The following is a 56,529-nucleotide window of genomic DNA, read 5'->3' as shown; positions in this document are numbered from 1 at the left end:
ACTGGCCCGCGCAGGGGCGTCAGGTACGGGTCAGGGGCCCCGTCACCGCCTGTTCCCCCGCCGAGAGCCGCGCCGATCTGCACGCGCGCTCGACCGGGGCGCTGGCCTCGGCGCTGGTGGGCCGCCAGAGCGAGGTGCTGGGCTCGACGGGGGAACTCGACCGGGCCTCGGACGCCGCCTGGCAGCGGGCGCGGGAGGAGCCGGACGCGGAGGTGGCGAGCTGGACGCGGTACGTGGTCGAGCCGCGCGAGGTCGAGTTCTTCCAGGGCGACGCCCGGCGGCGGCACGTACGGCTGCGCTACCGCCGGGAGGCCGGGGCGCCGAACGGGGGCGGGTCCCCGGCCGGCGTCTGGGAGCGGGAGCTGCTCTGGCCGTGAAACGGCCGTCCGGGCCGGCCCCGGGAGCTGCTCCGGCCGTGTACGGCCGGCCGGGCCGGCCCCGGCCGCCGGGTCAGGTGATCGTGATCGCCTGTACGGGGCAGGCGCGGGCGGCCTCGCCGACCATGGGCCCGGGCTCGGCCCCGGCCAGGAGTTCGCTGAGCCCGTCGTCGTCCTGGGTGAACACCTTCGGTGCGGCGAGCGCGCACTGCCCGGCCCCGATGCACGCGTCCCTGTCGATGTCGATCCGCATGTCCGTCCGTCCTTCCGCCGGCCTTCCGGTCACCACGTCACGGGCAGTTCGATGAGCCCCTGGACGGTGTCCCCCGGCTTGAAGGGGATCTCCTCGGCGGGCGCCGCCAGGCGCAGGCCCGGCAGACGGCCGAAGAGCGCGGGCAGCGCGATCTCCAGTTCCGCCCGTGCCAGGTTCTGCCCCAGGCACTGGTGGATGCCGAACCCGAAGGCGACGTGGTTGCGCGCGCCCCGGCCGAGGTCCAGCTCGTCCGGCGCCGGGTAGACGGCCGCGTCGCGGTTGATGACCGCCGTGGACAGGAGCACCCCGTCCCCCGCCCGGAAGGTGACCCCGCCCACCTCGATGTCCTCGACGGCCACCCGCGAGAGCCCGTCGGCGATGGACAGGAAGCGGAGCAACTCCTCGACGGCGGCCGGTACCCCGTCGCCGGCGCCCTCGCCCCCGTCGCGCAGCCGGGCCAGCTGGTCCGGGTGCTGGAGGAGGGCGAGGGTACCGAGCGAGATCATGTTCGCGGTCGTCTCGTGGCCGGCCACGAGCAGGATCTGGGCCAGCCGCACCAGCTCGTCGAGGTCCACCGCCCCGGTCTCCAGCTGCCGGGCGATGAGCTCGTCGAGCAGCCCTTCGCCGGGCTCGCGCCGCTTCCGCTCGATCAGGGCCCGGAAGTACGCGTCAAGGGCGTTCCGCGCCGCCTCGACGTCGGAGCCCTCGGGGCCCCGGAGCAGCTTGCGGGACTGCTCCTCGAAGAACTCGTGGTCGGTGTAGGGCACGCCGAGCAGCGCGCAGATGACCATGGACGGCACCGGCAGCGCGAAGGCGTCGACCAGCTCGGCCGGCGGCCCCTGCTCGACCATGGCGTCGAGGAGCCGGTCCACGGTCTCCTGGATACGCGGCCGCAGGGCCGCCGTCCTCCTGACCGTGAAGCTGGGGATCAGCATCCGGCGCTGGACGTTGTGCTCGGGGTCGTCGACGCCCAGCAGTTCCACGCGCCGCTGGGTGGTCGTGGCCAGCCGCGGGGCGAAGAAGGGGAACGCGGGGTTCTCCCGGTCGGACGACAGCCTCGGGTCCACGAGCAGCGCCCGCGCCTCGGCGTGGCCGGTCACCAGCCAGACCGTACGGCCGTCGAAGAGGCGGGCGCGGGACACCGACTGCTGACCGCGGCTCGCGCTCGGGTAGCCGGCCGGCGGGTGATAGGGGCAGGTGCGGTTCTGCGGGAAGGAGACGGTGCCGGTCTCTGTCATGGCGGACCTCGCGAGGAGAGGGGGGTGTCCTACCGATCACCCACCACTAGATGCCCCAGGCACCTAAGCGGCTAGGTGGTGTTCGGCCAAACCGGTCGAACGGAGCGACGGCATCCACTTTCAGCCGCCGAGGAGCACCATGGGAGTCAGGCGAGGACTGGAGGCCACCATGACCAGAACCCGCGGCAGGTACGCCCCCGACCGTGGTCTGACCACCCGCATGGTCACCACCATGTTCCTGATCGGCTTGCTGTACGTGGTCCTGGTCGGCGTACTGCTGGCCGTGCTGCACGGTGCCTGGCTCATCATCCTGATCGTCACCGGGGCCATGTTCATCGCCCAGTTCTGGTTCAGCGACCGCATCGCGGCCTTCAGCATGGGGGCCCGCGAGGTCACGCCCGCGCAGGCGCCGGGTCTGCACGGCGCGATCGACCGGATCTGTGCGCTCGCCGACATGCCCAAACCGCGGGTCGCCATCTCCGAGAGCGACGTACCGAACGCCTTCGCCACCGGCCGCGGCGAGAAGACGGCCCTGGTCTGCGCGACGACCGGCCTGCTGCGACGGCTGGAGCCGGAGGAGCTGGAGGGGGTCCTCGCCCATGAGATGTCGCACGTGGCCCACCGCGACGTCGCCGTCATGACGATCGCCTCGTTCCTCGGCGTGCTCGCGGGCATCATCACCCGGATGGCCCTGTGGGGCGGCTTCTCCCGCAGCAGCCGCGGCAACGACCCCGTGGGCATCGCGATCATGCTGATCCCGCTGATCAGCGGGGTGGTCTACGCCTTGAGCTTCCTGCTGACCCGGCTCCTGTCGCGCTACCGCGAGCTGTCCGCCGACCGGGCGGCCGCGCTCCTCACCGGCCGCCCCTCGGCCCTCGCCTCCGCCCTCACCAAGGTCAGCGGGCAGATGGCCCGCATCCCGACGGAGGACCTGCGGAAGGCGGAGCCGTACAACGCCTTCTACTTCGTCCCCGCCTTCTCGTCCAAGGAGAGCCTGAGCCGGCTGCTCTCCTCGCACCCGACGCTGGAGCAGCGCCTGGACCAGCTGGCCCGCATCTCCGCCGACCTGTCCCGCCCGTAAGGAGTTCCCGTGGGCCTGCTCGACGCCATCCTGGGCCGCAGCAAGCCGGTCCGTCCCGACCTCGACCAGCTCTTCGCCGTCCCGTCCGCCGCCCTCACCCTCCAGGCCGCCACGGGCTTCGTCCCGACCGGCCTCGGCTCGGTGTGCTTCGCGGGCGTCGAGGGCGGCGCCTTCGCCCGCCTCCAGCAGGACGTACGGGAGCTGCTGGACGCGGACACCGGGCGCGGCGGAATCCCGGTGGAGTTCAGCCGGGACACGTACGGCTACACCTGGCTGCTGGCCCGGCAGCCGCCGGAGGACAGCGCCGCCCTGGTCAACGACCTCCACGCGGTCAACACCCTGCTCCAGGACGGCGGCTTCGGCCCGCAGCTGCTCTGCTCCCTGATCGCCTTCCGGGACGCGCGGGACCGTCCGCTGGCGCTGGTCTACCTCTACAAGCGCGGCACGTTCTACCCGTTCGCCCCGGTGCCGGGCGGCGGCGAGAAGCGCGACAACCAGCTGGAGTTGCAGGTCCGGGCCGCCCTCGGGGACGACCTGCGGGTGGAGAAGGATTTGGGGCGGTGGTTCCCGGTGTGGGGGGCGCCTGGTCTGTGAGGCCGGTGAGCGCGGGCGTCACGCGCCGTCGCGAGCCGGTTCCGGCTCGTGGGGCGACGATGTCTGGTCGCGGCGGGGCAGCAGGAGCGGAGTGGCCAGCATCAGCAGACCCGCGACCGTGAGGGCGGTGCGGGGGCTGGCGGCGCCGGCGAGCAGCCCGGCGAGCGCGGTGAGGACGGCGATGGCCGCCTGCTGGCCGATCGACCAGGCGGACAGGGTGCGGGCGACGAGATGCCTGGGCGTGTGTTCGAGCCGGTAGGTGGCCAGCACCGGGGTGTACAGGCTCATGTTGATGATGATCGCCAGCTCGACGGCCATGACGGTGACGAGGCCGGCCGCCCCGGGGCGGACGAAGGCCAGGCCGATCAGCCAGACGGCGCGCAGCGTGCCGACGGTCCGGAAGATCCGGTGCCGGCCGTAGCGGGCCACGACACCGCGGGCCAGCCGCGAGCCGATGAGCCCGCTGAGGCAGGGAACGGCGAAGGCGAGGCCGTACTGCCAGGGCGTGAAGGCGAGTTCGCGGACCAGGAGCACGGCGAGCACCGGCTCGGTGGCCATGATCAGCCCGGAGACGAGCATGTTGTTGACGTAGAGCGCCCGCAGGCCGGGATGGGCCAGGATGTGCCGCCAGCCGTCGAGCAGGGCCCCGGCCCGGGTGGGGCTCGCGCCGCTCTTGCGCGGCACTTCCTCCCGGGCGCGGATCGCGGTGAGGCACAGTGCGGACAGCAGGTAGCTCAGCGCGTCGGCCACCACGGTGACCACCGGCCCGAACACGCCGATCGCCGCCCCTCCCAGCGGCGGCCCGACCGCGATGGAGCTCCAGTTCGTGGACTCGAACCGCGCGTTGGCCACGAGCAGGTCGTCCGGCCGGACGAGGGACTTCAGGTAGGCGCCGCCGGCCGCGTTGGAGGCGATCTTGGCCGCGGCGACCACGGCCGAGATCACCAGCAGCTGGCCGAACCCGAGCAGCCCGAAGGCATAGGCGGCCGGGATCGTCGCCATCACCGCGAACCGGGTCAGGTCCATCGCGATCATGACCGAGCGCTTGCGCCGGAACTCCACCCACGGCGCGAGGGGCAGCGCGATCAGCGCGCCCACCGCGGGCCCCACCGCCGACAGCGCGGACACCTCGGCGGGACCGGCGTCCAACGCCAGCACGGCGACCAGCGGCAACGCGCCGAACCCCAGCCCCGACCCGTAGGCGCTCACCGCGTACGCCGCCCACAGCCACCCGAACGGCCGGCCCAGCGGCCTCCTGCCCACCATGCGCAGCGCTCCCACCCGAACAAGCCGACGTTGACCCGGGAGAGCTAAGCGAGCGGCGGGACCGCAGGTCAAACAACCGCGGCACCCGTAGTTCACAACCATCCGTTGTTCACTAGGGTGGATCGACGTGGACCTCGAAGCCGTACGCACCTTCGTCGCCGTCGCGGAGGCGGGCCAGTTCGGGAAGGCCGCCACCGACCTGTCGATCACCCAGCAGGCCGTCTCCAAACGCATCGCCGCACTGGAGCGCGGCCTCGGCGTGCGGCTGTTCACCCGCGCTCCGCGCGGCGCCGAGCTCACCATCGACGGGCAGGCGTTCCTGCCCCACGCGCGCGACCTGCTGCGCGCCGCCGAGCGGTCGGTCGCGTCCGTGCGCCCCGGCCGTCGTCCGCTGCGCGTCGACGTGATCGCCTCACGCAGCGCGCAGTCGGCCCTGATGCGCGGCTTCCACCGCGCGCACCCCGAGATCGACCTCGACGTGGTGATGCTGTTCGAGATCGGGACGGCCGTCACCGCGATCCGGTCCGGCGCGATCGACGCGTCCTTCCGCGCCGTCGGCGCGCCCGGCGAGCCCCTTCCCGAGGACATCGCGCACGTACGGGTCGTCGACGAGCCGCTCCAGCTCCTCACCGGCCCCGCCCACGCGCTGGCGAACGCCCGGTCGGTGACGCTCGCCCAGCTCGTCGGGCACCGGATCTGGATGCCGGGCATCGTCCCCGGCACGGAGTGGGGGGCCTACTACGACGACCTGGTCGACGCGTTCGGCCTCACCATCGAGGCGACCGGCCCCAACTTCGGCTCGGACGCCCTCCTCGACACCCTCGCCGACACCCCGGCCCTGGCCACCTTCATGGGCGAGCACACCCGCCTCATCTGGCCCGCCGGCCACGGTCTGCGCCGCATCCCGGTGACCGACCCGACGCCGGTCTACCCGCACTCACTCGTCTGGCACCGCGACAACCCGCACCCGGCACTGGCCACCCTCCGCGCCCACCTCGCCGCCACGGCGGCCGGCCACGACGCGGCCGGGACCTGGACACCGGACTGGGTGAGCCCGCGCTGAAGTCCCCCGAGAGCGGTGCTCCCGGTCAGCCGTTCGCGGCGTGACCGAGGAACGCGGTCCAGGCGGCGGGGGCGACCGCGAAGGTGGGGCCGTCGGTGAGCTTGGAGTCGCGGACGTGGACGGTGTGGGGGCAGGCGGCGACCTCTACGCAGGCCCCGCCCTCGTTGCCGCTGTAGCTGGACTTGTGCCAGTCGTAGGCGACTTCGAGGCAGGCCTCGCCCTCGTTGTTGCTGTAGCTGGACTTGAACCAGGTCAGTCCGGGTCGGTGGCTCACAGCTGCCTCACCTTCGTCTCGATGATCTCCGCGGACTTCCACGGGTTGAGCGCCTGCGCCCGCAGGATGCCGAAGAGGTCGAACATGTCGCCCACCTGCTCCGGCTTCGAGATCAACCTATCGCCGCCCTGCGCCTCTACATACAGCAAGTTGCGGCCTTCCGCCGTGGACATCAACTGCATGGGACCCATCAACCCGGCGTGCGTGTGCTGTGCCGACGGCATCACCTGCACCGTCAGATGGTTGAACCGCTCCACGCAGTCGAGTACGTGCCGCAGCTGCTCCTTCAGCACCTCCGGTCCGCCGAGCGTCCGGTCGAGGACCGACTCCTCGATGACGTACCCGATGCGCGGCGGCGGCGTGCGCGACAGCACCGTCTGCCGCTCCAGCCTCGCTCCGACGTGCCGGGCGATCTCGTCCTCCGTGTACGCCGGTACGCGCGACCGGTACAGCGCGTGCACGTACGCCTCCGTCTGGAGCAGGCCCGGGACCAGCATCGTCTCGTACGCGCTGATCACCCGCGCGTTCCGCTCCAGCTTCGCCCAGTCCAGGAACTTCGGCGGGTACTTCTCCTCGTCCACCAGCTCACAGCACGCCTTCAGCGCCCCGCCCGCCCCGAACACCCGGTCGGCGTCGATCAGCAGGTCGCGCGAGGGAATGCGCTCCGCACGCTCGACCGCGCCCATCAAGGACTCCGAGATCAGCAGCTGCTCCGCCGCCTCCTTCTGCGTGAGTCGCGCACGCACCCGGTGGATGCGGATCAGCTCCCCCACCAGCCGCCGCCCGCGCGTCGTCTCGCCACTCGTCCCCACAGCCCTCACCACCCTCCCCACATCGCATGGATGTGGATCGTGTCCTGCTGGTCACGCTACGCAGTCGCGGCGATGCTCATAGCCATGACGAGCAAGAGACTCCCCGAATGGGTACCCGCGTCGGGGCACCAACTCCACCTCATCGGCATCCACTTCGACGCGATCCGGTTGCGCGGCGTACGGGGCGAGGCGGTGCTGCACCACCTCGTCACCCTCACGGACGGCGATCCGGGGCCCGTCGTACGGGAGATCGCGGGGGCGCGGTGGACGTACTTCCTGCTGGAGCCCGGTGCGAGCCAGGGCTTCGACTGGCCGCCGGGCGCGACGTGCTTCGGCCCGGCGGCCCGCGACCAGTACGTGGGGATTCCGGCCGCCCACGGCAACACGTACCCGCTGAGCTGGCGGTGCGGGCCGCCCGAGGCCGGGGACTTCGTGGACGCGGAGCTGCTGCACGGCGTGGTGACGGCGCAACTCGTGCCCGAGGACATTCGGTTCCTCTCCTGAGAGCCCCTGCCGACCCGCTGGTGCGGGACATGCGGTGACCTCGGTCTGCTCGACCGTTCCCCTGGCCGTGCTCATGCCGTGGGTCGCCGAGGAGACGGACCCGGCGGTGCTCGCGTCGTATTGAGCGGGCGATCGGACGGAGTCGTCGGACACCTGGCTGCTGGAGGCGGCGTCGCGCTACGAGCAGCGCCACGCCGGGACGTGACCGGGTCCGGGGCCGGGTCCGGTCACGTCCCTCCCCTCAGGTGCGCTTGAAGTACTCGATCTCCCCGAGGGCGATCGGCCGTCCGCCCTCCTGTCCGGCCGCTGCCCGCACGACGAACCGGATGGAGACGACATCGCTGATGCCGGTCCGTACCGTCTGCTCGCCGGGCTTGTCGGCGAGCGTCATGGTCTTCTCGTGCACCTTCCCGTCCTCGGTGGTGATGAGGAGGTCGGCCCGCGTCGGCCTGGCGCCCTGCCGGAACACCTCGGGCTTCTTCGACACTCCCGTGTGCACCGTGACGCCGACCAGGCGGAACGGCTTGTCGAAGGCGGCGGTCAGCGACGCTCCCACCTCCGGGGCGCCCCAGTAGCTGTTGGTCACCCCGTCCGTGGCCGCCTTCGCCGGGTGCCCGGGGGTGGCGGCGCTCGCGGAGACCTCGGTGGGGCTGATCTCCCCCGTACCGCCGAGCTTGTCCCGCACGTCTTCGACGACGTAGCGCCCGGCGGGCACGAGCAGGAAGCCCGCGACCAGGAGCCCGGCGATCACCAGGGCTATCAGGCTGCCTCGCAGCAGCCGCCCCGAGCCTGCCCGCACCTTGCGGGAGAACGGCCATCGGGTACGCCACCAGGGCAGCGCTTCGGCTTGCTCGCTCGGCTTCAGCGGCGCCGCGCAGCGGCGGCAGAACTTGCGTCCCGGCAGGTTGGGGGTCCCGCACGACGGGCAGGGCGGACCGTCCGACTCGCCGTCCGCCGCCACCGGTCTGACGACGGGGCGCTGGGCGATCGGCACGCCGGGCCGTACGGCCCCCACGGGCTCGTCCTCCACCGGCGGCGCCGGGCGCACGGGCGTCGGCGGGGCCGGTCGTACGGGGGCCGGCGGGGCGGGCCGCGCCGGGCGTACGGGAGTGGGTGCGGGTGCTGGTGCGGGTGTGGGCCGGGCCTCGGGCGTCGGGGGACGCGGCGGGTCCTCCGCGACCGGCGCGGGTGCGGCGGAACGGGCCGGCGCGGGCGCGGGTTCGGGCTCGGGCGCAGGCGCAGGATCCGGTTCGGGGCGCGGGGCCGGGGCGGGCCGCGAGGCCGCACTCGGCGCCGGGCCGGGGGCCGGTGCGGGGGCCGGCGGCGGGGCCGGGTCGGCCGCCGGGGCCGTGCGTCGCGCGTCGTCACCCTCCGGTTCCGCCCCCGCCCCCGGGGCGGTCGGCTCGCTCTCCGGCCGGTCGTCGGCTTCCGTCGCCGGAGCCGGAGGGGCCGGAGGAGCCGGAGGCGCAGGAGCCGGAGTGGCCGGGGCCGGAGCCGGCGTCCGGGCGCGGCGCGAGGACCAGCCGAGGTACGTACCGCAGCTTCCGCAGAAGTCCTCGTTCTCGTCGTTGGCGGCGCCGCACGCCGGGCACGAGCGCGTCACATCATTCTCCTGTCTCGTCCGGTGTGCCTGGCAGGATCTCCACCCGGCAGGTGAGGTGGGCGGGGCACGAGGCCTGGACGACGGCCAGGACGCGGGCCGCGTCCACCGGCCTCCCGCCGAGCGCCCGGACCCGTACCAGCAGTTCCCCGGTCGGGGCGGGAGGGAGTTCTCCCCCCGGCTGCGACGACCAGGTGGCGCCGCCGCCGTCGTGGATGTGGGCCTCCACGCCGAAGCAGAGCCGCAGGTGGTCCGTGAGGCCGCGGCGGGTGCCGCGCCGGCGGTGCAGCTCGACGGCGCGGGCGACGACGGCCCGGCGCAGGTCCACCGGCCACGCGGGGTCGACCTCGGCCCCGACCCACGACGCCAGCCAGGGCAGGAAGTCGTCCGGGGTCAGCGCGGGGTCGAGGTAGGCCGGGAGGTTGTCGAGGGTGGACAGGACGGGGGCCAGGACCGTGTCGAGGCCCGCCGTGAACCGCTGGGCGAGGTCGTCGTCCGCGTACAGGGCGGGCAGCAGCCCGCCGATCGGGTAGCGGCTGGGGAGCCCGGGGACCGCGGCCCTGGTCATGGGCGCTCACCGGGCCCGGCCGCGGTGACGACCACCTGGTGCTGGTGGGAGAAGACGAGGGCGTTGGCGGCGACGTCGATCCGGTCCGCCGCCGCGCCCCGGCGGCCCGTCAGCGGGTCGGCGGGGAACAGCCGCACCTCGTCCACCAGCCGGACTCCGGGCACGCTCTGCAGGACGGCGAAGATCTCGCCGTACTGCACGGGCCTGCCGAAGGGCCAGCCGGTGCGGTCCGCGCCGCCCCGCAGCGGGTCGATGTGGCGGAACAGCGCGTCGAGCGCCTCGGCGCGCACGCGGTCCACCTCGCCGTCGGCCGCCACCAGTTCGGCGACGACGGTGACGCCCTGGTAGGCGGGCGGTTCCACGATCAGCCGGGTGCCGACCAGCCGCCGTTCGTCGAGCCGCCCCGCGACCTCCGCCAGCACCGAGTCCGGGGGGATCAGCTGCTCGAACCGCAGCCGGCCTCCTTCGTCGGGCACCGCGTCGGGCACCGCCAGCACCCGCACCGCACCGCCCTCGCCCGCGACGGCGGGCAGGCAGCGGACCCGGCGCAGCGAGGGAGCGGCCTCGCGGGCGATGACCTCGTAGTCCTCGGCCGTGACCGCCCGCTCCTGGACGCGCAGGATGTGCGGTGCGCGCACCTTGGCGTTCTCGACGCTCTCGCCGTCGACCCCGCCGCGGGCCGCCTCACGGTTGTCGACGCCGGCGACGTACGGCACCGAGCTGCGCAGGACGCGGATGGCGCCGCGGGCCACGTTCCCGGCGGCCCCGCCGCCCGTCCGGTAGCGCGGGACCCGGAGTTGGGCGCCCTTCGGGGGCACCGCCCCGTAGGCGCGCATCGTGCCGTCCGCCTCGCGCACCTCCGGCGGGAAGGCGAACACGCCGTTGACCGCGTCGATCCGCACGTGCCGGTCGCCCGGGGACGAGGCGCCGAAGTGCTCCACCGGCGTCCAGACCTGCCAGCCCTCGGCGGAGGACACCTGGACGACCGGCGGCTCCCCGTCCAGCAGGAGCGGCACCCTGGGGACGGAGAACGTCTGCCCGGCGACCCCTTCGGAGACTCCGAGCGGCACGTCGAGGACGGTCTCCGCGTGTTCGACGCCCGCGGTGCCGCCGACGGTGAAGACCTCGGCCTCCCGGATCGTCGGCGACTCCGAGTAGAAGGGCTGCCCCGGTTCGGGCGCGGTGACCCGGCAGCGCAGCCAGCCGGCCCGGATCCCGGCCGTCACCGAGGCCGTGTGGCCGGCGGGGACGAACACGGTGACCTCACCGGGCTTGTTGAGCCCTCCGGTGCTGTCGGTCCCCGTCACGCAGGGCGCCCAGCGGGCGCCGTCCCACGCCTCCCACACCAGCGGCGGCTGCCGGGGGTCCACTCCGACGCCCTCGACCCGGCTGTCGAGGCGTACGGCGACGATGCACCGGGGTACGGCGGTGGGCAGGCCGAACAGCAGGGCGTCGCCCGGTTCCGGCCGGGCCTGGAAGCAGGGGATGTCCTTGCCCGCGCCGAGCGGCGCGGTGCGGTCGGTCTGGTCCCCGGACGCGGGGACGGTGACCAGCCTGATCAGTGAACTGGGCACGATGGCCAGGTCCTCGGCGGTGGAGAAGACCACCGCCTCCTCCGTCTCACCGCGGGCGGTGGCGACCTCCGTGCCGGCCGGGAGGCGCACGGTGTCCGACTGGGGTGCGGACAGCCAGAAGTCGACGTCGGCGCGGGCGACCGTCGGCGGGAACAGCTGGACGCCCAGCAGGTCGAGGAAGGCGTGGTAGTTCCGGTCGGGCACCCGGTTCAGCCGGTACAGCAGCTGGTCGACCATGTACGCGAACGTCTCGATGAGCGTGACCCCGGGGTCCGACACGTTGTGGTCGGTCCATTCGGGGGAGCGCTGCTGGACGTACCGCTTGGCCTCGTCGACGAGTTGCTGGAAGCGCCGGTCGTCCAGGTTGGGGGAGGGAAGGGACATCAGGCCGCCCCCGCTTCCGGGATCGTGTAGAAGGGGAAGACGAGGTTGCGCAGGTCGTTGGTGGACCGCACCGTGTAGTGCACGTCGATGTAGAGGGTCCCCTCCTCGACGGTGTCGAAGGCGACCACCACGTCCCTCACGTCGATGCGTGGTTCCCAGCGCTCCAGCGACGTACGCACCTCGTGCGCGATGCGGCCGGCGGTGGCGCCGTCGCCGGGCGCGAAGACGTAGTCGTGGATGCCGCAGCCGAACTCGGGGCGCATCGGCCGCTCCCCCGGCGCGGTGCCGAGCACCAGGCCGATGGCCTCCTCGATCTCCTGGTCCCGTTCGACCATGCCGATGCCACCCGTGGCGCCGACCCGCAGCGGGAAGCCCCAGCCGCGTCCGATGAATCCGTTCCCGCTCATACCGGGCCTCCGATCAGGACGTTCGGCGCGCCCATGATGATCTTGGCACCGCAGCTGGTGGTGTCCCCCATGCGGGCGGCCGGCAGTCCGCCGATCAAGACCATGCCGCCGGCCGCGGCGGCCGGGTTCGGCATGACGACGTTGCCCGGTCCGAGCAGGGCGTGCGGAGGGATGACGCACACGTGCAGGCTGCCGGTGACGGCGGCCGGCTTGCCGCCGATCAGCACGGTGGCGACGGCCACCGCACCCGGTGGCGGGGTGCCGATGACGCCTCCGTGGACGGTGGGATCGCCTGTGCGGGCTGCGGGGGGCATGGCTGCTGTTCTCCTTGCTGGGCCGGTGAGTCGGGTGCGGACGGGGCCGGGTGTGCACGGCTCGGTTCGGGTGCGCACGGGGCGGCGCGGGTGTCAGTTGATCCGGATGAGCCTGGCCTTGAGGACGGCGAGCAGTCCGCCGTCGACGGTGACCCCGGTCTTGCCGTTGATGGTCACCGAGGCCCCCTTCACCTCCACGTTCCCCGTACCGGCGTCGAGCGTGATGCCCCTCCGGCCGAGGGAGAGGGAGCTCAGCACCCGGGAGGTGCCGCGGGCGAACACCTTCAGCGCGATCTCGCCCTTCCGCTCGTCCAGGGTGACCTCCAGTTGCTTGTCACCGGTGGCCAGCCGCACCCCGGACGGGCCGCGCGGGGCGTCGAGCAGTTCGATCCGGTTGCCCGAACGGGACACGAGGGAGCGGCGGTTGACCTTGCCGCTGGTCGGGTCGACGAGCGGGACGTCGTGGGGCGAGGGCTTGTCGACGCCGTTGTAGAGGCCGCCCAGCACGTACGGGCTGTCCAGCAGGCCCTGTTCGAAGCCGACCAGCACCTCGTCGTTGACCTCGGGGCTGAAGACCCCGCCACCGCCCTGGCCGCCCCACTGCACCGTACGGACCCAGTCGGACACGTACGTGTCGTCGAGCCAGGGGAACTTCAGCCGGACCGAGCCGCGTTCGCCCTTGCCCCTGCCCTCGCGGATGTCGGTGACCACGCCGATCGCGAGGCCCGGGACGCGCGGGCCGTGCGGGGGCGTGCCGCCTCCGGTGAGCCCGGAGAGCGAACGGTCGGGGGAGGTGCTGACCAGCACGGTCGTGCGGTAACCGCCGACCGGGTCGAGGACGTGGTGGGCCGCCGTCGCCGTGTAGCGGCCGGCGAACGCCGGTCCGACGTTGCCGAGGGCGACCGGTTCGCCGGCCCGCAGCCGGGGATTGCCCTCGGCGACCGCCTCGATCTCCCCGAAGCCGGAGCTGACCTGCGCGGCCACCGCTCCGGCGACCGCGCCGGCCTCGGCCTGGGTGCGGTACGGGGTGTCGGCGACCGTCATCCGGGCTTTCGGGCCGAACGCCCCGGCCGCGGTGGACGGACTCATCCCGGGGACCACGGTGGTGCTGCGGACGGACTGTTCGCGCGCCACCAGCCGGGTCTTGGTCTCCACGTCCCAGCCGCGCACCTCGACGCTGTCCGCCCCGTCCGCGCCGGTCAGCACGGCCCGCAGGGCCAGCAGGTTGCGCCCGTACTCCAGCACCATCGGGTGCCGGGTGGCGGAGGTCGACGGGGAGGGCGCGGTGGCCGCGGGCTTCGGCTTCACGAACTGCAGCAGCCCCTTCTCGTCCACCCGTACGTGCGCGCCGCACTCGCCCGCGAGGTACTGGAGGAAGTCCCAGTCCGAGATGTTGGGCTGGGTGAGCTGCTTGTACATGACGGGGGCGGCCTCGACCTTCCCGCAGGTGAGCCCGGCCCCGGCGGCGACCTTGCGGACGATGTCGGCGGCCTTCATGTTGCGGAAGGCCACCACCTTGCGCCCGCGCTGGAGCCGGTGCGCCTTGGAGAAGGCGCGCACGACGGTGAAGGAACCGGTGGTGTCGCTGTCGAGTTCGAGGGCGGTGACCTCTCCGGTGAACAGCCGCTCCTTCGCCTGTTCCTGGACGGTGACCACGGAGATCTTCAGCGGGGTGCCGATGGTGATCCCGGTCGCGGTGAGCAGCGTGTGGTACGGGTCCCGGTAGGTCAGTACGGCGGTGTCGGGCAGGCCGACGTTCTCGTCGACCGCGCAGCTCACCAGCTGGGACGCCCAGGCCCGGGGAAGCTCGGCGGGGGCCTCGACGATCGGGTCGGCGGCGAAGGACCGGGCGGGTGCGCTCACCGGGCGCCCTCCGGGGTGTGCTCTTCCAGTCCGGGCACGAGGAGCTCCCTGCCCGGGGCCAACTGCATGGGGTCGTCGATGTCGTTGGCCTCCGCGATCGTGCGCCAGGCGGTGGCGTCGCCGTACTCGCGCCAGGCGAGCAGCGGCAGGCTGTCACCGGCGACGACCCGGTGGGTGCGGCGCGCCTCCCGCGATCCGGACGTGGGGTTCTGCCCGGCCGGGTCGACGCTCGCCTCCTCGATCGAGAGGGAGCAGGTGGCGCGCAGCGGCTTCCCGTCCACGTCGAACAGCGTGTACGAGACGGAGAGGCTGGACAGGACCCCGTCGAACGACGTCGTCTTCGACGTCCCCCAGTCGAAGCGCACCCAGGGGCTCGACGGCTTCTTGCGGCCCAGGCTGCTCGGGGTGGGCACGCAGGCCGTCATCAGCTGCTCCACGGCCTTCTCCACCGAGTTGTCGTGGGTGGCGGTGGCGTCCAGGAAGACGTCCAGGGACAGCGACCGGGGCCCGCTGCCGACGAATTCGGGCAGCGCGGACTCGCCGGCGGTCCGCGAGGGGGTGCGCCGCCACTCGGTGCTCTTGCTCAGGGAGAGCGTCGCCGGATTGAACTGCAACGTCAGCCGGGCGAGGGTGCCGGCCGGCTTGGCGCCGACGTCCGCCGGCGGTTCCATGATGGTCAACTGGGCACGGGCACGGCTCGTGCGGGCTGCTGCCGGCATGGTGTCCCTCCTTCCTGCTCGTCTCTGTCATCGGCTCGGGCGCGGGTGCGCGGGCGGCGCATCAGGAGGGCACCAGACCTTCGTGCGCGATCTCCAGCGTCTCGATCGCCGCCTCCGAGCTGGACGGGTCGAAGGAGGGCCCTTGCCAGCGGACCGGCACGATGCCCTGGATCTGCCAGCTGATGATCCGGCTGAGGTCCGGCCGGAGTGCGACGATCTCGCCGTCCTTGCGCTCCACCCGCTGGGTCGTCTCGTTCAGCCATCGCGCGATCTTCAGCGTGTCGGCGGTGACGGGGCGCGTCAGCGTGATGTTGGTCCAGGTGATCCGCCCCGGCAGCTGCCAGGTGAAGCCGTTGTTGCCGCCCTCGGCGTACTGCTCCAGCTCCACCTCGGCGCCCAGGCCCGAGCAGGTGTGGAAGGCACCCAGGTCGCTTCCCCCGATGGCGAGTTTGAAGAACACGCTCGTCGCGAAGATGTTGTCCGTCATGTGCTTCTCTTCTTCTCTGCTGTCCGTGGGGTGGCGGGGCGGCTTCTCGGCTGGTGGCGGGCGGGGCGCCGGCGTCAGCGGCGGCCGTCGTACGGCCGTCCGGAGCGTTCCCGTCCTCTGCGCAGGTCCGCCCTGATCAGCCTGCTGACCGGGTCGAGCAGGCGGCGGGCCAGTTCCTCGACGTCCACGCCGGCGGCGTCGTTCGTCCGCGGCGTGGCGGCGGCTTCCGGTGCGGTGGCCGCGGGAGCCTGGGCCGCCTTCGCCTGGACCACCCGCACGGGGACTCCGGAGAGCCCCGCTTCCGCCACCGCCCGCTGGACCGCCTGAGCCCGGGAGCCCGCGGCGGGGGCAGGGGCGGGGCTTCGGGGGGCGGGACCGCCCGGGCCGCCGCCGCTGCCCTGGGCCCCGCCCGGCCGGGCCGGCCCGGGGCGTGCCGCGCGCACGGCGAGGACCGGCGGTCCGCCGTACGGGGCGTCGCCGGCCGGTGCCGGTCCGGTGGTGGGGACACCGGTCTCGGGTGCCACCGGCATGGAGAGGCGCTGGACCGGCACGGCGGCGCCCCCGGGCCGGTCGGACCCGGGCGGGTGCGGGCGCACCACCGGGACGGGCGGGGCGGAGCGCGGTGCGGGCGACCCCGGTGCGGCTGACTGCCGTGGGGGCGCGGGCGGTGCGGAGGGACGGGCGGTGTGATGCCCGGACGTTTCCCCGCCGCGCGGCCGGTCGACTGCCGATGGCCGCACGGAGGAACGCTGCACGGGGGCGGACGGCTTGGGCAACGACTGCCCGGGGGTGGGCCGCACGGAGGTGGACGGCACAGAAGAGGGCCGCGCGGAAGGTGCGGCGTTTCGCGCCGAGCGCTGGACCAGCCGTACGAGGGCGCGGGCGGAGGGCCGGCCGGTCCGGGCGTCGGCAGGGCGGCCGGGGCCACCGGTTGTCGCGCCGTCCACGCCGGCGCGACCGGGGCGCGCGCTCCCCTCGGCACCGGCGCCGCCGGCTCCCGCGCCGTCGCCGGGTGCGTCTCCTCGCGGGGCCGTACGGGGTCCGGTGGGTAGGGGCGCCGAGGCGCCCGGGGACAGCGCGGCGGCCTGGGCGGATCCGGACACGGACCGCTGGACGGCGGCGCGGTGCGCCTGAGGGACTTGGGCGGCCGGGGTCGCGTGGGTGTGCGGCGTGGCGGGGGCGTCCCGTCGCCAGGTCGCCGGGACGACGGGCCGTGTGGCGGCCGCCGACGCCGGTGCCGAGAAGCCCTGGGCCGCACCGGTCCGCACGGTCAGCGTCCGTCCCGCGAGAAGGGCGCGCGACCGCTGGACCGACAGCGCGGGCCCGGCTGCCGTGGCTCCGGTTGCTCCGGTTGCTGCGGTTGCTGCGGTTGCTCCGGTTCCTCGCGTGGTGATCCGCCGGACGCGTACCGGGGCGACCGGGGCCGTGGACGAGGACAGAGCGGCCGTCCGTGCCGGCGTGCCGGGGGCGGACGCGGCCCGTTGGACGGCGGCCGGCTGCGCGGAGGCGGACGCGGGGCCGTCGCCGGGGCCGGCCGGCGCGCGCAGGGGCATGCCGGGAAGCGCGGTGGCCGGGGTGGGCGCTGACGTCGCCGGCTTCCCGTCCTGCGGACCGCCCGTCAGCGGGCCCGTGGCGCCGGGCCGCGCGCGACGGGCATCACCCAGCAACGGGGCGTCGTTCGCGGTGCCGGCGGTCGGCGGGAGCGCGGAGAGGGGCGCGCCGAGACCGCCCCGGATGCGGGCCTGCGAGCCGGGTCCGCCGGGGCCGGGGACCGCTGACCGCTGCACGGAGGCGGGGCCGCCGTCCGGTGCGGACGCGCCGGCGCGGTGCGCGGAGGACGAGGGGGCGGCTTGGACGGACGGCGCGGGGCCGGACGACGCAGGACCGGACGACGCGGGACCGGATGCGCCGGCCCGGGTGGCTGCGGACCCGGACGCCGAAGTCCCCGACGGGGCCGGTCCGGACCCCGGACGCTGACGCTCCGCCGGCTGCCGGCCCGGCCGCTCGCCCGTCGAACCCTGGCCCGGCTTCCCCTGCCCCTGCCCCTGCCGGACCCGGTCCGGCGAAGAGGCCGCACCCGGAGCGGAGGAAGCGGCCGTGGGCGCGGCCGTGTCCGGCGCCTGCCGCTGGACCACGGGCAGGGCCGGGTCCGACGGCCCCGCCGGGCCGGATGATCCGCCCCCGGGCATCTTGAAGGGGGCCGCGCCGGGCGGCAGTTCGCGCAACGGCTTGCCCAGGGCCGGACGTACGGGCGGCGAGGCCGGTGTGCCCGTCGAGCGCTCGGGCGGGGCGGACGGCGGGCGCTCCCCGGGGGCCGTCGCACGGCCGGTGTCCGTCAGGGCGGGCCCGGCCGGGGCGACGGCGGGGGAAGGGGCCGCGGCGGGAGTCCCGGCCGGCGCGATCGCGGCGAGGCTCCGCAGGGCCGTCACCGGGCGGCGGGCGACGATCAGGGAGGGCGCGGTGCGCCGGGGGCGGACGGCGGCGGGCCGCGCAGGCGACGACGCGGCGGCGCCGGTCCCGGTCCCGGCGGACGCGCGGGCGTCCCGTGCGGTGGACGGCTGCGGCCGGGCCTCGGACGGGGCGGACGGCTGCGGCTCGGCCGTGGGCGCGCGGTCAGGACCGGTCCGGGCGGTCGCGCCGGCGGAGCCGGGCCGCCGGTCCGTCGGCTCACGCCTGCTGGTGGTGGGCCGGGGCCGCGCGGTGGCCGCCCGCTGGACCGGGGCGGGGGTGCGCTGCCCGCCGGGTGCGCCGGACGGCGAGGGCGGTACGGGCCCCTCCTGTTCGCCGCCGGCCGCGCGCAGGAGCAGGGGCGGCGCTCCGGCGGCGGTGGGGCGGGCGGTGCCCGGCCGCGTCACCCCGTGGATGAGGCCCACCGGTGCGGAGGGCAGCACGGCGTGGCCGAGCTCGCCGCCGTACGCGACGTTCTGCCACGAGGCGAGCTGGGACCTGAAGCGCAGTCCGTCGCTCACCCCGATCGAGGACCGGGCGACGGTCACGGCGGGCGGCCCGGCCTTGCGCCAGCCACCGTCCCAGTCCGCGCCCGCGTCCGCCCGCGCGGGACGGGCGTCGTCCCGCCCGGACGCGGGGCCCGGACCGTTTCCGGCGCCGTCCGTCACCGCGCCCGGGGCCGGAGCCGGGGCGCCGCCCTCGGCCGCCCCCGGGACGGGGGTGCCGGCCTGCCGCCGGCTGCCGCTGCGGAACCAGTCCCTGAACTCCACGCCCTCACCCGCTCTCGTTGACGCGGGTGTTGATCCGCGCTATCTCCCTCACCCACTCCTGCCGCTCACCGTGGGTGAGGTCGAGGATGTCCTCACGCTGCCAGTGGAAGTGGTAGGCGATGTACGCGAGCTCCTCCCGCAGCCGGGAAGGCGCGTACGTCACTATTCCCCCAGGCGTTCACCCGAGAGGTCCACCTCGAACGACCCGTGGCACAGCGGGCACGTCACCGCGGCGTGGGTGTGGCCCTCGCTGTTGATGCGGCGGTAGAAGTCCTGGAGGAACGCCACGTCCGTGGCGTACATCCGCTCCACCACCCCGGCGTGCACGTCGGTGACGGTGCCGAGCCGGGTGATCACCTGGCTGAGCAGCACCACGCTCAGGTACGCGGGGTTCTCCTTGACCCGCAGGTCGATCTGCGGGCGCAGCTCGTCCCGGGCCGTGGCGAGCCGCATCGACCCGCTCCGGTGCACCTGTCCCTCGTCGTCGACGTACCCGCGCGGGAGCTCGAAGTCGAACTCCGTACGCAGGCCCTGACGGTCCGGCTCCCGGGCGGGAGGAGGCGTCGGGGCCTCCTCCCGGGGGGCCGGCGCGGCGGCGGCGAGGTTGTCGAGGACCTCTTCGAGGCCGCCGCCGGAAACGGTCCTGCGCCTCATTCGACGACGATCTCCTCGAAGGTGATGGTGACCGTCTCCGTCGCCGCGCTGGACTCGCCGGCCTTCAGCGAGGGGCCCTCCCACTTGCTGGCCCAGCCCTGCATCAGCTGGATGCGGCGGACGGTCTCACCCTTCGAGTCCTTGATCTCGATGGTGAGGTTCTGCCGTGCGGTGTCGACGGCTCCGTTGTTGAGCGTCTCCTTGATCCACTTGGTGAACTCGCTGCTCTTGTCGAGCCCGCGGGTGATCGTCACCTCGCCGGCCTGACGCGCGCCGGGCTGCTTGCGGATGATCTGCTTGCCCTCGGCGGTCACCTGACGGACCTCGACGACTTCTTCCTCGACGGTCAGGCCGCTGATCTCCTGGATGGACTCCACGAGATAGCCGCCGAGCTGTACGCCGAAGACGTGGGTGGAAAGAGCGTCGCCCTCTGCCATGACTCTGTGTCACCTGTTCCGTTCGTTGCCTGCTGGGTCAGTCCTCGGCGAGGACGGGTCACTCGTCGACGAGACTGGTGCTGTCGGAGAACTGCGAAAGGCGGAAGATGACGAACTCCGCGGGCTTCACGGGGGCGACGCCGATCTCGCACACGACCTGCCCGAGGTCGATGGATTCCTGCGGGTTGTTGTCGCGGTCGCACTTGACGTAGAACGCCTCTTCCGCCGTCCGGCCGAAGAGCGCGCCCCGGCGCCACTCCTCGGTGAGGAAGGCGGTGACGTTGCGCCGGATGCTCGACCAGAGGCGGTCGTCGTTCGGCTCGAAGACCACCCACTGGGTGCCCAGGAGGATGGACTCCTCCAGGTAGTTGAAGAGGCGGCGTACGTTGAGGTAGCGCCAGGCCGGGTCGGACGAGAGCGTCCGTGCGCCCCAGATCCGGATGCCCCGGCCGGGGAAGGCGCGGACGCAGTTGACGCCGATCGGGTTGAGCAGGTCCTGCTCGCCCCGGCTCAGGCGCAGTTCCAGGTCCAGCGCCCCGCGGATGACCTCGTTCGCGGGCGCCTTGTGCACCCCGCGCTCGCCGTCGCTGCGCGCCCAGACCCCGGCGACGTGGCCGCTCGGGGGCATCAGGGTCTGCTGGCCGGTCGCCGGGTCGAGGACCTTGAGCCACGGGTAGTACACGGTCGCGTAGCGCGAGTCGTATCCGGCGTCCTCGTTGCGCCAGGTGCGGACGCGCTGGGCGTTCATCCCCGGCGGGGTGTCCAGGACGGCGACCCGGTCGCCCATCTGCTCGCAGTGCGCGATGACGGCCAACTGCACCGCCCTGACGCCCTCGTCGTCGATGTCACCGCGCCGGTGAGCGCTCATCAGGTCCGGTACGGCGACCATGGTGATCTCGTCGATCGCCTCGAGGGCCGCGATGCCCGTACGGGCCGACGCGTCGCCCACGTACTCGCTCGGGCCGGACCGCACGGCCCCGCCCGCGTCCGGGGCGGCCGGCGCGAGGGACAGGCTCTGCTTCTCGGGGCGGGTCTGCGCCGCACCGGGCTGCTCGACGACCTCGATGAGCTTGGACTGGCGGGCCTGGGTGACCAGGTAGCCCTTGACGTTCTTGCGTACGGAGGTGTCGTACGTCTCCGCCACCTTGCCGCCCTGCCGCACCAGCAGCCGGAACCGGTCCTCGGGGACGTTCTCGCCCTCGGCGTCGGCGACTTCGATGGAGAGGCCTTCACCGGCGCCCGGCCGGGCGGAGACCAGGAAGCCGCCGATGGCGACGGACGGGGCCGTCGCGGGCGCGGCGCTCTGCGGCGCGTCCTCGGCAGGGCCGCCGATCCGCACGATGTACGCCGCGCCGCCGCCGTTGCTGAAGTACCCGTGGACGGCGAGCGTCAGGTAGGTGTCGGGGGTGAAGGTGCCGAAGGCCGATACGTACTGGTCCCAGCTCGTCACCAGCGTCGGCCGGTGGAAGGGACCGGTCTCCGCGAACCCGACGAAGGCTGCGACCGCGGTGCCGACTCCCTCGATGGGCCGCGCTCCGGACTGCACCTCCTCCACGTATACACCTGGGGTGAGGTACGACGGCATGCTCGCTCCTTCGGGTGGTCAGTCGTTCGCGTGTTCAGTCTTGCCCGGAGGTGTCTGCGGGCAGAAGGCCTCAAAGTCCTGGCCCCGGGGCAGGGTGACTGCCTTTCCGGGCCCTCCGGACGCCCGGGGGCCCACCGAGGCAGCCCGTGCCCGGCGGCACGCTCCCGCGCCGGCGTGGCCCCGGATCCCCCGGGACAGTCGAAATGTCGACATGGCGGCACACGAATACACCCGACGGCCGGAAAGGCGCCCGGGGAATCCATGCCGCCGCACGCCCGGCGCGAGGGGCTAATTTCAGCCAGAAACTACCGGCCCCCGGGGAGCGATTCGGCTTGATTTCCCCGGTCGCGCCGGAGCCGCGAGAGCGGCCCCCGCTCGGACGAGCGGGGGCATCCACGCTTCGAGCGGATCAATACACCTGAGAATGGCTGGAATCACCCGAGACAGACGGGGGACGGATTCGCCGGCCACCCCCCGCTCCGGAATTTCCACGCGGCGCGCCGGGTGTGTGAAGGGCCACACCCCGATCAACGACCAGGTGGACGTTTCCGCTGGTAGGAGCCCTGTTTGTTCACGCCCCCGGAACCGGCGGGCAAGAATTCGGCGCTATCGTTCTCACGGCGTGACATCGCTCAGCACGCCGCTGACATTAAGCACTTGGTGACACCCGGAGGCCTGCGTTCCGGTAGCCGGAGTCCCGGGCTTGGAACAGGTCACGGAAACGGTGACCGCCGCCTTCTCCTGAACCTGAATGGGGGTGACCCAGTGATAGTCCTGGTTCCTGAACGTCTCCAGGGCAATGGTGGTGATCTTCCGTTCCCCGAAGGAGATGGTCAGCACCCCTTCGTCTCCCTGGAAATTCGCCACCACGATGTCCGTGACACCGAAGATCTTGCCTTCCGGGACCTGATACGTCCCGTCCTTCTTGGCTCCGGCGCCCGTCTGCACGTCGATGGTCTCGGAGGTCTGCTGGGCGTTCGCCGTGCCGCCGCCCGTCGAGCCCGAGCCGCCGCCCGTACCGGCGCCGCCGGACCCGTTCGCGCCCGTTCCGGTGCCCTCGCCCTGCCCCTGCTCCTGTCCCTGCCCGCCGGACGGACCGCCGCCGGTCGCGGCGCCGCCCTGCTGCGGCTCCCGGGTCTCCTTCTGCGCGGCCTTGGCGCCCGCCTCCTCAGCGGTGCTGCGGACGGCGGGGCGCACCAGCGCGAACCACGCCACCAGCAGCGCGATCAGCGCCGCCAGGACGATCAGCAACCACTTGGGCAGCAGCGGAAGTTGCGCGAACTCCCCGGGCAGCGGTTCCGGACGGCCGGGCAGCGGTTCCGGCCGGGCGGGCTGCTCGCCCCCGGCACCAGGCTGCTCGTCCTCGGCGACCAGGACCTCGAACGGCCAGGCGGCCGGAGCTCCGAACCAGATCAGCTTCCGGGCCCGCACGCGCAGGCCCGCCTCGGCGGACTCGCCCGGTTCCAGCTTCCGGCGTTCCGGCGTGAAGGCGAGACGGAGTTCCTCTCCCGCCTGCTTCCCGGTGAGGACGACGTCGACGGGGGTGTTCCCCAGGTTCTGCACCGAGGTGCGGAACCTGGCTCCCAGCCAGCCCCTGCGCCGGCCCGGCTCCAGCGCGGCCCGGAGTTCCCGGAAGGGTTCGACCACCACCGTCATCTCGGGGACGGCCACCGCCTCGGGGTGCTCCGCCGGCAGGACCCGTACGCCCAGGGGCATTTCGCCGGCCCTGACCTCGTGGGAGCGCGGAGGTGCGAGCCGCACCGTCACGGTCTCCGAGGTGCCGGGGTAGAGGGAGACGCGCGCCGGCTCCACCGTGGTCCATGCCGCGCAGTCGCCGACCACTTCGAGGGTGTACGCCTCGACGATGTCGCCGTCGTTGCGCACGGTCAACGAGGTGGTCGCTTCGGCGCCGGGCGACACCGTCACCGTGGGCATGTCGAGTTCGGCAGATGTGGTCACGATGCGACGTTAGGCCGCGGCCCGGGCCCCGCAGCAGAGGCGGGAGGGCAACGTGCGGGCAGGGGTGGTGCCCTGGCGGCACACCCGCGTCGTGTCCCCGTACCCCGTCCCCGGGCCAGGTCTCCCTGTTCCGTCACACGACGAGCGAGCACCAGGTCTCACGTATGGGGTACCGGCGAAAGCGGCTGAGAAGGACGAGTAGATGACCATGACCACGACAGACATGACGACGACGGGTACGGCGGGCGTCCGCAGCCGCGGCCCCCACGTGCCCGAGCACGCCGGGGCGGGGGCCCCGGGGGGCCGGGTGTCCGTAGCGGTGTACGCGGAGGACCTGATCCTGCAGACCGGCGTGGTGCAGCAGTTGCGCCTGCGGCCCGAGATCGAGCTGATACCGGACGAGGAGGCCGACCGCGCACAGGTCTCCCTGGTGGTGGTGGACGTGGTGAACGAGCCGACCGTCCAGCTCCTGCACCGGCTTCAGCGCAACACCGCCACCCGCACCGGCCTCGTCGTCGGCTTCTTCGAAGCGGGGGCGCTCCAGACCCTGATCGAGTACGGTGTCGCCGCCGTGCTGAGGCGCGGGGAGGCCGACCAGGACCGCCTCGTCCATCTCGTCACGGCGATCGCGAAGGGCGAAGGGGTGCTGCCGGGCGACCTCCTCGGGAAGCTCATCGACCATGTCAGCAGCCTTCACCGCACGGTGCTGGACCCCCGGGGGCTCTCGCTCTCCACGCTCACGGCGCGGGAGGCGGAGATGATCAGGCTGGTGTCGGAGGGGTACGGCACCGCGGAGATAGCGCAGAAGACGTCGTATTCCGAACGGACCGTCAAGAACGTGCTCCACGAGGTCGCGACGCGGCTGGACCTGCGCAACCGGGCCCACGCGGTGGGCTACGCGATGCGGCACGGGCTCATCTGAGGTGCGTCCTCCTGCGCGCGGCGGTGGCGGTCTCCCCCGGGAGCCCATGGCGACGGCCCGCGGGGGCAACGGGTGTTGCCCTCGCGGTGCCGCGAGCCCCTGGGGGCGGCCGCACCGAAGTGACCGGCCCTCAGAAGGACTGCCCCGGATGCCTCCAGGTAATCCTTGGAGGCATCCGGGTAATCCCGGGAGGCATCCGGCGCCCTTGGGGAGGGGCGGGCACCGTCACCACGCGGGGTGGACGGCTGCCGCGGGTGCCGCGTGACGCGGCCACGGGACGCCGTCCGGCGGTGGACAGCCGCAAAGGGCACCGGATCTTCCCCCGCTCCGGGTACTCCGGGCCCTGTCCTTGTTCCCCCGCGCGCACGATGCTTGACGTGGAGAACCATCGACCAGACTGTGAGGTGGACCGTGGGCGGTCCTGCTGGCCCGGCGAGACGTGCCCGATTGCGCCGGCTGAGCGGCGCGGTGGTGCTGCTGGCACCACTGCTGGTGGCGGGTTCCGTATCCGCCCCGCAGGACGCGCGGCAAGCGGTCGCCGCCGTGGACGCGGCGCCGACGGACACCGGGCGGATCGCCTTCGCCGGTACCGGGCACCGCAGCCTCGGGCAGGTGCCCTCCGGGGCGACCGCCAGCCAGGACCTGTTCGGCACCGGTCCGGCGCACTACGACCAGGACGCCTTCGGGCGCGGCGCGGCGCTGGTCTTCACCAGCCTCCGCGACAAGGCACGGCCCCAGGTGTACGTGCGCGGCGCCGACGGCTCCGTACTCAGGCTCACCACCGGCCGTGACGCGGCCCACCCCGAACTCTCCGCCGACGGACAGACTGTGGTCTTCGACTCGGCCGAACCGGGAGCCGGGTCGTCGACCCAGCGTGACCTCTGGTCGATCGGCGTCGACGGCTCCGGTCTGCGGCGGCTGACGAACACAACCGCCGACGAGACCTCCCCGACGCTGTCCCCGGACGGCACCCGGATCGCGTACGCGAGCGACGGCGGCCCCGAGTCCGGCACACAGGTCTACGTACAAACCCTGTCCAATGGGGAGGTGACCTGCGTCAGCAACAGCGCGGAGGGGGACGCCACCGAGCCGGAGTGGAACCCGGTGGGCGACTCCGCCCACCGGGATCTCATCGCCTACACCCTGCACCAGGCGCCGAAGTCGGACACGGACACCGGGGACCGGCTGCGGGTCACCCGAGGTCCGGGCACCAGCCGCCCCCTGCTGACCGGCGACTTCGCCGGCTGGGGCACCCGCTCGTCCGCATGGCTCCCGGGCGGGGACGGTCTGGTCTTCCTCAGCCCCAACACGGACTGCGGATGCTCCGTCTACGACCATGTGTACCGGGCCGACACCCTGACCGATCCCGTACCGGTGATGGTGCTCTCCGAGGACCGTCAGGTGGAGTCGCCGGCCGTCCTCGTTCCGGGGAACTCCGTGACGGTCGTCGTCACCCGCAGGACCACCAAGGACGCGGCCCTCGTCACGCTCCAGGACATGCGGAAGGACGGCTCCGACCCCCGGGACCTCAGGCTCGACGTGCTGCGCGAGGACCCGAAGGCGCGGACCAACACCAGTGAGGACCCCGCCGACGACCCGCTGTTCCACCCGTCGGAGGGCTACGACCCCTGGACCGAGCGGCAGACGTACACGCCCGACGGCCGGAACATCGCCGTGACCCGCTTCGAGACCCTGGACGGACAACGGATCCAGCGGATCTGGCTGGCCGACACCAACGGGACGCACGCGGAGCCGATGAAGTTGGACGGCCGGGGCCCCCGGGACTGGGACACCGACCCCTCCTTCTCCCCGGACGGCACCAAGGTGGCCTTCACCCGGACCTCTCCCGGAGGGGTCGGTGAGGCGGCGGGTCCGAGCCAGGTGCTCGTCGCCGACGTCACCACGGGCGAGATCATCGGCAAGGTGGTCCCGCCCCAGGGGGAGGTGGTGGGCGCTGACGCCCAGCCCGCCTGGTCGTCGGACAGCACCACGCTCGCCTTCACCCGTGCCCAGGTGATCCGGGGCCTCGGCGGCATCAAGCACGTCTGGACGGCCCCGGTGGCCGCCCTCGAGCAGCAGCAGGACCTCAGCGTCACCGGCTGCCCCGGCGAGTGCAAGGTGATCGACGACAGCCCGGCCTTCTCCCCCGACGGCACGGCGATCGCCTTCAACCGCAAGGACCGCGCCGACCAGATCAACCACCGGGCGAGCATCGTCGTCACCTCGCCGAAGGGGAAGAACTGCCGGGTCGTGCTGCCGTCCGACCGGCGCGACGACCCCGCCGCGTGCGGCGAGCAGATCCCGGACGTCACGGCGACCGGGCCCTACCAGCCGCGCGACGTGGCGTGGTCACCGGACGCCGGGCAGCTGGTGCTGAGTTCTCGACGGGACATCGCGCCGAACTCCCCCGAGCAGCTCTCCGCACTGAACCTCGCCACGGGCACGCTGACCGCGCTGACCGCGAAGCTGCCGGGCCGTCAGAAGGAGCCCGCCTTCCAGCAGTCGGTCGACCTGGCGGTGACCGCACCGCCCGTCGGCCCCTCCGTGGAGACCGGCTCATCGGTGTCGGTGACGGTCACCGTCACCAACCGCGGCCCCGCTCCCTCTCCCGGCACCACCTTCGTCGCCGACACCCCGCCGGGCGTCCACCTGGAGGAACTCACCACCACCGCCGGTTCCTGCGCCGCAGGCTCGCCGAGCTGTGACCTGGGCGTGCTCCGGCCGGGCGCCTCGGTGAAGGTCACCGCACGGCTGACGGGCGTGACGACCGGACCCTGGCAGATGGGCTGGTCGGTCACCGGCACCGTCGTCGACCCGAACCCCACGGACAACGCCACCGGGACGGACGTCCGGGTCCGCCCCATCCCCCAGCCGCCCACGCCGACTCCCTCGGCGCCCCACCCCGCCCCGCCGCACCCCTCGCCCGCACCCCCGGCGCAGCCGCCCGCCCCGCTGCCTCCCGCGCCCGAGGCCGGCCCCGGCGTCGTCGTGCGGGCCCAGCCCAGCCCCGGCTACGTGGGCGGGCGGGTCGTGGTGACGTACACCGTGCGCAACGGGAAGAACGCGCTCGCCACCGGACTGCGGCTGCGGCTCGGGCTGCCCGCCGGCATGCCGGTGGCCACCCTTCCGGCGGGCTGCGCCGCCGGGGTGTGCGCGCTGCCCGATCTGACGCCGGGCGCCTCCACCGTCCTGCGGGTGGTGCTCGCCCCGGACCGGGCCCTGCGCACGAGCGTCACCGGGACGCTGACCACGAGCGGGACCGACGCCGACCGTGGTGACAACGTCTCCCGGATCCCGCTGCGCATCCTCCAGCCGCGTATCGTCGCGGTGCCCGCGGTCGGCAAACCGGGGTTCGTCACCTCGGTGCGCGGCAAGGACTTCCCGCCCGGCACCCCGGTGAAGCTCACCTGGAAGCCCGGGATCACGGCGACCGCGCCGCCGGCCCGCCCGGCCGGTGACGGCACCTTCATCGCCCAGCTGCTGATCCTGGTGAAGGACCAGACCGGACCGCGCGTCATCACCGCTTCGGGCCCGGGGTTCAGTCCGGTCACCACACCGTTCCTGGTGGTCAGCGGCACCATCGTCCCGCCGGACGAGGTGGGGCGCAGGTGATCCACGAAGTCGACGAAGGGCTGCGGCTGCTGCTGGTCGACGCCGGTCTCCAGGAGAGCGGCGTGGACCTGGTCTTCGACGCCCCGACGAGCGACTGGTCCGCGCGCCGCAACGCTCCCACGGTCAGCGTCTTCCTCTACGGCATCCGTGAGGACGCGACCCGGCGCCGTACCGGCACGACCGAGGAGTACGACGACGAGGGCGTGGTCACCGGGCGGCGGACACCGCCTCGCTGGTTCGAACTGACCTATCTGGTGACCGCGTGGACCAACCGTCCGCAGGACGAACACCGGTTGCTCTCCGAGGTGCTGCGCTGTCTGATCCGCACGGACGTGCTGCCCGGCCGGATGCTGACGGGCAGCCTGGCCTCGCTCGGGCTGACGGTGGAGATGGAGGCGGCGTCCGCCGGCACCGGTGACCGGCCGTCCACCGTGGACGTGTGGTCCGCGCTGGGTGGTGAGCTGAAGGCCGCGATCGACCTGCGGGTGTGGGCGCCGCTGGCCGGCGAGGTGACGGCGGCCGGGCCCCCGGTCACCGAAGGCCTGCTGGTGCGGACGGCGGCCGCCCGGGACGGCGAGGCGACGGAGCCGGGACGGCGGCTGCGCTACGACGGCGCTTCGGACGCCGGCGGGCAGGGCTTCGCCGCGGAACGTGAACGGCAGCTCCCGCCCGGCCGGCGCAGGCGCGGAGGTCCGGCCCGGTGACCACGGTTCATCAGGCCCCGCCCGGCCTCCAGGAGCCGGCCGGCCCCCCGCCGACGGCCCTGGAGGACCTCTGGGAACGGCTGGGCCACATCGAGCGGCGGGTACGGGTCGCGGTCGCGCTGCGCCAGGAGACCGACCCGGAACCGAACGACCCGTACCGGGGGCAGTACCTCACCCCCGCCGCGGCCGAGCGCGTCCTGGACTCCCGCGACGCGTTCCTGCCCGTCCCGGCCTACCGGCCCGACGCCCCGCCGACCTCCCCGGCGGGAGGCCGGATCGCCGCCCTCGCGGAGCGCTTCGGGCTGGTCGCTCCGGACGTCGATCTCCTGCTGATCGCGATGGCCCCGGACATCGACGCACGGTTCGAGCAGCTGTACGGCTATCTCAACGACGACCTCACCCGGCGCAGAGCGACGATCGGCCTGGCCCTCGAACTCTGCGGACTGCCCGCCGCGGGCCCCGGCCGCTTCCGCTTCTCGCCGTCCGCCCCGCTGGTCGCGGCCGGCCTCGTGGAGGTGCTGGACGCCGACCGCCCGCTGCTCACGCGGGTACTGCGCGTACCGGACCGGGTCACCGCCCATCTGCTCGGCGACGACGAGGCGGACGGCAGGCTGCACGGCCTCGTCCGGGTGGCCGGCCCGGAAGAGGAGCCCGACGCGTGCGCGACGACGCTGCGCGTCGCGGCGGCGCTGGGCACCGGCAGCGGACTGGTGCATCTGCTGGACCGAGGCGGCGACCCGGGCCGGCTGGCGGCGGACGCCCTCCTGGCGGCCGGGCTCCGCCCGCTGGTGGTGGACGTCACGGCCCTGGCCACCGCCCCGGATCCGGTGCGGACCGCGCGGATCCTGGCGACCGAGGCGCGGCTGACCGGTGGCGGTCTCGTCCTCGGCCCGCTGGAGACGCTCACCTCCGGGCAGCCCAAGGGCGCCGGATTGATCGGCGCGCTCTGCGAGGCGGTCGGCGGCGGCTCGCCCCTGGTCATGTACGGGAAGAAGAACTGGGACCCGTTGTGGGCCGGCGAGAGCCCGGTGACGGTCGCCGTCCCGCCTCCGGACCCGGCGGACGCGGCACGGCGGTGGCGCCGGGCGCTCGCCGGGGCCGGCGCCGCGGCAGGCCTCGCGGCCGGCACCCCGGCGGCCGACGCGCGTCTCGTCGACGCCACCCGGGCCTACCGGCTCGACTCCGGCCAGATACGCAGGGCCGCCGCGGTCGCCGCCCGGCTGGCCGACCTGGAGGGGCGCCCGGTGGAGCCCCAGGACCTGCGGACCGCCGTCCGGGCCCAGAACGGGGCGGGGCTGGCACGGCTCGCCCGCCGCATCGAGCCCACCGTCGGCTGGGACGACCTCGTGCTGCCTCCGGCGACCCGCCGCCAGCTGTCCGACCTGGCGTTGCGCGCCCGCCACCGTGAGCAGGTGCTCGGCCGGTGGCGGATGCGGCCGGGCGGTGGCCGGGGCCGGGGCATCGTCGCACTGTTCGCCGGGGAGTCCGGCACCGGGAAGACCATGTCGGCGGAGGTCGTCGCGGCCGACCTGGGCATGGAGCTCTACGTCGTGGACCTGTCCTCCGTGGTGGACAAGTACATCGGGGAGACCGAGAAGAACCTGGAGAGGATCTTCGTCGAGGCGTCCGACGTGAACGCGGTGCTGCTGTTCGACGAGGCGGACGCCGTCTTCGGCAAGCGCTCGCAGGTCAAGGACGCCCAGGACCGGCACGCCAACGTGGAGTCGGCGTACCTCCTCCAGCGCATCGAGTCCTTCGACGGCATCGCCGTGCTCACCACCAACCTGCGGGCCAACCTCGACGAGGCGTTCACCCGCCGCCTCGACGTGGTCGCCGACTTCCCCGTACCGGACAAGGAGCAGCGGCTGGCCCTGTGGGAACGCTGCCTGGGCACGGAGATCCCCCGCGCCCCCGGCCTCGACCTGCGGACCTGTGCGGAGCGTTTCGAGCTGACGGGCGGGTCCATCCGCGCCTGCGCGGTCACCGCCGCCTACCAGGCGGCGGAGTCGGGCCGCCCCCTGGACACCCAGCAGCTCGTGTCGGCGGTGCTGGCCGAGTACCGCAAACTCGGACGGCTGGTCCTGGACAGCGAGTTCGGCCCGTGGCTGGAGCGCAGCCGACGCGGGGACTGACGGCGGCCGACGGCAGTCGGGAGGCCGAGCGGGCCCTGTCCGTGCGCACCGGCGTCCGTATCATCGGGGCATGACTGCAGAGCCCTCGCGATCCGCCGGCCGTATGCGCGCCTCCGACGCCGACCGCGAGGCGGTCGTCGAACAGCTGCGGGAGGCGGCGGCCGAGGGGCGCATCGATCTCGACGAACTGGACGAGCGCCTGGGGCAGGCGCTCACGGCCAAGACCCACGCCGAACTCGCCCCGCTCACCGACGACCTGGGGCCGGTCGTGCTCGACCCGGGCGAGCCCCTGACCCTGAAGGGCGGCATCCACGGCGCTCAGCGGACCGGCCGCTGGAAAGTGCCGCCGCGCATCGTCGCGTACGGGGGCCTGGGCGGCGTGCGCATCGACTTCACGCAGGCCGAGTGCCGGCTGCGCGAGGTCGAGGTGGAGGTCGACGCGCAGATGGCCGGAGTGGTCTTCGTGGTCCCGGTGGGCTGGAAGGCGGAGACGGACGCGCTGGATCTCGGCTTCGGCGGCCTGAAGGACAAGACCTCGGGCGAACGGCTGCCCGGCACGCCGGTCCTGCGGATCACGGGTTCCTGCGGTGCGGGCGGTGTGATCGTCCGCCACCCGAACCTCCGGGAACGCCGCAGGCACCGCAAGGAGTTGTCGCGCTGAGCGACGCCGGGGGAACAGACTCCGCGCGCGACGTCGAAGGGGGCTGTCGATGAAGTGGTTCCAGCGCAACCGGGCGAAGCAGGGCGCCGATGTGGTGCCCCTGACCGGAGTCACCAAGACCGGGGGCGCGCCGGAACAGGCGCCCTCGCCGCTCACCGCGGGCGGACCGGTGCTGCAGTGCGTCGGCGGCGACGACGACCGGGTCGCTCCGCTGACGACCGGAGCGGGACCGGTCGTTCTCGACATCACCCATCGAGGGTCCGGACACTTCGTCGTGGACGCCCTGGACGCAAGCCTGCGATCCGGGAGTCAACTGGTGTACACCGACGGGCCCTTCGCCTGCCGGGCGCTGGTCAACGGCGACGACCGTACCGTGCGCGCGCTGCGGGTCCAGGCGGACGGACCGTGGACGGTCGAGGCACGAGCGGTGTCGAGCGCGCTGCCCCTGGAAGGAGACGCGCGGCGGCCCGCCTCGGACGTGCTGCGCTACGAGGGAGGCCCGGCGATCGCGACGCTCCGCCACGAGGGCGACCCGCGGTCCGACGACGGCGGCTACTTCCTCGTCGACACCTTCGAGGCGGACGGCGACGGGTTCCTCGACGAACTGGCCAACCACGTCGGCCGGTGGCGGGGCGAGGCGCCGCTGCCCGGGCCCTGCCTCATCTACGCCCGCTCCGACGGGCCGTGGTCCATCAGCGTGCGGACCCTGGGGTGAACGGAGACCCGCCCCTCGGGGCCGGGCCTCCGTCCCCGCCTCATCGAGGGCGGAGGGTGCGGATCTGCTGGGCCTGGCCGACGGCGCGAGCGCCTCGGGAGCGGTGAGCCGGTCGCCCTCACCCCCGGCCACGGCGGCGGTGTCGCAGGAGGCGAGGCGCCAGGCCCTGACGCGTACGACGGGCGGTCGCCGATCAGGGCGACGGCTTCGACCAGTTCGACGGTGCGGCCGGGCCGGACGGTCTCGACCCGGATCTCGCACGTCGAGGGCGAGCCTGCCGAGGATGTCGAAGCTGATCCGGGACAGTACGAGGCGGTCGCCCGGCCGGTCGGCCACGTGGCGGTCGACGGCGTGGGTGATGAGGCCGCCGAGCGGGCCGAAGTGCACCTCGTCCGTCCCCTTCAGAGCCGGTTCAGAGCCCAGTTCAGGGACGGAAGACCGGGACCGCCTCGCACCCCTCCTCCTGGCGGAACGCCACCCGCAACTCCATCCCGACGGCGAGCGCGCTCTCCTCGCACTCCACGACCTCCGTCATCAGCCTCGGCCCCTCGGCCAGGTCGACGACGGCGGCGACGTACGGGACGCGGGCGCCGAACGGCGGCAGGTCGTTGCGGTGGACGACGGACCAGGTGTAGAGCGCGGCCCGGCCGCTCGCCCGCTCCCAGTCGACGGCCTCGCTCCAGCAGTGTGGGCAGAACTCGCGCGGGTAGTGGTGCGCCCGGCCGCAGTCACGGCAGCGTCGCAGCAGCAGACGGCCCTCGGCGGCGGCGTCCCAGTAGGGGCGGGTGAACGCGTCGGGCTCCGGAAGGTCATGACGAGGGGTCGGCGGGGTCGACGCCGGGGCTGCCGGGGTCGGAGACGAGGGCGGGACGGCTGCCGGAGGCGGGGGCGGGGGCGTCACAGGAAGAGTCCGATCGCGTCGTCGAGGGACCAGGTCTGCCAGGACAGGGTGACCAGGGCGACGAGGGAGATCAGCGCCATCATCGCGTTCTGCCCCTGCTCGGCCCAGTCGTGGATCATCAGCACCAGGTAGAGCAGGTTGAGCAGGAGCCCGGCGACAAGGGCGACCGGAGTCAGGAATCCGGCCACCAGGCCGAGACCCAGGGCCAGTTCCGCGTACACGACGAGGTACGCCATGGGCTTCGGGCGGGGCGCGACGACCTTCTCGAAGCCGCTCCTGACCACGGGCCAGCGGTGCTTGCCGGCGACGTCCGCCGCCCACGCGATGCCGGTCCCGCGTTCGAACCAGCCCTTCTTGTCCTTGTGGCGCCAGCTCTCCAGCCACCACAGACCGAGACCTATTCGGAGCACGGCGAGCCACTCGGCTCCGTCGAGCCAGATCGTCCGCATGGGCCCTCCCGTTCGCCGTATCTGACGGTACGTCAGTTCACCCGATCGGGACGGGCTGCGCAAGAGGTGCGCACCCGTGATCAATTCGCAATCGATTCCGGTCTTGACCGAGACCCATCAACGGGCCGCGCGATTACGCTCCGAAGCATGTCCGACAGCGCACCCACCGCCGATCGCAGCAGCGTCGCGGCCCCCACCGACATCACCGAGGACCGTCCCGTCTACGTCATCGGCGGTGGCCCCGGCGGCCTGGCCGCCGCCGCGGCCCTGCGCGAGCAGGGGGTCCGGGCCGTCGTCCTGGAGAAGTCCGGGGACGTCGGCGCGTCCTGGCGGCGCCACTACGACCGGCTGCACCTGCACACCACCCGGCGCTGGTCCGCCCTCCCCGGGCTGCCCATGCCCCGCAGGTTCGGCCGCTGGGTCTCCCGGGACGACGTGGTGCGCTACCTGGAGAAGTACGTCGAGCACCACGGGCTCGAAGTGGTGACGGGCGTCGAGGTGTCCCGCGTCGACCGGGCGGCGGACGGCACCGGGTGGCGGCTGACCGCGACCGGCGGGCGCGAACTCACCGGCCGGGCCGTCGTCGTGGCCACGGGCTTCAACCACACTCCCCGGATCCCCGACTGGCCCGGGCGCGACACCTTCACCGGCGAGCTGCTGCACGCCTGCGAGTACCGCAACCCCGCTCCCTACGCGGGCAAGGACGTCCTCGTCGTCGGCGTCGGCAACACCGGGGCGGAGATCGCCGTCGACCTGGTGGAGGGCGGGGCCTCACGCGTACGGCTCGCGGTGCGTACCGTTCCGCACCTCGTGCGCCGCTCCACGGCGGGCTGGCCCGCACAGGCGACGGGCATCCTCGTGCGCCGGCTGCCGGTCGCGCTCGTCGACCGGGCCGGAGGCCTGATGGCCCGCGTCGCCGTGCCCGACCTCGCCGCGCAGGGACTGCCCCGCCCCGACACGGGCCTGTACTCCCGGGTCAAGGAGGGGGCCATCCCGGTCCAGGACGTGGGGCTGATCGACGCGGTGAAGGGCGGCCGGGTCGTGCCGGTGGCGGCCGTCGAGTCGTTCGACGAGGACGCGGTGGTGCTGGCGGACGGGACCCGGATCACCCCAGATGCGGTGATCGCCGCGACCGGCTATCTGCGCGCCCTGGAGCCGCTGGTCGGTCATCTCGGGGTGTTGGACGCCCGGGGCCGGCCGGTGGCGTACGGCGGCCGCACCCCGAAGCAGGCGCCCGGCCTGTACTTCACCGGGTTCACCAACCCCATCAGCGGCATGTTCCGCGAAATGGCCCTGGACGCCCGGAAGATCGCCAAGCGCCTGGCACGCACCGCCTGACCCGCAGCGCGGGGCCCGTGGCGGCCCGCGCCGTGCCGGGCCGTGCCGGGCCGGGCCGGGCCGTGCCGTGCCGGGCCGTGCCGGGCCGTGCCGGGCCGGGCAGGGCCGTGCCGTGCCGTGCCGGGCCGTGCCGTGCCGGGCTGCCGGGCGCGTACCGCCGACAGAGCAGCGCCCCGGACGCGCCCCCGGGCTGCCGGGCGCGTACCGCCGGGAGGGCAGCGCCCCGGACGCGCCGCCGGGCCCGCGTCGCCGGGCGGGCAGCACCCCTGCCCGCGTCGCCGGGCGGGCAGCACCCCTGCCCGCGTCGCCGGGCGGGCGGCACCCCGGCCCGCAATCAGCGGACCGAGCACCCACGCGGAGCGCCAGCCCGGAGCGGCAGCCCGGCAAGCGGCAACTCCGGAAGCGGCAGCCCGGCGAGCGGCGCGGCGCGGCAAGGCGCCCCGCCCCAGGCGTTCCGGCGCAATGACGCCCGCCGCCCCGGGCGTCGATGCGCAACGACGCCGCCCCGCCCCGCAAGCGTGCCGACGCCCGCGCGCCCCCGTGGGCATTCCGCGCCCACTCCTCTCAGCCTTTCCCTGCACACCCATTCCTGACGGGCCGTCAGTTCAGTAACCTGACAGTGCGTCAGCTTTGACGCGGGCCGGGCACCACACGTGCCGACGGACTTTCGAGCAGGAGTGGGCGGAACGATGCTTGGATCGACTCACGGCACCCTCACCACCGACTTCCGCGCCCGGGTGGTGGCCTGCGGCGAAGAACCGCATGCCGCCGTCCACAGCATGGCGGCCGCCGCCGCGGAGGGCGACCTCGATGTCAGCGGCCGCCCCCTGCACGCGCCCGTGCCGGATCTGGACCGGTTCTTCCGGCCGGAGTCCGTCGCCGTCATCGGCGCGTCCGACGCCGAGGGACGGCCCCACACCGGAATCACCCGTCAGCTGATCGCCTGGGCCGAGCGGGTCGGGGCGCGGTTGTATCCCGTGCACCCCACGCGCGCGACCGTCTTCGGACTGCCCTGCGCCCCGTCCGTCGCCGCTCTGCCGGAACAGGTGGATCTGGCGGTACTGCTGGTCGGCGACCCGCTGCCCGTGATCGAGGAGCTCGCGCAGGCCAAGGTGAAGTTCGCCGTCGCCTTCGCCTCCGGCTTCGCGGAGACCGGCGCGGCGGGCGCCGCCGCGCAGGCCCGGCTGGCCGCCGCCGTGGAGCGGTCGGGTCTGCGGCTGCTCGGTCCGAACACCAACCTCAACGCCTTCGAGGAGTTCCGCGACGACCTGGAGGGCCCGGCGATCGCACTCATCACCCAGTCCGGCCACCAGGGACGCCCCGTCTACACGCTCCAGGAGCTGGGGGTGCGGCTCTCGCACTGGGCTCCCACGGGCAACGAGGCGGATCTGGAGACCGCCGACTTCATCGCGTACTTCTCCCAGCGCCCCGAGGTCGGGGCCATCGCCTGCTACGTCGAAGGGCTCAAGGACGGGCGCTCCTTCCTGCTGGCGGCGGACCGGGCCGCCCGGGCCGGTGTGCCGGTGGTGGCGGTCAAGGTGGGGCGTACGGAGACGGGGGCCAGGATGGCCGCGTCACACACCGGCAAGCTGACCGGCGCCGACCAGGTCGTCGACGCGGCCATGCGCCAGTTCGGCGTGATCCGGGTGGACGGCCTCGACGAACTCCAGGACACGGCGGCCCTCCTGGCCCGCGCCCGCAAGCCGCTGGCCGACGGGGTCGTGGTGTATTCGATCTCGGGCGGCACCGGCGCGCACTTCTCGGACCTGGCCACCGGCGCGGGCCTCTCGCTCCCGGTGCTGTCCGAGGAGAAGCAGGCCGAACTGCACACCTGGATACCCGGCTATCTGAACGTGGCGAACCCGGTCGACAACGGCGGACACCCGGTCGGCGACTGGCGCGGCCGGAAGATCATCGACGCCCTCCTCGCCGACCCGGAGGTGGGGGTGCTGATCTGTCCGATCACCGGCCCCTTCCCGCCCATGAGCGACAGACTCGCGCAGGACCTGGTGGACGCGGCGGAGGCCACGGACAAGCTGGTGTGTGTGGTGTGGGGGTCGCCGGTCGGCACCGAGGCCGCCTACCGCACGACGCTGCTCGGCTCGTCCCGCGTCGCCACCTTCCGTACGTTCGGCAACTGCATCACCGCGGTGAAGGCCTACCTGGACCACCACCGCTTCGCCGCCTCCTACCGCTCCCCCTTCGACGAGGCGCCGCGCACGCCGTCGCCCTCCTTCCGCAAGGCGCAGGCACTGATGCGCCCGGGCCACCAGCTGAGCGAGCACGCGGCGAAGCAGCTGCTGCGGGCGTACGGGATCCGGGTGCCCCGCGAGCAGTTGGTGACCAGCGCCGCGGCGGCCGTCCGGGCGGCGGGGCTCGTCGGCTACCCCGTCGTCATGAAGGCGTCCGGCGCACGGCTCGCGCACAAGACGGAGCTGGGTCTGGTCAAGGTCAACCTCACCTCCGCCAGCCAGGTCCGGGACGCCTACCGCGAGTTGACCGACATCGCGCGCTACGAGGACGTCGAACTGGACGGCATCCTGGTCTGCCAGATGGTCGAGCGGGGCGTCGAGATGATGGTCGGCGTCACCCAGGACGCCCTGTTCGGGCCGACGGTGACGGTCGGGCTGGGTGGCGTCCTCGTCGAGGTGCTGCACGACGCGGCGGTGCGGGTGCCGCCGTTCGGCGAGGACCAGGCGCGGGCGATGCTCGGCGAACTGCGCGGGCGGGCCCTGCTGGAAGGGGTGCGGGGCGGCCCGCCGGTGGATGTGGACGCCCTCGTCGAAGTCGTCCTGCGGGTGCAGCGGATGGCCCTGGAACTCGGCGACGACCTCAGCGAACTCGACATCAACCCGCTGATGGTGCTGCGCCGCGGACAGGGCGCGGTGGCCCTGGACGCGCTCGCCGTCTGCCGCTGACCGACCCCGTCGCCGCGCTCGCCGCCGAGCCCGCCACCCGCCCAGGAGCTGCCTCATGCCGTCCTCCCCCGAAGACACCACCGACCACGCCGACCCGTCCGGATCGCCTGAGTCATTGATACTCCACACCACTGACAACGGCGTCTCCTGGATCACGCTCAACCGCCCCGAGGCGATGAACGCCGTCACCTGGGACCAGCGCGAACGCGTCATCACCCTGCTCGCCGGAGCCTCCGCCGACCCCGCCGTCCGGGCCGTCGTCCTCACCGCCACCGGCCGCGGCTTCTGCGCCGGCGCCGACCTGCGCGGCGCCCCGTCCGCCGGCGACCGGGTGCCGGGCGACGTGGCCCGTACGATCCGGCTCGGCGCGCAGCGTCTGATCGCCGCGGTCCTGGACTGCGAGAAGCCCGTCCTCGCGGCCGTCAACGGCACGGCGGCGGGCATCGGCGCCCATCTCGCCTTCGCCTGCGACCTGGTACTGGCCGCCGAGTCGGCGAAGTTCATCGAGGTCTTCGTGCGCCGCGGCCTCGTGCCGGACGGCGGCGGGGCCTACCTGCTGCCCCGCCTGATCGGCCCGCAGCGGGCCAAGGAACTGATGTTCTTCGGCGACGCGCTCCCGGCGGCGGAGGCGGAGCGCCTGGGGCTGGTGAACCGCACGGTCCCGGACGAGGAACTGGCGGCGACGGCGCGGGCCTGGGCCCAGCGGCTGGCCGAGGGGCCGACCCGCGCGCTCGCCCTCACGAAGCAGCTCGTCAACGCGTCGCTGGACGCGGACCGGGCCACGGCGTTCGCCGCCGAGGCCATGGCGCAGGAGATCAACATGACGACGCGGGACGCCAACGAGGGCGTGGCGAGCTTCGTGGAACGGCGGGCGCCAAAGTACCGGGGGATCTGAGCGCCCCCGGTGCTTCGGCTACTTCGGCGCCGCCCGCATCAGCCCCCGTCACCACGGACGCGCTCCAAGGCGAACGTGAGGGCCCGTTCGGAGTCGAGGCCCTGGCCGTAGTCGGGCGCGCTGGTCGTCTTGTTCCCTCCTCCCACCCTCATACCCTTGGCACCCGACCGTGGCGGCTCGGCCACCGAGAGCCGCTACGGTCCCGATCGCGCAGTCCGCCGAGGCCGGGAACACCCCCGACTTTCGGCAGTGCCGCACCGGCGTGCGCTTGCGTACGGTCGTCAGGGTGGACGCAACGATGATCAGGGCCGGTGGTGCGGCCCGGCGGGCCGTCGCCCGGGGGAGTCTGCTGACCGCGGCCGCCGCGGCGTGCACCGTGCTGAGCGCGGTCAGTCCGTGGTGGGCGCTGCCCGCCGCGGTGACGGCGTTCCTCGCCGGCCGGGAGCCGGGCAGGACCGGGCCCACCCTCCTCGTACTCGTCACGGTCGTGGCCGGTGGCGTGGTGGCGGTGGCCCTGGTGCCGTCGTGGCTGCTGATGGCGGGGCGGTTCGTCGCGGTGGTCGCGGTGGCAGCGATGCTGCCGTGGTTCGCGGGGCGCTTCTGGCGTCAGTACCAGGAGCTCGTCCGGGCCGGCTGGGAGCGGGCGGGGCGGCTGGAGCGCGAGCAGCGGCTCGTCGCGGAGCAGGCACGGTCCCGCGAACGGGCCCGCATCGCGCAGGACATGCACGACCTGCTCGGACACGACCTCAGTCTCATCGCCCTGTCGGCGGGCGCCCTCAAGCTCGCCCCCGGTCTGGACGAGGCTCACCGGGCGGCCGCCGGGGAGATCCGGGCCCGGGCGGCGGCGTCGATCGAGCGGCTCGGCGAGGTGATCGGCCTGCTGCGCGAGGAGGCGGACGGCCGGACGGACGACGAGCCGCCCGGACCACCCGGTACGGGAATCCCCCGGCTCGTCGCGGAAGCCGCGGCCGCCGGTCTCCCGGTCTCCCTCCACGTCGAGGGCGACGCCGCCGCGATGCCCCCGCCGGCCGCACGGGCCGCCCACCGCGTCGTCCAGGAAGCCCTGACCAACGCGGCCAAGCACGCGCCGCACGCCCGGGTGGACGTGCGGCTGACGCACACGGACGGGGCGACGGCGGTCCGGGTGGAGAACGGTCCGGCGCCCGTACCCGTGAGCCCTCCCGGCCCTCCCGGCACCGGGCGGGGGCTGATCGGGCTCGACGAACGCGTACGACTGGCGGGCGGCAGCTTCGCGCACGGCCCGTACGACGGCGGCTTCGCGGTCACCGCGCGCCTCCCGCACACCGTGCCCGCCCGCATCCCGCCCTCCGCGCCCCGGACCGTCCGGGAGGCCCTGCCCCCGGAGCACCACCGCGCCCGCAGCCGGGTACGCCGGGCCCTGGCCCTCGCGGTCGTGCTGCCCCTGGTGGCGTGGGCGGTCCTGAGCGCCGCCCTCATGGGGTGGGACGTCCGCTCGGCCCGGCAGTCCGTGCTGGACCCGGGCGACTACGCCCGGCTGCGGGTGGGCGAGAGGCGGGCCGCCCTCACGCGGCTGCTGCCCGAACGCGAGACCACGCAGCGGCCCGTGGCCGGGGAGCCGAAGGGGCCGGGCGTCAGCTGTGCGTACTACGCGATGACGGCGGACCGCTTCGACGACCGGTCCGGGGACGCGTACCGGCTCTGCTTCCGGGACGGCCGGCTGCTGTCCAAGGAGGCCCTCACCCCGTGAACACCCGTCCCGTGAACACCCGTCCCGTGAACACCCGCCCCGTGCCCACCCAGGAAGGTTCCCGCTCATGATCCGGGTCCTCATCGCCGACGACGAGCCGATGATCCGCGCGGGCGTGCGTTCCGTGCTGTCCACCGACCCGGGCATCGCGGTCGTCGCCGAGGCGGGCGACGGGCACGAGGCGGTGGAGCAGGTGCGGCGCCACCGCCCCGACGTGGCCGTGCTCGACATCCGGATGCCGGGGACGAACGGCATCGAGGCGGCCGCGGAGATCCGGCGCACGGTGCCGGGGACGGGCGTCGTCATGCTGACGACCTTCGGCGAGGACGACTACATCCTCCAGGCGCTCGGGGGCGGCGCCGCCGGATTCCTGATCAAGTCGGGCGAGCCCGAGGAGCTCATCGCGGGAGTCCGCGCGGTGGCCGGCGGCGCCGCCTATCTGTCACCGAAGGTCGCGGCCCGGGTCGTCGCCCATCTCTCGGCCACGGGGGCGGGCGCCCTGGCGGGCCGTCGTGCCGCCGCGCGGGAACGGGTCCGGACGCTCACCGCCCGGGAACGCGACGTGCTGGCCTTCCTCGGCGGCGGACTGTCCAACGGGCAGATCGCGCGCCGCCTCCACCTGGTCGAGGGGACGGTCAAGGCCCACGTCAGCTCGATCCTGGCCCGGCTGGGCGTGGACAACCGGGCCGCCGCGGCGGTCGTCGCCCACGAGGCCGGGGTCGTCGGCCCTGCGGAACCGCCCGCCGAGCGCTGACAGCGCCACCCGAACGAGCGGCAGGAACGCGAGCAGCACGGCCGCGACCACCGCCCCGCCGAGCACCGCGCCGGCCAGCACGTCGTGCGGATAGTGCGCACCCACCATGACCCGCAGCAGCGCCGCCGCTCCCGCCAACGGCAGGGCGAGGGCGGCCGACCAGGGCCGCAGCAGGGCCAGGCCCACGCCCAGACCGGCCGCGAGGGTGGCGTGGTTGCTCGGGAAGGACCAGTCGCCGGGCGGCGGGCACTCGGCGACCGCCGCCGCTCCGCGGAGCAGGACCCGGCAGGGGCGCTCCTCGTCGACGACGAGTTTCACGGCCTCACTGCTCGCGTAGGCGAGTACGGTGCCGAGTCCGGTGAGCACGGCGCCGGCGGCGACCCGGCTGTCCGCCCGGCGTACGGCGCTCCACCAGACCCCCACGAGCAGCAGCCCGAGGGCCACCAGCGTCCCGTCGCAAGCGGCCTCCAGCAGCGGCCCCGCCCAGGAGGGCGCATCGGCCACCAGCCCGGTCACCGAGCGGTACAGGGACGCCGAGGCGCCGTCCGTGACCTCGACGGCCCGTTCCGTCCCCAGTCCCCCCGGCGCGAGGCCCCCGACGGCGGCCGCCCCCGCGCCGAGGACGACGCAGGCGAGCAACGGGCGGGCGGTCAGGGCTCTGCTTCCGGTTTCTCGTCTCATGGCAGCAGAACCTAGGAGCGCCGGAGGCGGGAATCCCGGCCCGAACGGCAGGGACGACCCCTGACGAAAGTCGGGGGCGGGTCCCGCCCGGGCCTTCACATCTGACGTAGCGTCAGTTCTAATCGAGAGGTGATGGGACACGCAGGCATGGCCGCGACCGCCGTCCGCTACCTCCGGTCCGTCGGCGCTCCGACGGCCACCGGTCCGGAGCGGGTCGATCCCCTGCCGCGCCCGGCGCTGCGGGCCGTCGCCGACGACGAGCGGCTGCCGCTCGACCGGGGCGAGTTCCGCCGCGTGCTGGGGCACTTCGCCAGCGGCGTCACCGTCGTCACGGCCCACGACCCGGGCGGCGCCGGCGGCCCGGCGGGTCCGGTGGGCTTCGCCTGTCAGTCGTTCGCCTCGCTCTCCCTGGACCCTCCGCTGGTCGCGTTCATGGTCGCCCGCACGTCGACGACCTGGCCGCGCATCGCCCGCGCCGGGGCGTTCTGCGTCAACATCCTGGGCGCGGGCCAGGGCGCGCTGTGCCGGGGCTTCGCGGTCAGCGGGGCGGACAAGTTCGCCGGGGTGGCGCACTCCCCCGCCCCCGCGACCGGTTCGCCGCTGCTGGACTCCGTGCCCGCCTGGGTCGACTGCCGCATCCAGGCCGTCCACACCGGCGGCGACCATCTGATCGTCGTCGGCCGGGTGGAGGCGCTCGGAGCGGTGGCGGACGGGGACGGGGACGGGCCGCTGCTGTTCCACCGGGGGGCGTTCGGACACTTCAGCGGCTGAGCGGCTCACGCCGTGAGGGTCCGCGCCGGCGGTCCTGTCATCCGGCGGATCATCAGCGCCATCAGCGCCGCCATCGCGCACAGCGCCCCCGCCGCGTACCAGACCATGTCGTACGAGCCGAAGTGGTCGCGCGCCACCCCGCCCAGGAACGCCACCAGTGCCGCGCCCACCTGGTGGGAGGCGAGGACCCAGCCGAAGACGACGGCGCTGTCCTCGCCGTACCGCTCCCGGCACAGGGCCAGGGTCGGCGGGACGGTGGCGACCCAGTCGAGTCCGTAGAACACGATGAAGAAGACCATCGGCGGTTCCACCGTGGCCTGCATCAGGATCGGCAGGAACAGCAGGGAGACCCCGCGCAGCGCGTAGTAGACGGCCAGGAGCCGGCGGGCGTCGAAGCGGTCGGTGAGCCATCCGGAGAAGACCGTGCCGATGATGTCGAAGATCCCGATGACGGCGAGGAGCGAGGCCGCCGCCGTGACGGGCATGTGGTGGTCGTGCGCCGAGGGGACGAAGTGGGTGCGGATCAGGCCGTTGGTCGAGGCGCCGCAGATCGCGAAGGACCCGGCCAGCAGCCAGAACGGTCCGGTGCGGGCCGCGTCGACCAGGACGCGTACGGTCCGCCTCGCCGCCCCGCGCGCGGGCACCGGCTTGGCCACGTACTCCCCGCCGTACGGGGCGAGTCCCACGTCGGCCGGGTGGTCGCGCATCAGCAGCCAGACGAACGGGACGACGACCAGGGCGGCCAGGGCGACGGTCACCGAGGCGGGCCGCCAGCCGTGCCGGTCGACGATCCAGGCGCAGAGGGGCAGGAAGACCAGCTGCCCCGAGGCTCCGGCCGCGGTGAGGATGCCGGTCACCAGACCGCGGCGGGCGACGAACCAGCGGTGGGTGACGGTCGCGGAGAAGGCCATCGCCATGGAGCCGGTACCCAAACCGACGAGCAGCCCCCAGTAGATCATCAGCTGCCAGGCGGCCGTCATCCAGACACTGGCCAGCGCACCGGCCGCGACGGCGCTGAGGGCGACGACCACCACCCGGCGGATGCCGAACCGGTCCATCAGCGCCGCGGCGAACGGAGCGGTGAGCCCGTACAGCGCCATGTCGAGGGAGACGGCGAGGCCGATCTCCCCGCGTGACCAGTGGAACTCCGTGTGGAGCGGGTCGATCAGCAGCCCGGGCAAGGAGTTGAAGGCGGCTCCACCGATGATCGTCACGAAGGTGACGGCGGCGACGAGCCAGGCGCGGTGGACGCGGCGGCGGGGCGCCTCGCGTCCGGTGCCCGGTCTGTGATCGCGGGCGGCGGGTTCGGTTGTCTGGGTCACGTCACCCAGCATCCGGTCCCGGCGGCCTCCCTCACGAGTGGCCCGAGGGACATGGTTCGCAGGAATCGGGCCAGAGCCCGCAGCCCGGCCGGGAAGCGGCGGCCCGGATGCGCGTACGATCTGCGTCGATCGGCGGCCGAACAGCGCGACGGGCACACCGCGCCGGGTGAACGCCTGCGCGTCCACGCCGCTTCGTCCACATCCCGGGGGATCTCATGCAGTGGGTCGAACGCCAGCACTTCCATCACCGGTCCGCGCTGATGCAGGGCTGGGGCGCCGTTCTGCTGCTCGCCGCCTGCGTGTCGTGGGTGTGGCTGGGCTTCCTGCTGTGGGACCAGGACGACTCGCTGTACTGCTTCCGCGCGTCGTCGATCTGCGAGTTGGACAGCACCATGCCCAAGCAGCTGATACTCCTGGCCGTCTCCGCACCCCTCTCGGTGGCCGGTTCGGCGCTGCTCGTCGCGGGCAGTGTGCGCCGGCAGACCACCGCACACGTCCTCCGCGTCATCGAGATGCAGCAGTCCGAGGAGCGCGCGCGCCGGAAGTAGTCGCCGCGCACACGGCCCAGGCGGCCGCCGCCCCCACCGCGTACCAGAGCAGATCGGGTGCGTTGAAGGTCGAGCCGAGCACCAGCCGCGCCACGGCGCTGTGCCGGGACGCCGCCGCCGGGACGCCGGTGAGCTGGAGCAGCTCGACCGCCCAGCTGATCCCGAGCCCGGCGCCGGCCACGGCGAGCGGCCGGGCCCGGGGCGCGCACAGAGTGACGAGGGCGCAGATAAGGACCGTGTACAGCGCGTCCCCGGCGTACTTGGCGACAGCGCCGTCCGTCACGGTACGCACCCCGAGCCCGGCGACGACGGTCAGCGCGGCCGCCCCCGCCGCGACACCGCGGGCCCGCAGGGCGCTCATCCGATCCGCTCCAGGCGACGGATCGGCCGGGCCGCCAGCAGGACCCCCACGGCCAGCATGTTGATCACCGCGCCGGCGAGCAGCAGCTCCGGGGCGCCCACCCGGTCCGCGACCGGCCCGGCCAGCGCGCGGCCCGCGGCCAGCATCAGGAGCGAGCCGGCCACGTCGTACGCGTGCAGCCGGTTCAGCGCCTCCGGCGGCACGTGCGTCTGGACGGTCGTCGACCACATCACCAGCCAGAAGGCGAACGCCGCGCCCGCCACGAACTGCCCTGCCCCCAGGGCGAACACCGGCATCCCGAGCCCCAGCACCACCAGGTTCACGCACACCCCGGTCAGGGCGACGGCTCCCGCCGTCAGCGGGCGGCGCGGCCGCAGCCGCAGGGCCAGCAGACCGCCGAGGACACTGCCCGCTCCGTTCACCGCCATCATCGCGCCGTACGTCCCCGAGCCGTGCGCCTCGGTGACCTCGACGGCGGTCAGCGGAAGCATCGGGCCGAGCACGGTGAAGCCGTACACCGTCCAGATCGCGATCACTCCCCACAGCCAGCTCCGCGCGGTGAACTCGCGCCAGCCGTCGACCAGTTCGGCGACGAATGTACCTCGCGGCGCCTCGTCCGAGGGCGCGGGCGCAAGCCTCAGCAGGAACAGGCAGACCCCGGAGACCAGGAAGGTCGCCGCGTTCGCCGCGTAGACCGCCCCGGCGCTCGCCAGTCCCACGAGCACGCCCGCGAACGCCGGGCCCGCCATGGTCATCAGCGCCTCCGACACCCGCAGCACGGCGTTGGCGCGCTGCACGTCCGTGGCCACCCGGGGCGTGGTCGACGCGACCCCCGGCTGGAAGAGGGCCGCCCCCACCCCGGCCACCGCGCTCAGCGCGTACACCACCCACAGCGGCGGGTTGCCGGTGGCGAAGGAGACCGCGAGCACCGAGGCCCCGACCAGGCGCAGCGCATCGGCGATGATCATCATCCGGCGCGGGGTGAAACGATCCGCCAGAACGCCGCCGAAGAGGACGAACACGGCCAGCGGACCCATCCAGGCGGCCAGCGCGAACCCCACCGAGGAGTGCGGCCGTCCGGCACCCAGCAGCCCGGCGGTAAGCGCCACCGGGATCATTCCGTCGCCGAAGAGCGCCGCGGTCCGGGCGACGAAGAAGAGCCTGAAGTTGCGGTTCCAGAGCCGGTCCGGTCCGAGCGGCGAGCACGGCAACGGCGGCAGGGGCGGCGAGCCGGGCGAAGCGGCTGCGCGGTCGACGGCGGGAATGCCCGCGCGGTCTGCTGACTTTTCCATCACACCGATGACATGTATCAGCTTATGGTCTATACCAGCTAGAGCGAAGGGAGTCCGTACCGTGCCGCACCGGGTCGTCGTTCTCGCCCTCGACGGGCTGCTCCCGTTCGAAGTGGGCATCCCCCAAAGGATTTTCGGACGTTCGCTCGGTTGCGAGCCGCACGACCGGGGTCGCGCACTCTACGAAGTCGTGACCTGCTCGGTCCGTCCGCCGGGCCCGGTCAGCACCGACGCGGACTTCACGATCACCGTCCGGCACGGCCCCGAGGCCCTCGCCACGGCCGACACCGTGGTGATCCCCGCCAGCCACGAACTCGGCCCCGTGTACACCGAGGGCCGGCTGACCGACGAACTCGCCGCCGCGTTCGCGCACATCAGACCCGGCACCCGGATGGTCTCCATCTGCACCGGCAGTTACGTCCTCGCCGCGGCCGGATACCTCGACGGGCGGCCGGCCACCACCCACTGGTCCTCCGCGGACCACTTCCAGCGGCTGTTCCCCGCCGTCCGGGTCGACCCCGACGTCCTGTTCGTCGACGACGGGGACGTGCTGACGTCCGCCGGGGTCGCCGCCGGCATCGACCTGTGCCTGCACCTGGTGCGCCGCGACCACGGCGCCGCCGTCGCCAACGACGTCGCCCGGCGCACGGTCGTACCACCGCACCGCGACGGCGGTCAGGCGCAGTACATCCAGCGCCCGGTCCCCGACCCCGGGGTCTCGGCCACGACGGCCGCCCGCGCCTGGGCGCTCGGGCGGCTGGAGTCGCCGATCCAATTGCGCGACATGGCCCAGCAGGAGGCGATGAGCGTACGGACGTTCACCCGCCGGTTCCGCGAGGAGGCCGGGGTCAGCCCCGTCCAGTGGCTGACCCAGCAGCGGGTGGAACTGGCCCGCCGGCTGCTGGAGTCCACCGACCTGTCGGTGGACCGCATCGCCCGGGACGCCGGCTTCGGCACGGCCACCTCGCTCCGGCAGCATCTGCAGGCGGCACTGGGGGTGTCGCCGACGATGTACCGGCGGACGTTCCGGTCGACGGCGGAGAACCAGGTCTGACGCGGCACTAGAACACCAGCACCCCCCGGGCCACCCGCCCGTGGTGGGCGTCGTCCGCCGCCTTGGCGAAGTCCTCCACCGGGTAGGTCTCGGTGACGAGTTCGTCCAGCAGCAGCCGGCCCTCCCGGTACAGCTCCGCGTACAGGGCGATGTCCCGCTGCGGGCGCGAGGAGCCGTAGCGGCAGCCCAGGATCGACTTGTCCAGGTACATCGACGAGACAAGGAACGAGGCCTCGGCCGTCGCCGCCGGTACGCCGAGCAGGATCGCCTGCCCGTGCCGGTCCAGCAGGTCGATCGCGGTACGGATCAGCTCGGTGCGGCCCACGCACTCGAAGGCGTGGTCGGCGCCCGTCGGCAGGATCTCCTTGACGCCCTCGGCCGAGGTGAGGAAGTGCGTGGCGCCGAACTGCCGGGCCACCGCCTCCTTGCCGGGGTTGGAGTCGACCGCGACGATGGTCAGCGCTCCGGCGAGCCGCGCGCCCTGGATCACGTTGAGCCCGATGCCGCCGGTGCCGATCACGACCACGCTCTCGCCGCGGTCGACCCGGGCCCGGTTCAGTACGGCTCCGACTCCCGTCAGCACCCCGCACCCGATCAGGGCGGCCGACGTCAGGGGCAGATCGGCGGGGATCCTCACCGCCTGCACCGCTTTGACCAGCGTCCGTTCGGCGAAGGCCGAGTTGGACGCGAACTGGTACAGCGGCTTCCCCCCGCGCGAGAACGGCTGCCCCGGCATCCCGATCGCCTTGCGGCACATCGTCGGCCGGCCCCGGTCGCACTGCGCGCACGCGCCGCAACTGGCCAGCGTGGACAGCGCCACGTGGTCGCCGGGCGCCACATGACCCACGCCGGCGCCGACCGCCTCGACCACCCCCGCGCCCTCGTGCCCGAGCACCACCGGCAGCGGGAACGGGATCGTCCCGTCGATCACCGACAGATCGCTGTGACAGAGCCCGGCCGCGGCCACCCCCACCAGCACCTCACCGGGGCCGGGGTCGCGTATCTCCAGGTCGTCGACGACCTCGGTCCGTCTGCCGTCGAAGACGACGCCTCTCATCTCGGCTCCCTCGGTTGGCCGGGCACGCGCTCGGCGGTGGTGTTCCGTGGATGTCCCGGGGCCCGTACGAGCCCGTCGGCGATCGAGAACCGGGGCGGAGGGCGCCCGGTGCCGGGCGGGGTGGGTCCTCCGCTCCCATGGGTGCGAAGCGCGGATCAGGCCCCCCGGCGATCGAGGAGCGGGGGTACTGGGGTGGGCCCCCGGTCGCCGGGCGCGCGGGGTCGTCGCCCCGCGCCATGGCCTACGCGTTCGGCCGGGCCGCGGCCTTCGCCGCCGCCGCCATCTCCTCCAGCCGTGCCAGCATCGGCATCGGGTCCGTGCCCACCGTCCCGGGCAGGAAGTCCGCGATCCGCTCCGGGGTCCACGCCGCCCCCTCCGCGTACCCCGCGCGCAGCTCCCTCGGCTGGGCCCAGACCGCGATCTTCGGGCCCGCGATCGTGTAGACCTGGCCGGTGATCTTCTCGGCGCGGGCCCGGTCGCTGAGCAGGTAGACGACGAGCGCCGCCACGTCCTCGGGCTCGCCCATCTCCTTGAGCTCCATGGGGACGTTGGCGGACATCCGGGTCCGTGCCACGGGTGCCACCGCGTTCGCCGTGACGCCGTACTTGTGGAGGCCGAGCGCCGCGCTGCGGACCAGCGAGATGATGCCGCCCTTGGCGGCGCTGTAGTTCGCCTGGGCGACGCTGCCCTGGTGGTTGCCGCTCGTGAAGCCGATCAGCGTGCCGGCCCCCTCCTGCTTGCGCATCACCGCCGACGCCGCCCGGAAGACGGTGAACGTGCCCTTGAGGTGGGTGGCGACCACGGGGTCCCACTCCTCCTCGGACATGTTGAAGAGCATGCGTTCGCGCAGGATCCCGGCCACGCAGACGACCCCGTCGATCCGGCCGAACTCCGCGAGCGCGGTGTCCACGACCCGCTGCCCGCCGGCCATGGTGGAGATGTCGTCCGCCACCGCGACCGCTTCGCCGCCCGCCGCCACGATCTCCTTGACGACGGACTCGGCTATCTCGCTCGCGGGTTCGCCCCCCTCGACGGAGACGCCATAGTCGTTCACCACGACCCTCGCCCCCTCGGCCGCCGCGGCGAGCGCGACGGCCCGCCCGATGCCGCGTCCGGCACCCGTCACGGCCACGACCTTGCCTGCCAAGAAGTTCCCCATGCCCGGCCCCTTCCCGCGGTTTCTGACGGACCGTTAGATTCTATGGGTCATCAGGTCCACCGGCACAAGCCCCAGGAGGCGCCATGTCTTTGCCGGCCGAGTTCCACGACCTCGCCAAGCGCGTGAACAACTGGGGACGCTGGGGAGCCGACGACGAGATCGGCACCCTCAACCTCATCACCGACGAGGTCGTGCGCGAGGCGGCGGGCACCGTCCGCAGCGGGCTGCGCGTCCCGCTGGCGCTTCCGCTCCAGCAGGACGGCGTGCAGAGCGGGCTGATCCCTGGGCGGGTCAACCCGCTGCACACGATGGTCCAGATCAATCAGGAGCTCTTCGGTCCCGGCACCGTCGCCACCAGCGACGACACCGCCGTCCTGGGTCTCCAGGCCGCCACCCACTGGGACGCGCTCACCCACGCCTCGCACTCGGGGAAGATCTACAACGGCCGGCCCGCCGCCACCATCACCGCCCACGGCGGCGCGCGGTTCAGCGGCATCGACAAGGCGCCGCACATCGTCTCGCGCGGGGTCCTCCTCGACGTGGCCCGCGCCCACGGCGTGGACCGGCTGCCGGGCGGCCACGCGGTCACCCCCGAGGACCTGGAGGCGGCCGAGGAACTGGCCGGGGTCCGGGTGCGGTCCGGGGACATCGTTCTCGTACGGACCGGACAGGTGCGGGTGTACCTCTCCGGGGACAAGAACGGCTACGGGTATCCGTCACCGGGCCTGTCGATCCGGACGCCGGAGTGGTTCCGGGCCCGCGATGCGGCCGCGGTCGCCAACGACACGCTGACCTTCGAGATCTTCCCGCCGGAGATCGAGGACCTGTGGCTGGGGGTGCACGCGCTCGACCTGGTGGAGATGGGCATGCTCCAGGGCCAGAACTGGAACCTGGAGGGCTTGTCCACAGCCTGTGCGGACACCGGGCGCTACGCCTTCCTGCTCTCGGCCATGCCGGAGCCCTTCGTCGGTGCCACCGGCACACCGGTCGCCCCGGTCGCGGTCCTCTGAGGCGCCGCCGCGCGCCCGGGGGCCCGCCGGGCGGCGGGCGGCCCCGTGCCCGGCGGCGCCGCTACGCGGGGTGGATGCCGGCGTGCGTCGCCTCGTACGCGGCGGAGCCCGCCTCGTACCCCGCTCCCGCGCCGCACCCGCCGACGCCGTCGCGCTCGGGGGAGCCGGGCTGCAGCTGGACCTGGATCAGCGGGATGCCCCGGTCGATCTCGCACCAGATGCGCTTGCCCGCGCCCTCCGGCTGCCAGCCCCAGCGGTCGGCCAGTCCGTCGACCAGCTCCAGGCCGCGGCCGCCGGTGTCCTCACCCTGCGCGTGCCGCTGCTGCGGCGGGCGGCAACTGGTGTCGGCCACCTCGACCCGGACGGTCCCGGCGTTGCCCGGGGCTCCCGTCGAGCCGAACAGCATGCGCAGCACGGCCGGACAGCCGGTGTGCACGACCGCGTTGGTGACCAGTTCCGAGATGAGCAGGATGAGCGTCTCGGCCAGCGGCTCGTCGTCTCCTATCCCGGACCCGACGAGCCTCGAACGCGCCCATCTGCGGGCCCGTCCGACCTCCGCGGGGTCGGGCCCGACCTCCAACTGAACCTGAAGCACCTGCACCGCTCACACCATCCGAACCGGCGGACACATCGCCTCGCGCCTCCTCGGGGTCACGGAACGTGATTCCCCTACGAGCCAGCATGGTTGACGTACAGTCACCGCAACAAGCGCTTCGGGCATATTCCCACGCGAAGGAGTACGCGTGGTGCATACTGTGCGACGCGCGCTGCGGGAAGTCGAACAGAGGCGCGTCACGGTGCCGGGAACCGCTTCCACGGCAGGCCTGGCGCTTCTGTGTGGATCACGAGCAGGGCACCTCTCGCGGACCGGAGTCGCCGCACAGGCCACATCCGGATCGCCAGGTTCCAGAACCACTCGCATCCAACGGAGCGTACCCGAGCCCGGCGCCGACTCCACCCCGTGACGAATCACGCAAAGGACACAAGCCGGTATCGGCACGCTCCGACTGCACTGCGTCACTCCGCAGCGTGAACCTCAGGGGTCCGTCGCGTCACATGCGTGCGCCTGACAACCGTCCGTTCCGCCTCACCCGAGATCGGCCGCCAGCGCCTCCTCCGCGTCCGCCGCCGTCAGCCACTGCCCGGCCCGCAGCCAGGCCCGCTTGAGGCGCAGATGGACATCCGCCTCCCAGGTGAAGCCCATGCCGCCGTACACCTGGAGGCAGTCGCGGGCGTTGTCGACGGCCGCCTCGTCGGCGAGGAGCTTGGCCGCGGCGGCCTCCACCGGGTCCCCCGTGACGGCCGCCGCGTAGACGGCGCCGCGGGCCGTCCCGGCCCGCACAAGCATTCCCGCGCACAGGTGCTTGACCGCCTGGAACGCCCCGATCGGCGATCCGAACTGTTCCCGCTCACCGGCGTGTTGGACCGCCGCCTCCAGGCTCCGGGCGGCGATGCCGAGCTGCTCGGCCGCGGTCAGCAGGGCCCCCTCGCGCCGCAGCCGCGCCCCGTCGGGCAGCGCCTCGCCCTCGTACGCGGACAGCTCCGGCACCCGCCACAGGGGCGTGCCCGGATCGAGCGACCGCACGGGGCGGGCCTCGCGCACCAGCCGCCGCAGCGCCCCGCCGGTGACCAGCCTCGTCCGGTCCCCGTCCAGGACCAGCAGCGCGTCGGCGCCTTCCAGGTGCCCCACGGGCCGCCCCGCCTCCGCCAGGGCCACCACGGCCTCGCCCTCGGCCGCCCCCTTCACGGACCCGGCGGCGAGCTGGGTGGCGGCCAGCGGTCCGGGCAGCAGCGCCCGCCCGATCTCCTCGAACACGAGTACGGATTCGGCCAGGCCGAGGCCGACCCCGCCGGCCGTCTCCGGCAACCGCAGGGCGAAGACCCCGGCCGCACCGAGCTCCCGCCACCACGCACGGTCCACATCCCCTCCCCGCTCGTGCGCCGCCCGCATCCGGTCCCTGCCGAACCGGCCGGCGAGCAGGTCCCGTATCCCCGCGCGCAGGGCCCGCTGGTCCTGTGAGAGCTGGAAGTCCACCCCCGCTCACCGCCCCTTCGGCAGGCCGAGGATCCGCTCGGCGACGATGTTCCGCTGGATCTGCGAGGTACCGGCCGCGATCGTGTACGAGAGGGAGGAGAGCCGGTCCAGCACCCACTCCCGGTCCAGATCCAGGGCGTCACCCCCGCCGAGCACCTCGGCCGCCGCCTCGTACAGCTCCTGACGGGCGTGCGAGTACCGCAGCTTGAAGATGGAGCCGCCGGCCCCGGGCACGCCCCCGGTGCCCTGCGCCTCACTGACGTTCCACTGGGTGAGCCGCCACAGCGCCCGGAACTCGGCGTTGAGCCTGCCCAGCCGGCGGCGCAGCACCGCGTCGTCCCACCGGCCGCTGCGCCGGGCCTCGGCGGCCAGCGCGTCCAGGGTGCGGCGGCAGGCGACGACCTCGCCGACGAAGGCCGTGCCGCGCTCGAACGAGAGGGTGACCATGGTGACCCGCCAGCCGTCGTTCTCCGCCCCGACCCGGTGCGAGACGGGCACCCGCACCTCGTCGAGGAACACCTCGGCGAACTCGGTGGACCCGGCGAGCGTGCGCAGCGGCCGGACGGTGACGCCGGGGCTGTCCATCCGCATCGCGAGCCAGCTGATCCCCCGGTGCCTGGGCGCCGCCGGGTCCGTCCGCACGAGGAGTTCGCACCAGTCGGCGACCTCCGCATGGGAGGTCCAGATCTTCTGCCCGCTCACCACGTAGTCGTCGCCGTCGCGCACCGCCCGGGTCCGCAGGGACGCGAGGTCGGAGCCCGCGTCCGGTTCGCTGAACCCCTGGCACCACATCTCGTCGCCGCGCAGCACCGGCGGCAGCCAGCGGGCCCGCTGTCCGGCCGTGCCCTCGGCGGCGATGGTGGGCCCGGCGTGCAGCAGCCCCACGAAGTTCGCCCCGACGTACGGCGCCCCGGCCCGCTCCGTCTCCTCCAGGAAGATCAGGTGCTGGGTGGGGGTGGCGCCCCGCCCGCCGGCGTCGGCGGGCCAGTGCAGGCCCGCGTACCCGGCGTCGTACAGCAGCCGCTGCCAGCCGGCGTCGTACGCCCTGCGCCCCGGCCAGTCGCCGGGATCCGGTTTTCCGGGCAGCCCGGGGAGCACCGACGCCAGCCACTGCCGCAGCCGCGCCCGGAAGGCTTCCTCTTCCTCCGTGTACGCCAGGTCCATGGCGCGCCTACTTGTCGAGGTCCAGACCGAGCATGCGGATCGCGTTCCCGCGCATCAGTTTGTAGACGGTCTCGTCGTCCAGCCCCTTGACGTGGTCGAGCGCGACCTCCTTGGTGTGCGGGAAGGTCGAGTCGACGTGGGGGTAGTCGGTCTCGAAGGTGGCGTTGTCCCGGCCGACGACGTCGAGCGAGGCGACGCCGTGCTTGTCGCGGAAGAAGCAGCAGAACATCTGCCGGTAGTAGTACGTGGACGGCGGCTCCGGGATCAGATCGCGCACCCCGCCCCAGGCCCGGTGCTCCTCCCAGACGTCGTCGGCGCGCTCCAGCGCGTACGGGATCCACCCCATCTGCCCCTCGCTGTACGCCAGCTTGAGCCGGGGGAACCTCACCAGCACCCCGCTGAACAGGAAGTCCATCATCGAGGCCATCGCGTTGTTGAACGAGAGCGAGGCCTGGACGGCGGGCGGGGCGTCCGGCGAGGCGGCGGGCATCTGCGAGCTGGACCCGATGTGCATGTTCACGACCGTGCCGGTCTCCTGGCAGACGGCGAAGAACGGGTCCCAGTAGCCGCTGTGGATGGACGGCAGTCCCAGATAGGTCGGGATCTCCGAGAAGGTCACCGCCCGCACCCCGCGCGCCGCGTTCCGCCTGATCTCCTCGACCGCCAGGCCGATGTCCCAGAGCGGGATGATGCACAGCGGGATCAGCCGGCCGCCGCTGTCCCCGCACCACTCCTCGACCATCCAGTCGTTGTACGCGCGCACGCACGCGAGCGCGACCTCCTTGTCGTGGGCCTCGGCGAAGGTCTGCCCGCAGAACCGCGGGAAGGTGGGGAAGCAGAGGCTCGCCTCGACGTGGTTGAGGTCCATGTCCTTCAGCCGTTCGACGGGATCCCAGCAGCCGGGCCGCATCTCGGCCCGGGTGATGCCCTCCAGCGTCATGTCGTCGCGGTCGAATCCCACCGCGGCGATGTTCCGCTTGTACGGGAACTTGAGGTCCTCGTAGATCCACCAGTCGGTCGGCGGCCCGTCCGGGTCCATCGTGATGACGTACTTGCCTCCGGTGTACGCCAGCTCGCCGATGCCCGCCGTCAGGGGCTGCGGGCCGCGCTCGCGGTACTTGGCGGGCAGCCAGGCCGAGAAGAGGTGCGGCGGCTCGATCACATGGTCGTCGACGCTGACGATCCGAGGCAGTTCCGTCATGGTGTCCCCTCCGGCGCGCACACTTCTGATGACCCGTCAGATTGACGTCGCCCACAGGCTAGCCCCGCACCCCTGGACCGACAAGGCGCAGCGCTCTACGCTCTGCACACTATCTGACTACCCGTCAGCTGTGAGGGGTTCGCCGTGAACGAGACCGCGCACGCCCTGGGTGCCTCGGGCACCTTCTGGGAGCTCATCGCACGCCGGGCCGCCCTGACGCCGGACCGGCCCTTCCTGATCCAGGACGACCGCACGCTCACCTTCGGCGAACTGCGCACCCGTGCCGAACGGGTGGCCGCGGGCCTGTACGCCCTCGGGGTACGCCCCGGCACCGTCGTCGCCTGGCAACTGCCGACCCGGCTGGAGACGGTGCTCCTGTCCTTCGCCCTGACCCGGCTCGGCGCGGTGCAGACGCCCGTCATCCCCTTCTACCGCGACCGGGAGACCGGCTTCGCGCTGCGTGAGTCCAAGGCGGAGTTCTTCGCGGTGCCGGGCACCTGGCGCGGCTTCGACCACACGGCGATGGCCGCCCGCCTCTCGGCGGACCTCGCGCACCCGCCGCGGGTCTTCGAGGCGTACGAGACCCTCCCGGACGCAGATCCCGCGACCCTGCCCCCGCCCCCCGCCGACGGCACCACGGTCCGCTGGATCTACTGGACCTCGGGCACCACCTCCGACCCGAAGGGCGTCCTGCACACCGACCGCAGCCTGATCGCGGGCGGCTCCTGCCTGGCCCACGCCCTGCGCCTGTCGGCGGACGACGTCGGCTCGGTGGCCTTCCCGTTCGCCCACGTCGGCGGCCCGGACTACGCGGTGATGCTGCTGCTGTACGGCTTCCCCGCGGTGCTGTTCGAGCACTTCGCGATGCCGGACGCGCTCACGGTCTACCGGCGCCACGGGGTGACGGTGGCGGGCGGCTCCACGGCCTTCTACTCCATGTTCCTGACGGAACAGCGCAAGGCCCCGTCCACCCCCCTCGTCCCCACCCTCCGCCTGCTGGCGGGCGGCGGCGCCCCGAAGCCACCGGAGATCTACCACGCGGTGGTCCGCGAGATGGGCGTCCAGCTCACCCACGGCTACGGCATGACGGAGGTCCCCATGATCACCATGGGCGCCCCGGACGACACGGCGGAACAGCTCGCCGAGACGGAGGGCCGCCCGCCCGAGGGCATGGAGATCCGGATCACCGACGAGGCCGGCAAGCCGCTGCCGTACGACACCGACGGCGAGATCCGCCTGCGGGGCGAGGCGGTCTGCCGGGGCTACCTGGCCTCCGCCACCCCCTTCGACGCCGAGGGCTTCCTGATCACGGGCGACATCGGGCACGTCCGGCCGAGCGGGCACCTGGTCCTCACCGGGCGGCTGAAGGACATCATCATCCGCAAGGGCGAGAACATCTCGGCGAAGGAGATAGAGGACCTCCTGGCCCGCCACCCCCGCGTGGGCGACGCCGCGGTCATCGGCCTCCCCGACCAGGACCGGGGCGAACGCGTCTGCGCGGTGGTGGAGCAGCCCCCGGACGCCGCCGCCCTCACCCTCCCCGAGCTGACGGCCTACCTGCGCGGCGAGGGCCTCTCGGTCCACAAGCTCCCGGAGCAACTGGAACTGGTGGACGCGCTGCCCCGCAACGAAGCGCTCCGCAAGGTCCTGAAGTACCGGCTCCGCGAACGCTTCACCCGGTGACGGGCGCCGCGGTGCGGTGGTCCGGGCGGGCCCGTTGCGCGCCCCGGTCCGGGGCGCGGGGTTCCGTCCTCAATCGCCGGACGGGCTTGGTGTGGTGCGGGTTGCCCGCGGGGTGGCGCGGATTACCCGCTGGGCGGGGGTCCGGGGTCCCTCCGGGGCGTCTCCTCAAACGACGAACGTTCCGCGGGTACGCAGCGGACCCGGGTATCTGTTCGTCGTCCTGCGGGGAC

At 73.6% G+C, this 56,529-nt stretch carries 51 protein-coding genes and 2 pseudogenes (1 of these 53 only partly in view); 21 read left to right on the top strand and 32 right to left on the bottom strand.

Going from position 1 to position 56,529, the window contains the following annotated elements:
* Positions 1-377: the 3' portion of a pyridoxal 5'-phosphate synthase gene (locus tag ABZ454_RS20725; protein WP_359539784.1), read on the top strand. The gene continues 316 nt to the left of window position 1, outside the view; 377 of the gene's 693 nt are visible here — the last part of the coding sequence; its start codon lies beyond the left edge, outside the window; the stop codon is at positions 375-377.
* 73 nt (positions 378-450) lie between these two features.
* On the opposite strand, the gene ABZ454_RS20720 is transcribed toward ABZ454_RS20725, so the two are convergent.
* A complete protein-coding gene (locus tag ABZ454_RS20720; protein ID WP_359539781.1) occupies positions 451-630 on the bottom strand; it encodes a ferredoxin in 180 nt (59 codons plus the stop codon).
* A gap of 29 nt (positions 631-659) precedes the next feature.
* Positions 660-1,868, bottom strand: coding sequence for a cytochrome P450 (locus tag ABZ454_RS20715; protein ID WP_359539780.1), 1,209 nt, complete (start codon positions 1,866-1,868; stop codon positions 660-662).
* A 169-nt stretch (positions 1,869-2,037) separates the two neighbouring features.
* On the opposite strand from ABZ454_RS20715, the gene htpX reads away from it, so the two are divergent.
* Positions 2,038-2,949, top strand: a complete 912-nt coding sequence (gene htpX / locus ABZ454_RS20710; RefSeq protein WP_356320509.1) for a zinc metalloprotease HtpX — start codon at positions 2,038-2,040, stop codon at positions 2,947-2,949.
* A gap of 9 nt (positions 2,950-2,958) precedes the next feature.
* Positions 2,959-3,543 carry a hypothetical protein gene (locus ABZ454_RS20705; protein WP_359539779.1) on the top strand — a complete coding sequence of 195 codons (585 nt, stop codon included), beginning with the start codon at positions 2,959-2,961 and terminating at the stop codon, positions 3,541-3,543.
* A gap of 18 nt (positions 3,544-3,561) precedes the next feature.
* Here the strand turns inward: ABZ454_RS20705 and ABZ454_RS20700 are convergent, their stop codons facing one another.
* Positions 3,562-4,809, bottom strand: coding sequence for an MFS transporter (locus ABZ454_RS20700; protein WP_359539778.1), 1,248 nt, complete (start codon positions 4,807-4,809; stop codon positions 3,562-3,564).
* Positions 4,810-4,936: 127 nt separating this feature from the next.
* Here ABZ454_RS20700 and ABZ454_RS20695 point away from each other — a divergent pair, with 127 nt between their 5' ends.
* Positions 4,937-5,872, top strand: coding sequence for a LysR family transcriptional regulator (locus ABZ454_RS20695; RefSeq protein ID WP_359539776.1), 936 nt, complete (start codon positions 4,937-4,939; stop codon positions 5,870-5,872).
* Positions 5,873-5,897: 25 nt separating this feature from the next.
* On the opposite strand, the gene ABZ454_RS20690 is transcribed toward ABZ454_RS20695, so the two are convergent.
* Both ABZ454_RS20690 and ABZ454_RS20685 read right to left on the bottom strand, forming a co-directional pair.
* Positions 5,898-6,146 carry a DUF397 domain-containing protein gene (locus ABZ454_RS20690; protein WP_359539774.1) on the bottom strand — a complete coding sequence of 83 codons (249 nt, stop codon included), beginning with the start codon at positions 6,144-6,146 and terminating at the stop codon, positions 5,898-5,900.
* Positions 6,143-6,958, bottom strand: coding sequence for a helix-turn-helix transcriptional regulator (locus tag ABZ454_RS20685; protein WP_359539772.1), 816 nt, complete (start codon positions 6,956-6,958; stop codon positions 6,143-6,145). Before ABZ454_RS20685 ends, ABZ454_RS20690 begins: the two co-directional genes overlap by 4 nt.
* A gap of 84 nt (positions 6,959-7,042) precedes the next feature.
* On the opposite strand from ABZ454_RS20685, the gene ABZ454_RS20680 reads away from it, so the two are divergent.
* Complete coding sequence (locus ABZ454_RS20680) at positions 7,043-7,462, top strand: hypothetical protein (protein ID WP_359539770.1); 420 nt, start codon at positions 7,043-7,045, stop codon at positions 7,460-7,462.
* A gap of 241 nt (positions 7,463-7,703) precedes the next feature.
* On the opposite strand, the gene ABZ454_RS20675 is transcribed toward ABZ454_RS20680, so the two are convergent.
* From ABZ454_RS20675 to ABZ454_RS20610, 14 genes are all read right to left on the bottom strand, one after another.
* Complete coding sequence (locus tag ABZ454_RS20675; RefSeq protein WP_359539768.1) at positions 7,704-8,477, bottom strand: zinc ribbon domain-containing protein; 774 nt, start codon at positions 8,475-8,477, stop codon at positions 7,704-7,706.
* A gap of 589 nt (positions 8,478-9,066) precedes the next feature.
* On the bottom strand, positions 9,067-9,630 hold the full coding sequence (locus tag ABZ454_RS20670; protein ID WP_359539766.1) for a phage tail protein: 564 nt from the start codon (positions 9,628-9,630) through the stop codon (positions 9,067-9,069).
* Positions 9,627-11,588 carry a putative baseplate assembly protein gene (locus ABZ454_RS20665; protein WP_356320527.1) on the bottom strand — a complete coding sequence of 654 codons (1,962 nt, stop codon included), beginning with the start codon at positions 11,586-11,588 and terminating at the stop codon, positions 9,627-9,629. The genes ABZ454_RS20670 and ABZ454_RS20665 overlap by 4 nt, the downstream gene beginning before the upstream one ends.
* Positions 11,588-11,995 (bottom strand): GPW/gp25 family protein, encoded by a 408-nt coding sequence (locus ABZ454_RS20660; RefSeq protein ID WP_356320530.1) that lies wholly within the window; start codon positions 11,993-11,995, stop codon positions 11,588-11,590. Before ABZ454_RS20660 ends, ABZ454_RS20665 begins: the two co-directional genes overlap by 1 nt.
* Positions 11,992-12,309, bottom strand: coding sequence for a PAAR domain-containing protein (locus tag ABZ454_RS20655; RefSeq protein ID WP_359539763.1), 318 nt, complete (start codon positions 12,307-12,309; stop codon positions 11,992-11,994). The genes ABZ454_RS20660 and ABZ454_RS20655 overlap by 4 nt, the downstream gene beginning before the upstream one ends.
* Before the next feature lie 93 nt (positions 12,310-12,402).
* Complete coding sequence (locus ABZ454_RS20650; protein ID WP_356320533.1) at positions 12,403-14,172, bottom strand: VgrG-related protein; 1,770 nt, start codon at positions 14,170-14,172, stop codon at positions 12,403-12,405.
* Positions 14,169-14,891 carry a LysM peptidoglycan-binding domain-containing protein gene (locus ABZ454_RS20645; RefSeq protein ID WP_356320535.1) on the bottom strand — a complete coding sequence of 241 codons (723 nt, stop codon included), beginning with the start codon at positions 14,889-14,891 and terminating at the stop codon, positions 14,169-14,171. Before ABZ454_RS20645 ends, ABZ454_RS20650 begins: the two co-directional genes overlap by 4 nt.
* 61 nt (positions 14,892-14,952) lie before the next feature.
* Entirely contained in the window at positions 14,953-15,378 is a 426-nt protein-coding gene (locus tag ABZ454_RS20640; RefSeq protein ID WP_148017400.1) for a phage tail protein, read from the bottom strand.
* Positions 15,379-15,452: 74 nt separating this feature from the next.
* The gene (locus ABZ454_RS20635; RefSeq protein WP_359539759.1) at positions 15,453-18,596 is read right to left on the bottom strand and encodes a hypothetical protein; all 3,144 of its coding nucleotides are present in this window, start codon (positions 18,594-18,596) and stop codon (positions 15,453-15,455) included.
* 4 nt (positions 18,597-18,600) lie between these two features.
* Positions 18,601-18,759, bottom strand: a complete 159-nt coding sequence (locus ABZ454_RS20630; protein ID WP_167535327.1) for a DUF6760 family protein — start codon at positions 18,757-18,759, stop codon at positions 18,601-18,603.
* Positions 18,759-19,250, bottom strand: a complete 492-nt coding sequence (locus tag ABZ454_RS20625) for a hypothetical protein (RefSeq protein ID WP_356320537.1) — start codon at positions 19,248-19,250, stop codon at positions 18,759-18,761. Before ABZ454_RS20625 ends, ABZ454_RS20630 begins: the two co-directional genes overlap by 1 nt.
* Positions 19,247-19,687: a phage tail protein gene (locus tag ABZ454_RS20620; protein ID WP_124720830.1), complete on the bottom strand. Its 441-nt coding sequence runs from the start codon at positions 19,685-19,687 to the stop codon at positions 19,247-19,249. Before ABZ454_RS20620 ends, ABZ454_RS20625 begins: the two co-directional genes overlap by 4 nt.
* Before the next feature lie 58 nt (positions 19,688-19,745).
* Positions 19,746-21,272, bottom strand: coding sequence for a phage tail sheath family protein (locus ABZ454_RS20615; protein WP_356320538.1), 1,527 nt, complete (start codon positions 21,270-21,272; stop codon positions 19,746-19,748).
* Positions 21,273-21,887: 615 nt separating this feature from the next.
* Positions 21,888-23,207: a hydrolytic protein gene (locus ABZ454_RS20610; RefSeq protein WP_359539976.1), complete on the bottom strand. Its 1,320-nt coding sequence runs from the start codon at positions 23,205-23,207 to the stop codon at positions 21,888-21,890.
* A gap of 226 nt (positions 23,208-23,433) precedes the next feature.
* Between ABZ454_RS20610 and ABZ454_RS20605 the strand changes: the two genes are divergently transcribed.
* From ABZ454_RS20605 to ABZ454_RS20580, 6 genes are all read left to right on the top strand, one after another.
* The gene (locus tag ABZ454_RS20605) at positions 23,434-24,153 is read left to right on the top strand and encodes a LuxR C-terminal-related transcriptional regulator (RefSeq protein WP_359539756.1); all 720 of its coding nucleotides are present in this window, start codon (positions 23,434-23,436) and stop codon (positions 24,151-24,153) included.
* A 411-nt stretch (positions 24,154-24,564) separates the two neighbouring features.
* Positions 24,565-27,765: a hypothetical protein gene (locus ABZ454_RS20600; protein ID WP_359539753.1), complete on the top strand. Its 3,201-nt coding sequence runs from the start codon at positions 24,565-24,567 to the stop codon at positions 27,763-27,765.
* Positions 27,762-28,469 (top strand): DUF4255 domain-containing protein, encoded by a 708-nt coding sequence (locus ABZ454_RS20595; RefSeq protein ID WP_359539751.1) that lies wholly within the window; start codon positions 27,762-27,764, stop codon positions 28,467-28,469. The genes ABZ454_RS20600 and ABZ454_RS20595 overlap by 4 nt, the downstream gene beginning before the upstream one ends.
* The gene (locus ABZ454_RS20590) at positions 28,466-30,601 is read left to right on the top strand and encodes an ATP-binding protein (RefSeq protein WP_359539750.1); all 2,136 of its coding nucleotides are present in this window, start codon (positions 28,466-28,468) and stop codon (positions 30,599-30,601) included. Before ABZ454_RS20595 ends, ABZ454_RS20590 begins: the two co-directional genes overlap by 4 nt.
* 70 nt (positions 30,602-30,671) lie before the next feature.
* Entirely contained in the window at positions 30,672-31,262 is a 591-nt protein-coding gene (locus ABZ454_RS20585) for a DUF1707 domain-containing protein (protein ID WP_356320548.1), read from the top strand.
* Between the two features lie 49 nt (positions 31,263-31,311).
* Positions 31,312-31,977 carry a hypothetical protein gene (locus ABZ454_RS20580; RefSeq protein ID WP_359539748.1) on the top strand — a complete coding sequence of 222 codons (666 nt, stop codon included), beginning with the start codon at positions 31,312-31,314 and terminating at the stop codon, positions 31,975-31,977.
* A gap of 81 nt (positions 31,978-32,058) precedes the next feature.
* Here ABZ454_RS20580 and ABZ454_RS20575 read toward each other — a convergent pair.
* The 3 genes and pseudogenes from ABZ454_RS20575 to ABZ454_RS20565 form a co-directional block, all read right to left on the bottom strand.
* Positions 32,059-32,400 (bottom strand): annotated as a pseudogene (locus ABZ454_RS20575) (acyl-CoA thioesterase domain-containing protein); the annotation flags it as partial.
* Position 32,401: 1 nt separating this feature from the next.
* A complete protein-coding gene (locus tag ABZ454_RS20570) occupies positions 32,402-32,878 on the bottom strand; it encodes a Zn-ribbon domain-containing OB-fold protein (protein ID WP_359539747.1) in 477 nt (158 codons plus the stop codon).
* A complete protein-coding gene (locus tag ABZ454_RS20565; protein ID WP_359539745.1) occupies positions 32,875-33,327 on the bottom strand; it encodes a DoxX family protein in 453 nt (150 codons plus the stop codon). The genes ABZ454_RS20570 and ABZ454_RS20565 overlap by 4 nt, the downstream gene beginning before the upstream one ends.
* Before the next feature lie 147 nt (positions 33,328-33,474).
* Between ABZ454_RS20565 and ABZ454_RS20560 the strand changes: the two genes are divergently transcribed.
* The 5 genes from ABZ454_RS20560 (at position 33,475) to ABZ454_RS20540 (ending at position 40,961) form a co-directional block, all read left to right on the top strand.
* On the top strand, positions 33,475-34,665 hold the full coding sequence (locus ABZ454_RS20560; RefSeq protein WP_359539743.1) for an NAD(P)/FAD-dependent oxidoreductase: 1,191 nt from the start codon (positions 33,475-33,477) through the stop codon (positions 34,663-34,665).
* A 689-nt stretch (positions 34,666-35,354) separates the two neighbouring features.
* A complete protein-coding gene (locus ABZ454_RS20555) occupies positions 35,355-37,583 on the top strand; it encodes an acetate--CoA ligase family protein (protein WP_359539742.1) in 2,229 nt (742 codons plus the stop codon).
* 55 nt (positions 37,584-37,638) lie between these two features.
* Positions 37,639-38,478 (top strand): enoyl-CoA hydratase-related protein, encoded by an 840-nt coding sequence (locus ABZ454_RS20550; RefSeq protein WP_359539741.1) that lies wholly within the window; start codon positions 37,639-37,641, stop codon positions 38,476-38,478.
* Positions 38,479-38,776: 298 nt separating this feature from the next.
* Positions 38,777-40,207 carry a histidine kinase gene (locus tag ABZ454_RS20545; protein ID WP_359539973.1) on the top strand — a complete coding sequence of 477 codons (1,431 nt, stop codon included), beginning with the start codon at positions 38,777-38,779 and terminating at the stop codon, positions 40,205-40,207.
* Positions 40,208-40,274: 67 nt separating this feature from the next.
* Positions 40,275-40,961 (top strand): response regulator transcription factor, encoded by a 687-nt coding sequence (locus tag ABZ454_RS20540; protein WP_359539739.1) that lies wholly within the window; start codon positions 40,275-40,277, stop codon positions 40,959-40,961.
* An 87-nt stretch (positions 40,962-41,048) separates the two neighbouring features.
* Here the strand turns inward: ABZ454_RS20540 and ABZ454_RS20535 are convergent.
* Positions 41,049-41,642, bottom strand: a pseudogene (locus ABZ454_RS20535) (phosphatase PAP2 family protein); the annotation flags it as partial.
* 147 nt (positions 41,643-41,789) lie between these two features.
* On the opposite strand from ABZ454_RS20535, the gene ABZ454_RS20530 reads away from it, so the two are divergent.
* Positions 41,790-42,413 (top strand): flavin reductase family protein, encoded by a 624-nt coding sequence (locus ABZ454_RS20530; protein WP_359539737.1) that lies wholly within the window; start codon positions 41,790-41,792, stop codon positions 42,411-42,413.
* Between the two features lie 5 nt (positions 42,414-42,418).
* Here ABZ454_RS20530 and ABZ454_RS20525 read toward each other — a convergent pair whose 3' ends face one another.
* Positions 42,419-43,747, bottom strand: coding sequence for an MFS transporter (locus ABZ454_RS20525; RefSeq protein ID WP_359539735.1), 1,329 nt, complete (start codon positions 43,745-43,747; stop codon positions 42,419-42,421).
* A gap of 203 nt (positions 43,748-43,950) precedes the next feature.
* Between ABZ454_RS20525 and ABZ454_RS20520 the strand changes: the two genes are divergently transcribed.
* Complete coding sequence (locus ABZ454_RS20520; RefSeq protein ID WP_359078051.1) at positions 43,951-44,283, top strand: hypothetical protein; 333 nt, start codon at positions 43,951-43,953, stop codon at positions 44,281-44,283.
* Here ABZ454_RS20520 and ABZ454_RS20515 read toward each other — a convergent pair.
* The gene (locus ABZ454_RS20515) at positions 44,240-44,644 is read right to left on the bottom strand and encodes a DUF2809 domain-containing protein (RefSeq protein ID WP_359539734.1); all 405 of its coding nucleotides are present in this window, start codon (positions 44,642-44,644) and stop codon (positions 44,240-44,242) included. The genes ABZ454_RS20520 and ABZ454_RS20515 overlap by 44 nt on opposite strands.
* Positions 44,641-45,936, bottom strand: a complete 1,296-nt coding sequence (locus ABZ454_RS20510; protein ID WP_359539731.1) for an MFS transporter — start codon at positions 45,934-45,936, stop codon at positions 44,641-44,643. Before ABZ454_RS20510 ends, ABZ454_RS20515 begins: the two co-directional genes overlap by 4 nt.
* 61 nt (positions 45,937-45,997) lie before the next feature.
* On the opposite strand from ABZ454_RS20510, the gene ABZ454_RS20505 reads away from it, so the two are divergent.
* Positions 45,998-46,990 (top strand): helix-turn-helix domain-containing protein, encoded by a 993-nt coding sequence (locus ABZ454_RS20505; RefSeq protein WP_359539728.1) that lies wholly within the window; start codon positions 45,998-46,000, stop codon positions 46,988-46,990.
* Positions 46,991-46,997: 7 nt separating this feature from the next.
* Here the strand turns inward: ABZ454_RS20505 and ABZ454_RS20500 are convergent, their stop codons facing one another.
* Together ABZ454_RS20500 and ABZ454_RS20495 are read right to left on the bottom strand one after the other, a co-directional pair.
* Entirely contained in the window at positions 46,998-48,047 is a 1,050-nt protein-coding gene (locus ABZ454_RS20500) for a Zn-dependent alcohol dehydrogenase (RefSeq protein WP_359539726.1), read from the bottom strand.
* Between the two features lie 241 nt (positions 48,048-48,288).
* Entirely contained in the window at positions 48,289-49,206 is a 918-nt protein-coding gene (locus ABZ454_RS20495; protein WP_359539724.1) for an SDR family oxidoreductase, read from the bottom strand.
* 83 nt (positions 49,207-49,289) lie between these two features.
* Here ABZ454_RS20495 and ABZ454_RS20490 point away from each other — a divergent pair, with 83 nt between their 5' ends.
* Positions 49,290-50,216, top strand: coding sequence for a cyclase family protein (locus tag ABZ454_RS20490; protein ID WP_356320573.1), 927 nt, complete (start codon positions 49,290-49,292; stop codon positions 50,214-50,216).
* A 61-nt stretch (positions 50,217-50,277) separates the two neighbouring features.
* Here ABZ454_RS20490 and ABZ454_RS20485 read toward each other — a convergent pair whose 3' ends face one another.
* The 4 genes from ABZ454_RS20485 to ABZ454_RS20470 all read right to left on the bottom strand — a co-directional run bounded on the left by ABZ454_RS20485 (position 50,278) and on the right by ABZ454_RS20470 (position 54,616).
* Complete coding sequence (locus tag ABZ454_RS20485; RefSeq protein ID WP_359539722.1) at positions 50,278-50,817, bottom strand: ATP-binding protein; 540 nt, start codon at positions 50,815-50,817, stop codon at positions 50,278-50,280.
* Positions 50,818-51,303: 486 nt separating this feature from the next.
* Positions 51,304-52,251, bottom strand: coding sequence for an acyl-CoA dehydrogenase family protein (locus tag ABZ454_RS20480; RefSeq protein ID WP_359539721.1), 948 nt, complete (start codon positions 52,249-52,251; stop codon positions 51,304-51,306).
* A gap of 6 nt (positions 52,252-52,257) precedes the next feature.
* On the bottom strand, positions 52,258-53,415 hold the full coding sequence (locus ABZ454_RS20475) for an acyl-CoA dehydrogenase (protein ID WP_359539719.1): 1,158 nt from the start codon (positions 53,413-53,415) through the stop codon (positions 52,258-52,260).
* A 7-nt stretch (positions 53,416-53,422) separates the two neighbouring features.
* The gene (locus tag ABZ454_RS20470; RefSeq protein ID WP_359539716.1) at positions 53,423-54,616 is read right to left on the bottom strand and encodes an amidohydrolase family protein; all 1,194 of its coding nucleotides are present in this window, start codon (positions 54,614-54,616) and stop codon (positions 53,423-53,425) included.
* Between the two features lie 144 nt (positions 54,617-54,760).
* Between ABZ454_RS20470 and ABZ454_RS20465 the strand changes: the two genes are divergently transcribed.
* On the top strand, positions 54,761-56,299 hold the full coding sequence (locus ABZ454_RS20465) for an AMP-binding protein (protein ID WP_359539713.1): 1,539 nt from the start codon (positions 54,761-54,763) through the stop codon (positions 56,297-56,299).
* Positions 56,300-56,529: the final 230 nt, after the last annotated feature.

The sequence above is a fragment of the Streptomyces sp. NPDC005803 genome (genome assembly GCF_040630435.1).
Lineage (GTDB): Bacteria > Actinomycetota > Actinomycetes > Streptomycetales > Streptomycetaceae > Streptomyces.
Note: the sequence above shows the minus strand (reverse complement) of the source record. Positions and strands in the feature narration are given on the sequence as shown.

What these genes read in the sequence shown, in the direction of transcription:
- ABZ454_RS20665 (WP_356320527.1), bottom strand. Translation starts at nt 11,588, where the DNA reads ATGTCCCTTCCCTCCCCCAACCTGGACGACCGGCGCTTCCAGCAACTC.
- ABZ454_RS20550 (WP_359539741.1), top strand. Translation starts at nt 37,639, where the DNA reads ATGCCGTCCTCCCCCGAAGACACCACCGACCACGCCGACCCGTCCGGA.
- ABZ454_RS20490 (WP_356320573.1), top strand. Translation starts at nt 49,290, where the DNA reads ATGTCTTTGCCGGCCGAGTTCCACGACCTCGCCAAGCGCGTGAACAAC.
- ABZ454_RS20645 (WP_356320535.1), bottom strand. Translation starts at nt 14,891, where the DNA reads ATGCCGGCAGCAGCCCGCACGAGCCGTGCCCGTGCCCAGTTGACCATC.
- ABZ454_RS20680 (WP_359539770.1), top strand. Translation starts at nt 7,043, where the DNA reads ATGACGAGCAAGAGACTCCCCGAATGGGTACCCGCGTCGGGGCACCAA.
- ABZ454_RS20565 (WP_359539745.1), bottom strand. Translation starts at nt 33,327, where the DNA reads ATGCGGACGATCTGGCTCGACGGAGCCGAGTGGCTCGCCGTGCTCCGA.
- ABZ454_RS20510 (WP_359539731.1), bottom strand. Translation starts at nt 45,936, where the DNA reads ATGGAAAAGTCAGCAGACCGCGCGGGCATTCCCGCCGTCGACCGCGCA.
- ABZ454_RS20655 (WP_359539763.1), bottom strand. Translation starts at nt 12,309, where the DNA reads ATGCCCCCCGCAGCCCGCACAGGCGATCCCACCGTCCACGGAGGCGTC.
- ABZ454_RS20620 (WP_124720830.1), bottom strand. Translation starts at nt 19,687, where the DNA reads ATGGCAGAGGGCGACGCTCTTTCCACCCACGTCTTCGGCGTACAGCTC.
- ABZ454_RS20585 (WP_356320548.1), top strand. Translation starts at nt 30,672, where the DNA reads ATGACTGCAGAGCCCTCGCGATCCGCCGGCCGTATGCGCGCCTCCGAC.
- ABZ454_RS20520 (WP_359078051.1), top strand. Translation starts at nt 43,951, where the DNA reads ATGCAGTGGGTCGAACGCCAGCACTTCCATCACCGGTCCGCGCTGATG.
- ABZ454_RS20540 (WP_359539739.1), top strand. Translation starts at nt 40,275, where the DNA reads ATGATCCGGGTCCTCATCGCCGACGACGAGCCGATGATCCGCGCGGGC.
- ABZ454_RS20700 (WP_359539778.1), bottom strand. Translation starts at nt 4,809, where the DNA reads ATGGTGGGCAGGAGGCCGCTGGGCCGGCCGTTCGGGTGGCTGTGGGCG.
- ABZ454_RS20470 (WP_359539716.1), bottom strand. Translation starts at nt 54,616, where the DNA reads ATGACGGAACTGCCTCGGATCGTCAGCGTCGACGACCATGTGATCGAG.
- ABZ454_RS20515 (WP_359539734.1), bottom strand. Translation starts at nt 44,644, where the DNA reads ATGAGCGCCCTGCGGGCCCGCGGTGTCGCGGCGGGGGCGGCCGCGCTG.
- ABZ454_RS20610 (WP_359539976.1), bottom strand. Translation starts at nt 23,207, where the DNA reads ATGCCCACGGTGACGGTGTCGCCCGGCGCCGAAGCGACCACCTCGTTG.
- ABZ454_RS20475 (WP_359539719.1), bottom strand. Translation starts at nt 53,415, where the DNA reads ATGGACCTGGCGTACACGGAGGAAGAGGAAGCCTTCCGGGCGCGGCTG.
- ABZ454_RS20555 (WP_359539742.1), top strand. Translation starts at nt 35,355, where the DNA reads ATGCTTGGATCGACTCACGGCACCCTCACCACCGACTTCCGCGCCCGG.
- ABZ454_RS20715 (WP_359539780.1), bottom strand. Translation starts at nt 1,868, where the DNA reads ATGACAGAGACCGGCACCGTCTCCTTCCCGCAGAACCGCACCTGCCCC.
- ABZ454_RS20670 (WP_359539766.1), bottom strand. Translation starts at nt 9,630, where the DNA reads ATGACCAGGGCCGCGGTCCCCGGGCTCCCCAGCCGCTACCCGATCGGC.
- ABZ454_RS20605 (WP_359539756.1), top strand. Translation starts at nt 23,434, where the DNA reads ATGACCATGACCACGACAGACATGACGACGACGGGTACGGCGGGCGTC.
- ABZ454_RS20660 (WP_356320530.1), bottom strand. Translation starts at nt 11,995, where the DNA reads ATGAGCGGGAACGGATTCATCGGACGCGGCTGGGGCTTCCCGCTGCGG.
- ABZ454_RS20545 (WP_359539973.1), top strand. Translation starts at nt 38,777, where the DNA reads ATGATCAGGGCCGGTGGTGCGGCCCGGCGGGCCGTCGCCCGGGGGAGT.
- ABZ454_RS20525 (WP_359539735.1), bottom strand. Translation starts at nt 43,747, where the DNA reads ATGCTGGGTGACGTGACCCAGACAACCGAACCCGCCGCCCGCGATCAC.
- ABZ454_RS20640 (WP_148017400.1), bottom strand. Translation starts at nt 15,378, where the DNA reads ATGACGGACAACATCTTCGCGACGAGCGTGTTCTTCAAACTCGCCATC.
- ABZ454_RS20560 (WP_359539743.1), top strand. Translation starts at nt 33,475, where the DNA reads ATGTCCGACAGCGCACCCACCGCCGATCGCAGCAGCGTCGCGGCCCCC.
- ABZ454_RS20500 (WP_359539726.1), bottom strand. Translation starts at nt 48,047, where the DNA reads ATGAGAGGCGTCGTCTTCGACGGCAGACGGACCGAGGTCGTCGACGAC.
- ABZ454_RS20720 (WP_359539781.1), bottom strand. Translation starts at nt 630, where the DNA reads ATGCGGATCGACATCGACAGGGACGCGTGCATCGGGGCCGGGCAGTGC.
- ABZ454_RS20580 (WP_359539748.1), top strand. Translation starts at nt 31,312, where the DNA reads ATGAAGTGGTTCCAGCGCAACCGGGCGAAGCAGGGCGCCGATGTGGTG.
- ABZ454_RS20530 (WP_359539737.1), top strand. Translation starts at nt 41,790, where the DNA reads ATGGCCGCGACCGCCGTCCGCTACCTCCGGTCCGTCGGCGCTCCGACG.
- ABZ454_RS20495 (WP_359539724.1), bottom strand. Translation starts at nt 49,206, where the DNA reads ATGGGGAACTTCTTGGCAGGCAAGGTCGTGGCCGTGACGGGTGCCGGA.
- htpX (WP_356320509.1), top strand. Translation starts at nt 2,038, where the DNA reads ATGACCAGAACCCGCGGCAGGTACGCCCCCGACCGTGGTCTGACCACC.
- ABZ454_RS20615 (WP_356320538.1), bottom strand. Translation starts at nt 21,272, where the DNA reads ATGCCGTCGTACCTCACCCCAGGTGTATACGTGGAGGAGGTGCAGTCC.
- ABZ454_RS20625 (WP_356320537.1), bottom strand. Translation starts at nt 19,250, where the DNA reads ATGAGGCGCAGGACCGTTTCCGGCGGCGGCCTCGAAGAGGTCCTCGAC.